49 protein-coding genes (1 of these 49 only partly in view) are annotated in these 57,546 nt (G+C 73.2%); 19 read left to right on the top strand and 30 right to left on the bottom strand.

The window, feature by feature from the left end; translation table 11 throughout:
- The 8 genes from accC to HNP84_RS43980 form a co-directional block, all read right to left on the bottom strand.
- Positions 1 to 105, bottom strand: partial view of an acetyl-CoA carboxylase biotin carboxylase subunit gene (gene accC / locus HNP84_RS44015; protein ID WP_221337525.1) — the beginning only. 1,251 nt of this gene lie to the left of the window's left edge; only the first 105 of its 1,356 coding nucleotides appear in the window; the start codon lies at positions 103 to 105; its stop codon lies beyond the left edge, outside the window.
- Positions 105 to 704 (bottom strand): acetyl-CoA carboxylase biotin carboxyl carrier protein, encoded by a 600-nt coding sequence (locus HNP84_RS44010; protein WP_221337524.1) that lies wholly within the window; start codon positions 702 to 704, stop codon positions 105 to 107. Before HNP84_RS44010 ends, accC begins: the two co-directional genes overlap by 1 nt.
- Entirely contained in the window at positions 701 to 2,401 is a 1,701-nt protein-coding gene (gene accD, locus HNP84_RS44005) for an acetyl-CoA carboxylase, carboxyltransferase subunit beta (protein WP_312927044.1), read from the bottom strand. The genes HNP84_RS44010 and accD overlap by 4 nt, the downstream gene beginning before the upstream one ends.
- Before the next feature lie 581 nt (positions 2,402 to 2,982).
- Positions 2,983 to 4,554, bottom strand: a complete 1,572-nt coding sequence (locus HNP84_RS44000) for a PfaD family polyunsaturated fatty acid/polyketide biosynthesis protein (protein WP_185056056.1) — start codon at positions 4,552 to 4,554, stop codon at positions 2,983 to 2,985.
- The gene (locus HNP84_RS43995) at positions 4,551 to 6,632 is read right to left on the bottom strand and encodes a beta-hydroxydecanoyl-ACP dehydratase (RefSeq protein ID WP_185056055.1); all 2,082 of its coding nucleotides are present in this window, start codon (positions 6,630 to 6,632) and stop codon (positions 4,551 to 4,553) included. Before HNP84_RS43995 ends, HNP84_RS44000 begins: the two co-directional genes overlap by 4 nt.
- On the bottom strand, positions 6,629 to 12,985 hold the full coding sequence (locus tag HNP84_RS43990) for a type I polyketide synthase (protein WP_221337523.1): 6,357 nt from the start codon (positions 12,983 to 12,985) through the stop codon (positions 6,629 to 6,631). The genes HNP84_RS43995 and HNP84_RS43990 overlap by 4 nt, the downstream gene beginning before the upstream one ends.
- A gap of 40 nt (positions 12,986 to 13,025) precedes the next feature.
- Entirely contained in the window at positions 13,026 to 13,607 is a 582-nt protein-coding gene (locus tag HNP84_RS43985; protein WP_185056053.1) for an SGNH/GDSL hydrolase family protein, read from the bottom strand.
- A 12-nt stretch (positions 13,608 to 13,619) separates the two neighbouring features.
- On the bottom strand, positions 13,620 to 14,807 hold the full coding sequence (locus HNP84_RS43980; RefSeq protein WP_185056052.1) for an NAD(P)/FAD-dependent oxidoreductase: 1,188 nt from the start codon (positions 14,805 to 14,807) through the stop codon (positions 13,620 to 13,622).
- A gap of 253 nt (positions 14,808 to 15,060) precedes the next feature.
- Here HNP84_RS43980 and HNP84_RS43975 point away from each other — a divergent pair, with 253 nt between their 5' ends.
- The 3 genes from HNP84_RS43975 to HNP84_RS43965 all read left to right on the top strand — a co-directional run bounded on the left by HNP84_RS43975 (position 15,061) and on the right by HNP84_RS43965 (position 17,489).
- Positions 15,061 to 15,552 (top strand): PaaI family thioesterase, encoded by a 492-nt coding sequence (locus tag HNP84_RS43975; RefSeq protein WP_221337522.1) that lies wholly within the window; start codon positions 15,061 to 15,063, stop codon positions 15,550 to 15,552.
- 126 nt (positions 15,553 to 15,678) lie between these two features.
- A complete protein-coding gene (locus HNP84_RS43970) occupies positions 15,679 to 16,275 on the top strand; it encodes a SigE family RNA polymerase sigma factor (RefSeq protein WP_185056050.1) in 597 nt (198 codons plus the stop codon).
- A complete protein-coding gene (locus HNP84_RS43965) occupies positions 16,272 to 17,489 on the top strand; it encodes a hypothetical protein (protein WP_185056049.1) in 1,218 nt (405 codons plus the stop codon). Before HNP84_RS43970 ends, HNP84_RS43965 begins: the two co-directional genes overlap by 4 nt.
- Before the next feature lie 31 nt (positions 17,490 to 17,520).
- Here the strand turns inward: HNP84_RS43965 and HNP84_RS43960 are convergent, their stop codons facing one another.
- The 3 genes from HNP84_RS43960 to HNP84_RS43950 are packed head-to-tail and all read right to left on the bottom strand — an operon-like array spanning position 17,521 to position 21,045.
- Positions 17,521 to 19,197, bottom strand: coding sequence for an AMP-dependent synthetase/ligase (locus tag HNP84_RS43960; RefSeq protein WP_221337521.1), 1,677 nt, complete (start codon positions 19,195 to 19,197; stop codon positions 17,521 to 17,523).
- Positions 19,190 to 20,095, bottom strand: coding sequence for a LysR family transcriptional regulator (locus HNP84_RS43955; RefSeq protein WP_185056048.1), 906 nt, complete (start codon positions 20,093 to 20,095; stop codon positions 19,190 to 19,192). Before HNP84_RS43955 ends, HNP84_RS43960 begins: the two co-directional genes overlap by 8 nt.
- 47 nt (positions 20,096 to 20,142) lie before the next feature.
- Complete coding sequence (locus tag HNP84_RS43950; protein ID WP_185056047.1) at positions 20,143 to 21,045, bottom strand: LysR family transcriptional regulator; 903 nt, start codon at positions 21,043 to 21,045, stop codon at positions 20,143 to 20,145.
- A gap of 223 nt (positions 21,046 to 21,268) precedes the next feature.
- Between HNP84_RS43950 and HNP84_RS43945 the strand changes: the two genes are divergently transcribed.
- Positions 21,269 to 21,736 (top strand): PaaI family thioesterase, encoded by a 468-nt coding sequence (locus tag HNP84_RS43945; protein ID WP_185056046.1) that lies wholly within the window; start codon positions 21,269 to 21,271, stop codon positions 21,734 to 21,736.
- Between the two features lie 98 nt (positions 21,737 to 21,834).
- Here the strand turns inward: HNP84_RS43945 and HNP84_RS43940 are convergent, their stop codons facing one another.
- Genes HNP84_RS43940 through HNP84_RS43915 form a run of 6 tightly spaced genes read right to left on the bottom strand, consistent with a single transcriptional unit; the run spans position 21,835 to position 26,788 of the window.
- Positions 21,835 to 22,677: an acyl-ACP desaturase gene (locus HNP84_RS43940; protein WP_185056045.1), complete on the bottom strand. Its 843-nt coding sequence runs from the start codon at positions 22,675 to 22,677 to the stop codon at positions 21,835 to 21,837.
- Positions 22,678 to 22,697: 20 nt separating this feature from the next.
- Positions 22,698 to 23,612, bottom strand: coding sequence for an SAM-dependent methyltransferase (locus HNP84_RS43935; protein WP_185056044.1), 915 nt, complete (start codon positions 23,610 to 23,612; stop codon positions 22,698 to 22,700).
- Positions 23,609 to 23,869, bottom strand: coding sequence for an acyl carrier protein (locus HNP84_RS43930; RefSeq protein ID WP_185056043.1), 261 nt, complete (start codon positions 23,867 to 23,869; stop codon positions 23,609 to 23,611). Before HNP84_RS43930 ends, HNP84_RS43935 begins: the two co-directional genes overlap by 4 nt.
- 1 nt (position 23,870) lies before the next feature.
- On the bottom strand, positions 23,871 to 24,359 hold the full coding sequence (locus tag HNP84_RS43925; RefSeq protein ID WP_185056042.1) for a hotdog fold domain-containing protein: 489 nt from the start codon (positions 24,357 to 24,359) through the stop codon (positions 23,871 to 23,873).
- Entirely contained in the window at positions 24,359 to 25,147 is a 789-nt protein-coding gene (locus HNP84_RS43920; RefSeq protein ID WP_185056041.1) for a ferritin-like domain-containing protein, read from the bottom strand. The genes HNP84_RS43925 and HNP84_RS43920 overlap by 1 nt, the downstream gene beginning before the upstream one ends.
- A 15-nt stretch (positions 25,148 to 25,162) precedes the next feature.
- A complete protein-coding gene (locus tag HNP84_RS43915; RefSeq protein ID WP_221337520.1) occupies positions 25,163 to 26,788 on the bottom strand; it encodes an AMP-binding protein in 1,626 nt (541 codons plus the stop codon).
- A 295-nt stretch (positions 26,789 to 27,083) separates the two neighbouring features.
- Here HNP84_RS43915 and HNP84_RS43910 point away from each other — a divergent pair, with 295 nt between their 5' ends.
- The 3 genes from HNP84_RS43910 (at position 27,084) to HNP84_RS43900 (ending at position 30,585) form a co-directional block, all read left to right on the top strand.
- A complete protein-coding gene (locus HNP84_RS43910) occupies positions 27,084 to 28,331 on the top strand; it encodes a cytochrome P450 (RefSeq protein ID WP_185056039.1) in 1,248 nt (415 codons plus the stop codon).
- A 9-nt stretch (positions 28,332 to 28,340) separates the two neighbouring features.
- Entirely contained in the window at positions 28,341 to 29,564 is a 1,224-nt protein-coding gene (locus HNP84_RS43905) for a cytochrome P450 (RefSeq protein ID WP_185056038.1), read from the top strand.
- Between the two features lie 88 nt (positions 29,565 to 29,652).
- Entirely contained in the window at positions 29,653 to 30,585 is a 933-nt protein-coding gene (locus HNP84_RS43900; RefSeq protein ID WP_221337519.1) for a LysR family transcriptional regulator, read from the top strand.
- A gap of 4 nt (positions 30,586 to 30,589) precedes the next feature.
- On the opposite strand, the gene HNP84_RS43895 is transcribed toward HNP84_RS43900, so the two are convergent.
- The 5 genes from HNP84_RS43895 to HNP84_RS43875 are packed head-to-tail and all read right to left on the bottom strand — an operon-like array spanning position 30,590 to position 35,821.
- Positions 30,590 to 31,426, bottom strand: a complete 837-nt coding sequence (locus HNP84_RS43895; protein WP_185056037.1) for a carbohydrate ABC transporter permease — start codon at positions 31,424 to 31,426, stop codon at positions 30,590 to 30,592.
- 10 nt (positions 31,427 to 31,436) lie between these two features.
- Positions 31,437 to 32,420 (bottom strand): carbohydrate ABC transporter permease, encoded by a 984-nt coding sequence (locus tag HNP84_RS54315; RefSeq protein WP_221337518.1) that lies wholly within the window; start codon positions 32,418 to 32,420, stop codon positions 31,437 to 31,439.
- Positions 32,414 to 33,295, bottom strand: a complete 882-nt coding sequence (locus HNP84_RS43885) for a metallophosphoesterase (RefSeq protein ID WP_185056036.1) — start codon at positions 33,293 to 33,295, stop codon at positions 32,414 to 32,416. The genes HNP84_RS54315 and HNP84_RS43885 overlap by 7 nt, the downstream gene beginning before the upstream one ends.
- Positions 33,292 to 34,686, bottom strand: coding sequence for an ABC transporter substrate-binding protein (locus tag HNP84_RS43880; protein WP_185056035.1), 1,395 nt, complete (start codon positions 34,684 to 34,686; stop codon positions 33,292 to 33,294). Before HNP84_RS43880 ends, HNP84_RS43885 begins: the two co-directional genes overlap by 4 nt.
- A gap of 31 nt (positions 34,687 to 34,717) precedes the next feature.
- Positions 34,718 to 35,821, bottom strand: a complete 1,104-nt coding sequence (locus HNP84_RS43875; protein WP_185056034.1) for an ABC transporter ATP-binding protein — start codon at positions 35,819 to 35,821, stop codon at positions 34,718 to 34,720.
- A 360-nt stretch (positions 35,822 to 36,181) separates the two neighbouring features.
- Between HNP84_RS43875 and thrS the strand changes: the two genes are divergently transcribed.
- Entirely contained in the window at positions 36,182 to 37,432 is a 1,251-nt protein-coding gene (gene thrS / locus HNP84_RS43870; protein ID WP_185056033.1) for a threonine--tRNA ligase, read from the top strand.
- Here thrS and HNP84_RS43865 read toward each other — a convergent pair.
- Entirely contained in the window at positions 37,400 to 39,028 is a 1,629-nt protein-coding gene (locus HNP84_RS43865; RefSeq protein ID WP_185056032.1) for an SLC13 family permease, read from the bottom strand. The two genes, thrS and HNP84_RS43865, sit on opposite strands and share 33 nt — an antisense overlap.
- Positions 39,029 to 39,165: 137 nt before the next feature.
- Here HNP84_RS43865 and HNP84_RS43860 point away from each other — a divergent pair, with 137 nt between their 5' ends.
- Positions 39,166 to 40,044 carry a LysR family transcriptional regulator gene (locus HNP84_RS43860; protein ID WP_185056031.1) on the top strand — a complete coding sequence of 293 codons (879 nt, stop codon included), beginning with the start codon at positions 39,166 to 39,168 and terminating at the stop codon, positions 40,042 to 40,044.
- A 70-nt stretch (positions 40,045 to 40,114) separates the two neighbouring features.
- Complete coding sequence (locus HNP84_RS43855) at positions 40,115 to 41,176, top strand: tartrate dehydrogenase (protein ID WP_185056030.1); 1,062 nt, start codon at positions 40,115 to 40,117, stop codon at positions 41,174 to 41,176.
- Here the strand turns inward: HNP84_RS43855 and HNP84_RS43850 are convergent.
- Positions 41,173 to 41,640 carry a hypothetical protein gene (locus tag HNP84_RS43850; protein ID WP_185056029.1) on the bottom strand — a complete coding sequence of 156 codons (468 nt, stop codon included), beginning with the start codon at positions 41,638 to 41,640 and terminating at the stop codon, positions 41,173 to 41,175. The two genes, HNP84_RS43855 and HNP84_RS43850, sit on opposite strands and share 4 nt — an antisense overlap.
- A gap of 215 nt (positions 41,641 to 41,855) precedes the next feature.
- On the opposite strand from HNP84_RS43850, the gene HNP84_RS43845 reads away from it, so the two are divergent.
- The 4 genes from HNP84_RS43845 to HNP84_RS43830 all read left to right on the top strand — a co-directional run bounded on the left by HNP84_RS43845 (position 41,856) and on the right by HNP84_RS43830 (position 45,786).
- On the top strand, positions 41,856 to 43,532 hold the full coding sequence (locus HNP84_RS43845; RefSeq protein WP_185056028.1) for a purple acid phosphatase family protein: 1,677 nt from the start codon (positions 41,856 to 41,858) through the stop codon (positions 43,530 to 43,532).
- A 64-nt stretch (positions 43,533 to 43,596) separates the two neighbouring features.
- A complete protein-coding gene (locus HNP84_RS43840) occupies positions 43,597 to 44,238 on the top strand; it encodes a hypothetical protein (protein WP_185056027.1) in 642 nt (213 codons plus the stop codon).
- On the top strand, positions 44,235 to 45,080 hold the full coding sequence (locus HNP84_RS43835; protein WP_185056026.1) for a HoxN/HupN/NixA family nickel/cobalt transporter: 846 nt from the start codon (positions 44,235 to 44,237) through the stop codon (positions 45,078 to 45,080). The genes HNP84_RS43840 and HNP84_RS43835 overlap by 4 nt, the downstream gene beginning before the upstream one ends.
- A 187-nt stretch (positions 45,081 to 45,267) precedes the next feature.
- Positions 45,268 to 45,786 carry a GNAT family N-acetyltransferase gene (locus HNP84_RS43830; protein ID WP_221337517.1) on the top strand — a complete coding sequence of 173 codons (519 nt, stop codon included), beginning with the start codon at positions 45,268 to 45,270 and terminating at the stop codon, positions 45,784 to 45,786.
- A 70-nt stretch (positions 45,787 to 45,856) separates the two neighbouring features.
- Here HNP84_RS43830 and ilvD read toward each other — a convergent pair whose 3' ends face one another.
- Complete coding sequence (ilvD, locus tag HNP84_RS43825) at positions 45,857 to 47,719, bottom strand: dihydroxy-acid dehydratase (RefSeq protein ID WP_185056024.1); 1,863 nt, start codon at positions 47,717 to 47,719, stop codon at positions 45,857 to 45,859.
- A 77-nt stretch (positions 47,720 to 47,796) separates the two neighbouring features.
- On the opposite strand from ilvD, the gene HNP84_RS43820 reads away from it, so the two are divergent.
- Entirely contained in the window at positions 47,797 to 48,639 is an 843-nt protein-coding gene (locus HNP84_RS43820; protein ID WP_185056023.1) for a helix-turn-helix transcriptional regulator, read from the top strand.
- 53 nt (positions 48,640 to 48,692) lie between these two features.
- Positions 48,693 to 49,040, top strand: coding sequence for a YciI family protein (locus HNP84_RS43815; RefSeq protein ID WP_185056022.1), 348 nt, complete (start codon positions 48,693 to 48,695; stop codon positions 49,038 to 49,040).
- Here the strand turns inward: HNP84_RS43815 and HNP84_RS43810 are convergent, their stop codons facing one another.
- The 3 genes from HNP84_RS43810 to HNP84_RS43800 are packed head-to-tail and all read right to left on the bottom strand — an operon-like array spanning position 49,041 to position 51,953.
- Positions 49,041 to 49,898 (bottom strand): ATP-binding cassette domain-containing protein, encoded by an 858-nt coding sequence (locus HNP84_RS43810; RefSeq protein WP_185056021.1) that lies wholly within the window; start codon positions 49,896 to 49,898, stop codon positions 49,041 to 49,043.
- Positions 49,895 to 50,941 (bottom strand): ABC transporter permease, encoded by a 1,047-nt coding sequence (locus tag HNP84_RS43805; protein WP_185056020.1) that lies wholly within the window; start codon positions 50,939 to 50,941, stop codon positions 49,895 to 49,897. Before HNP84_RS43805 ends, HNP84_RS43810 begins: the two co-directional genes overlap by 4 nt.
- Positions 50,942 to 50,951: 10 nt before the next feature.
- Positions 50,952 to 51,953 carry a sugar ABC transporter substrate-binding protein gene (locus HNP84_RS43800; protein ID WP_185056019.1) on the bottom strand — a complete coding sequence of 334 codons (1,002 nt, stop codon included), beginning with the start codon at positions 51,951 to 51,953 and terminating at the stop codon, positions 50,952 to 50,954.
- A gap of 301 nt (positions 51,954 to 52,254) precedes the next feature.
- On the opposite strand from HNP84_RS43800, the gene HNP84_RS43795 reads away from it, so the two are divergent.
- Positions 52,255 to 52,794, top strand: coding sequence for a GNAT family N-acetyltransferase (locus HNP84_RS43795; protein WP_246519423.1), 540 nt, complete (start codon positions 52,255 to 52,257; stop codon positions 52,792 to 52,794).
- Positions 52,795 to 52,813: 19 nt separating this feature from the next.
- On the opposite strand, the gene HNP84_RS43790 is transcribed toward HNP84_RS43795, so the two are convergent.
- Positions 52,814 to 53,281 carry a DUF2000 domain-containing protein gene (locus HNP84_RS43790; RefSeq protein ID WP_221337533.1) on the bottom strand — a complete coding sequence of 156 codons (468 nt, stop codon included), beginning with the start codon at positions 53,279 to 53,281 and terminating at the stop codon, positions 52,814 to 52,816.
- A 127-nt stretch (positions 53,282 to 53,408) separates the two neighbouring features.
- Here HNP84_RS43790 and HNP84_RS43785 point away from each other — a divergent pair, with 127 nt between their 5' ends.
- On the top strand, positions 53,409 to 53,882 hold the full coding sequence (locus HNP84_RS43785; protein WP_185056018.1) for an Lrp/AsnC family transcriptional regulator: 474 nt from the start codon (positions 53,409 to 53,411) through the stop codon (positions 53,880 to 53,882).
- 100 nt (positions 53,883 to 53,982) lie between these two features.
- On the top strand, positions 53,983 to 56,274 hold the full coding sequence (locus HNP84_RS43780) for a M28 family peptidase (RefSeq protein WP_246519415.1): 2,292 nt from the start codon (positions 53,983 to 53,985) through the stop codon (positions 56,272 to 56,274).
- Between the two features lie 135 nt (positions 56,275 to 56,409).
- On the opposite strand, the gene HNP84_RS43775 is transcribed toward HNP84_RS43780, so the two are convergent.
- On the bottom strand, positions 56,410 to 57,546 hold a 1,137-nt coding region (locus HNP84_RS43775; protein ID WP_281396476.1), incomplete at its 5' end, for a penicillin-binding transpeptidase domain-containing protein.

Here is a 57,546-nt window from a genome sequence, read left to right as displayed (position 1 = left end):
GTCGGCGGTGGAGTAGACGGCCACCGTACGGATGCCCAGCCGGCGGCACGTACGCGCCACACGCAGCGCGATCTCACCCCGGTTGGCGATCAGGACCGTCCGCATCACGGCCCGCCCACCGGCACGTACGCGATCAGCGGCTCCCCGTACTCGACCTGGGTCGCGTCCTCGACCAGCACCTCCACCACGCGGCCCGCCCGCTCGGCCTGCACCGGGATCATCAGCTTCATCGCCTCGACGATCCCCACCTGCTGCCCCGCCGCCACGGTGTCACCCACGGCCACGAACGGCTCGGCCCCCGGCTCCGGCGCCCGGTAGAACACACCCACCGTGGGCGCCCCGATGTGCGCCACCGCCGCATCGCCACCATCGGGGCCACCGACGTCACCATCACCAACGTCACTCACGACACCGGCGCCGCCGGCGGCATCGGAGGCGCCATCACCCCCGCGCACACCCCCAGAGGCGTCCCCGGCATGCCCGGCCCCAGAGGAGTCCCCAGCATGCCCGGCCCCAGAGGAGTCCCCGTCATACCCAGCCCCAGCCCCATTCCCGGCTTCCGGGGACCAGGACAGCTCCACGGCCGCGTCGCCCGAGGCGACCCTGATCCACGTCGGCGGGCGCGGGGTCTGGGTGGCCAGGGCCACGGCGTTGTCGCGCAGCGCGAGCAGCACCCGCTCCGCGTTCTCCGATGCGATGGTCACGCCGGCTTCCTCTCCTTCACCACCGGCTTCACCGTGTCCGGCGAAGCCGAGCCGAACCTGCGGAACCTGGCGTGCCGGTCCAGCACCAGGTTCATCGCGTCCATGGGCATCAGCTCGCGCAGCGTGGCGGTCAGCGCCCGGCGCATGGCCGCCGCCGCGCCCGCGTGGTCGGTGTCGGCGCCGCCGGGCGGCTCCGGCACGACGCCGTCGATCACGCCGAGTTCCAGCAGGTGCCGGGCGTCCACGCGCAGGGCCTCCGCGGCCCGCGGCGCGGCCTGGGGGTCCTGCCACAGGATCGCCGCGCAGCCCTCCGGGCTGATCACCGAGTACACCGCGTTGGCGCACATCAGCACCCGGTTGGCGACCGCGAGCGCCAGCGCTCCCCCGCTGCCGCCCTCGCCGGTCACCACGGCCACGGTCGGCACCGGCAGGCTGGCCATCAGCCGCAGGTTCTCCGCGATGGCGACCGCCTGGCCGTCGCGCTCGGCCTCCAGGCCGGGGTACGCGCCCGCGGTGTCGATGAACGTCACCACCGGCAGCCCCAGCTTGGCCGCGAGCCGCATCAGCCGGGCGGCCTTGCGGTAGCCGGCCGGGGTCGGCATGCCGAAGTTCCGCTTGGCCAGCTCGGCGGCCGTACGCCCCTTCTGGGTGCCGATGGCGACCACGGGGATGTCGTCCAGGTAGCCGAGCCCGCCGACCAGGGCCGCGCAGTCGGCGCCGCGCCGGTCGCCGTGCAGCTCGACGAACCCGTGGACCAGCATGCCGATGTAGTCGAGCGTCGTCGGCCGCCCGAGCCGCCGCGCCGCGCGTACCGCGGTCCAGGGGTCCAGGTCGGGCAGCTCGGCCGGATCGCCGACCGGCGCGGGCCCCTCCTCGGCCTCCGGCCGCTCGGCGCGGGCGCTGCGGGTGGCCACCGCGAGCAGCCGCGCCAGCGTCGTACGCAGCTCGCCCCGCGGCCTGATCGCATCGACGATGCCGTGGTCGAGCAGGAACTCCGCGGTCTGGAACCCCTCGGGCAGCTTCTCCCTGATCGTCTGCTCGATCACCCGCGGCCCGGCGAAGCCCAGCCGCGCCCCCGGCTCGGCGATGATCACGTCGCCCAGGGTGGCGAAGGAGGCGGCCACACCGCCGAACGTCGGGTCGGTCACCACGGTGACGGTGAGGATGCCCGCCTCGTCGAGCTGCGCCAGCGCCTGGCTGGTCTTGGCCATCTGCATCAGCGAGATCACCCCCTCCTGCATCCGGGCGCCGCCCGAGGCGGTCACCATGACCAGCGGGGTGCGCTCGCGCAGCGCGGTCTCGGCCGCGAGCGTGATGGCCTCCCCCACGGCCGCGCCCAGGCTCCCGCCGAAGAACCGGAAGTCCATCACCGCGACGATGACGGGATGCCCCTCGATCCGGCCCCGGGCGCACACCACGGCCTCATCGAGCCCGGTACGCGCCCGAGCCCGCCGTAGCCGTTCGGGGTAGGGCTCGGTGTCCACGAACTCCAGCGGGTCGGCGTCGGGCACACGGAAGTCCAACTCCCGCACCGACCCGTCGTCCAGCAGATGCGCGATCCGCTCCCGGGCCCCCATGGGCGCATGAAACCCACAACCAGGGCAAACCTTCGCCTCACGCGCGAACCGCCGCCCGTAGACCATCTCCCCACACCCACGGCACAGCACCCACTCTGACCGCTTCTCCCCATTCGCCACAGAGGCCCCCGAAAAGGCACCACCCCCGTTCGCCCCCCTCCCGGAGGAGAGGGGGGAAGCCACGTCCCCCGAAGGGGGCGCAGAGGGCGAGAGGGAGATGGAACCGCCGGGAGTGCCGCGCGAGATTCCGGCGGCAGCGCCCTCCGGGACAGCACCGGTGGCGTTCTGCCGGACGGCACCAGCCGGTCCACCCGGCACGCCGGTGACCGCACCGGTCGGCCCACCCGGGACCGGGCCGGTCGGCGCACCCGGGCCGCCGGTGACCGCGCCGTGCGGGACACCAGTGGCGGCCTCCTGCCGGACGGCACCGGCCGGTCCGCTCGGGACCTCGCCGCCGGGCCCATCCGCGACCGGGCCGATCGGGCCGATCGGGCCGACCTGGCCGATCGGGCCGATCGGGACGGCCGGCGTGGCGGTGTCGCGTGGGGCGGGGGCGGTGGGGCGCTGTGCGGGGGCGGTCGGGGCCGCACCAGGCGGTGTGCCCGGGGTGGGGGGCGTGGTTCTGGGGTGGGGAGGCGAGGGGGTGGGTGGGGTGGGGTCGGGGATGGTGTTTTCGGGCACGGGTGGTTCTCCTTTGAGGCTCAGGCGGCCGGGGCGGGGCGGTAGGCGGTGGCTCGGGAGGGCAGGCGTACGCCGGCGAAGCGGAGGGTGGCGACGCGGCCGGTGAAGGCCGCGCCGCGCATGATGTGCGCGGCGATGCCGGCCACCTCGCGGTTCTCCACCGGGGCCAGATACGTGCCTGCCGCCCAGGCGTTGAACGCGCCCATCGCGGGGCCGCACCAGATCTGGTAGTCGGGGGCCCGGCCCGGGTCGCCGGACATGCTCCACCGCGACGACAGGCCCAGGTACCAGCGGAACACCAGGGCCATGCGCCGTTTCTCGTCGCCCTCGGCGCGCTCGATCTGGGCCGGGTCGCGCTCGCGGAAGTAGGCCACCGTGTCGGCCCACACGTCGGCGAGCGGGCGGCGGAAGATCTTCTCCTCCAGCTCGGCGCGCTGGGCCGGCGGGATCGCGTCGATGCCGTCGTAGCGGCGGTACAGCTCGTACAGCTTCTTGGCCCGGCCGGGGAACATGGTGCCGCGCTTGAGCACCTGCACGTCCACGCCCATCTCGAACATGTCCGAGGACGGGGCCATCTCGCAGTCGGCCACCCCCGCCCCCGCGAGCAGGCGCTTGACCGGCTCCGACTGCCCGGACTCCACCGCCGCCTGGTTGATCGAGCCGGTGACGACGTACGCCGCGCCGAGCGCGAACGCGGCGAAGGCGGCGTCCGGGGTGCCGATGCCGCCCGCCGCGCCGACCCGGACCAGGCGCGGGTAGCGCAGCTCGGCCTGGAGCCCGTCGCGTACGCGCAGCAGTTCGCCCAGCAGCACCGTGAGCGGGCGGCGGTCGGTGTGCCCGCCGGAGTCGGCCTCGGCGGTGATGTCGTCGGCCATCGGCGCCGAGCGCGCGAGTTCCGCCTGCTCGGCGGTGATGTCGCCCGCCGCGACCAGCTCGCGCAGGATCGGCTCCGGGGCGGGCCGGATGAACCGCTCGGCGACCTCGGCCCGCGACACCTTGGCGATCACGCGGTGCCCGGCCCGCACCGACCCGTCGGCGGCGCGGGTCAGCCCGCTCGCCCGGTAGCGCACGATCTGCGGGGTCAGGTCCAGGAACGCCGACGCCTCGACGCACGGCACCCGGTGCCGCAGGCACAGGTCCACGGTGGAGCGCTCCAGCGCGGGCTCGCTGGGGCTGTGGATCAGGTTGCACGCGTACGGCGCGCCGCCCACCTGCCTGCTGATCGCGGCCAGCGCCGCGTCCACCGCGTCCGGCACCGACGACGCCGCGCCGTACGAGGCCAGGTACCCGGCCCGCGCCATGGCCACGACCAGCCGCTCGGAGGCGATGCCGTTGGCCATCGCCCCCGACATGTACGCCTGCCGCACCCCGTGGTCGCGCCGGAACTCCGCCGACCCCAGCCGGTCGGGCCCGGTCGGCGGCGCGGCGGCGAGGACCCGCCCGCCCGGCGCGCGGGCGATCCGCTCGTCGCCGGTGAGCCCGGTGGCCCCGTCGCGCTCGACGACGTACACCGGCCGGTCGAGGTCGGCGAGGACCGCGTACACCTCCTCCGCGGTGCGGGCGAGCCGGCCGGCGGCTTCGAGGACCGTCATGACCTCACGTCTCCTTCGCGCAGCTCCACGCCCACGTCCTGGATGTGGTAGATCCGCAGGCCGGGCTTCCACACGTTCGCGTCGGCGACCACGCGCACCCGGTCCTCCTCGCGCACCACGTCCTTGATGTGCACGTCGAGCGTCATCTCGCGGTCGGCGGCCAGGATCTGGCCCCGGTACCGCCACGTCATCGGCAGCCCGGCCGGCAGCACGAACTCCGGCGCGGCCAGGTGGTCGCCCAGGCCCGAGTCCACCAGCCACTCCTGCATGGCCTGGATCACCGCCTCGACGCCGAGCGAGCCGGGCATGACCGGGTCGAGGTGGAAGTGGCGGCGGAAGTACCAGTCGGACTCGGCGATCGGGCGCACGGCGCGCAGGTAGCCGCGGCCGTACTCGCCGCCGCCGTCCACGACCTGCACCTCGTCCAGCAGCCGCATGTGCCCGGTCGCGGCGCGGGGGCCGCCGGGGGCGCGCCGCCCGGCCTCGATCACCCGCACCTGCGGCCGGGGGTCCTGGCGCTCCAGCCACGTCGGCACGTACGCGCCGCCGTCCAGGCCGGTCTGGTTGGCCAGGGCCTGCTCGTTGAAGAACCCGAACAGCGACTCGCCGCGGTAGAACGGCTCGCCGTCCACGCTGAGCTCGTAGGCGAAGCTCTGCAGCACCGCCCCGCTGAGCACGCTGGTGCTCAGCAGCTCGGACGTCTGCTTGATCGTCTTGTCGCGCAGGTCCACCTCGCGCAGCACGGTCGCGGTGCCGTCGAGGTTGCGCAGGCTGTAGTCCTCGCCCGGGTCGGTGAGCGTGGCTCCCAGGTAGTAGCCGAGCAGCAGCGCCGACTGCAGCGAGGTCTCCATGTAGATCACGTTGGGCATGGAGGCGTTGGCCGACTCCAGGAAGTACCAGGAGTCGGCGTGCGCGTCGTACTCCGACCAGCCCTTCGCCCCGCCGCCCAGTTCGTGCCGCGCGCCCTCGACCCGCATCAGCCGGTCGCACAGCCTCAGGCCCTCGCAGGGCATCCGGGTGGCGCGGCGGCCGTTGGTCCGGGCGAACTCGGGGCCCAGCGTCACCGCGAGGTCCCCGCGCGAGCTGTGGATCATGTGGAACTCGCCCAGCATGGCGGGCTCGCCCTCGGCGTTGCGGCGGCCGAGGAAGCGCGGCACGATGCCGCCCTCCTCCGGCCCGATCGGCACGCCCGGCCGCTCCCGCACCTCGACCCGCAGCCCGTGCACGCGGGCCACGACCCGCTCCCCGGCCCGCAGCTCGGCCTCCACGGTGAGCCACGGGCGCGGGATCATGTCCACGGCGGAGATGTCCGCCGACAGCTCGCAGTCCTCCGGCATCGCGCCGTCGAGTTCGGTGTCCCCGGGGTCGGTGGTGAACGCGGCGTCGGCGAAGCACAGGTGCAGGCCGAGGTAGAGCGCGAGCACCTGGGCGGCCTGCTCGACCGCCCGCGTCACCCCGCCGGGGCCGGTGAGCGCGCAGCGTCCGGTCAGCACGCCGTGGTTCCACCGCCCGGTACGCCGGGCGATGCGCGTCACCTCGGTGAGCGCGCCGTCCCCGGCCGCGGCGAGGCGGATCTCGGGGTTGTCGCCGCGCTGGTCGTAGGCCGGGCCGAACACTCCGGCGATGTCCCCGGCCCGCAGCCGGTTCAGGTCGGCGGCGGTGAGGCGGGCGACGGGCGTACGGGCGAGGGGCTTGAACGCGCCCTCGGTGGTGGCCGGCTCGGGCAGCTCCCGCACCACACGGTGCTGTGGCGGGGCCGGGGCTGGGGTCGGGGTTTGGTGCGGGGTCTGGGGCGCGGGCAGCGGGGGCCCGCCCAGGCGGGCCAGGCCGAGGCGCTGCAGCGCCTCCTGGGCGGCGAGCGCCGAGGCGTGCGCGGCCACCACGCTCTCCCTGATCCGGCGGGCCAGCCGCGCGGCCGGGTCCGCGCCCCCGGGGAGGGGCGCGGGGGCGACGGCCGTCGTGGCGGTGCCGGGGAGGAGCGCGAGGGCGGCGGGGGGCGTCGGCACGGCGGCCGGGAGCAGCGGGTCGAACGCCTCGCCGTCGAAGCCGAGCAGCTCGTCGTCGTACGTCGCGGTCATCGGGCCGCCTCCATGCTCACGGCGCCCGCCTCGCGGTCGCGTACCGCCTGGGCGAACTTGGCCCGCATGTCGGGGGTGGCGACCACCGTGACGCCGGTGAGGCGCTGGAGCACGCTGCCGTCCTCGGCGCAGACGGTGACGTCCACGGTGACGGTCATGGGCGTCTCGCGCAGGTTCTCGACCACGGTGACGTACGGCGCGTCGGCGGGCAGCGGGGCGAAGTACTCCCAGCGGGCGACCGCCAGCGGCAGGCAGCCCGCGTCCAGGAACCACACGCCCAGCACGGCCGCCGCCTGGAGCACCACGTCCGCGAGGACCGGGCTGTGCAGCGCCGCCGCGTACGCGCCGCGTGCCAGCGGCTCATCGGCGATGCGGCACTCGGCGACCAGTCTGCGCGGCTCGCGTTCGAGCAGCCTGCGCACGCCCTGGAGCACCGGGCCGTGGAACAGGTCGGCGTCGGCGTACGCGCGCAGCCCGTTCTCCGGCCCCTGCCCGGTGGGGGGCAGGCGCAGCGGCGAGGGCGCGGGCGCCGTGCCGGCGGCCAGCGCGAAGGTGCCCCGGTAGTGCGAGCGCCGCGCGCCGTCGAGCCCGGAGACGATCGCCGCATCGATCACCAGCCGGCCGTCCGCGTCGAGCGCGCCGGGCTCGGCGGTGACCCAGTACGGCCGCCGCTCCTGCTCGCCGTCCACCACGACGCCGGACTGCACGTCGAACCGGCGCACCTCGACCACGCGCAGGCCCGGGTTCGCCCGCTCCAGCGTGCCGGCCAGCCAGCCGAGCGCGGCCGAGGCGGGCAGCACCGGGTGCTCGCCGATGCGGTGGGCGTCGATGACCGGCTCCTCGCCCAGGCCGGACAGGTCGCGGCGGGCGGCCAGCGCCGGGCTCGGCCGTACGGCGGGGGCGCCCGCCAGGGCCTCGGCCGGGCCGGCCAGCACCTCCACGTCGTCGCGGCGCGACGGGCCGAACTGCGCGGCGAACATCGCGGCCCCGGTCTCCTGCGGCAGCAGCGCGACGCCGCGCGCCCGGAACACCTCGCGCAGCTCGGGGGTGACCATGCCGCCGTCCCAGGCGCCCCAGTCGATGGCCGTGACCCGGCTCGCGGGGACGTTCCGCTTCCAGGACGCGGCCAGCCTGCCGAGCGCCTGGTTGGCCATCGCGTAGTCGGCCTGCCCGGCGTTGCCGTACACACCGGCCACCGAGGCGAACAGCACCAGGTGGCGCAGCCGCTCCCCGGCGTCGAGCGCGTCCAGCACCGCGCGCAGCCCGTCCAGCTTGGGCCCGAGCACGGTACGCACGGCGGCGGGCGTCTTGTCCGCCAGTCGGGCGTCCGCGAGCGCGCCCGCGCCGTGCACCACGCCGGTCACGCGCGGGGCGTGCTCGGCCAGGGCGGCGCGGACGGCGGCGGGGTCGGTGACGTCCACCGGGATGTAGCGGGCCCGCGCGCCGGTGGCGGCGACCGCCTCCAGCGTCTCGGCGATCTCCCGCCGGGCCAGCAGCTCCCGGAACCGCCGATCGACCTCGCGCGGGGTGATCTCGGCGGTCTCGGCGCGCATGTGCTCGATCAGGCGGGCCTTCAGCTCGTCCTGCGGGAGCCCGGCGGCCCAGGCGGGCGGCTCGCCGGCCTCGGTGCGGCCGAGCAGCAGGAACTCCCCGCGCCCGGAGGCGGCGGCCAGCGCGCGCACGCAGGCGGCCGTCACGCCCCTCGCCCCGCCGGTGACCACGATCACGTCGTCGTCCGCGATGTCGGGCGAGCCCGCCTCGGTCTCGGCCTCGTCCTCCTGCGCTGCGAACGCGGTGGTCCGGCGGCGGCCGTCGGCGTCCACGCCGACCTCGGCGGTGCCGGCGTCCGCGTCCGCCAGCTCGGCCAGGAGCCGGGCGGCGGCGTCGGGCAGCGCGGGCGCGAGGTCGAGCGCGCGGGCGAAGATCGCGGGCTCCTCGTGGCGGAGCGTCTTGACCAGCCCGGCGACGCCGCCCAGCAGCGCGTCCGCCGGGTCCGCGTCGCCACGGTGGCCCAGCGCGCCGTCGAGCCGGGTCACCGTGACGAACGCGGCCCGCGCGCCGTGCCGGCCCGCCGTGGCGGCGAGCACGGGCGCGGTGCGCTGGGCGAGGAACAGGACGCCGGCGAGGGTGCGTACGTTGGCGTCCCAGTCGCCGCCCGAGGGCAGGACCGCCAGGCACAGGTCGATCCGCTCGGGCAGCGGGGCGGGGGCGCCCTCTTCCGCGCCCCACGCGGCCAGGTCGGCGCCGGCCCGCACGACCCGCCACCCCGCGCCTTCGAGGGCGTCGGCGTAGCCGTCGGGGTCGGGCCCGGCGACGAACGCGACCGGCTCGGCCGCGTACGCGTCGCGCAGCTCGTCCACATCGGGCAGCGGCACCAGCTCCAGCCGCGCCCGGCCGATCCGGGAGCCGGAAACCTCCCGGGTCTCCACGGGAGCGCCCGTGCCGCCGGTCACGAAGGCGATGACGTCGGCGAGGGTGTGCAGCTCACCGAGCTGCTCCGGAGCCACCACCGGCAGACCCGGGAACGCATCACGCAACGCCCCCAGAATCTGCACCCGCTTGATCGAATCCACCCCCAGATCCGCCTCAAGATCCATCGACACATCCACCAGATCAGCCGGATAACCCGTCTTCTCCGCGACGATCGACAGCAGGGCGGCCGACACCTCGTCCGGATTCGGGCCGGAGGAGGCAGAGGCGGGGGCGGTTCCCTCGGCGGCCTCCTCGGCCGTCACGAACGCGACGACGTCGGTCAGGGTGTGCAGCTCACCGAGCTGCTCCGGAGCCACCACCGGCAGACCCGGGAACGCATCACGCAACGCCCCCAGAATCTGCACCCGCTTGATCGAATCCACCCCCAGATCCGCCTCAAGATCCATCGACACATCCACCAGATCGGCGGGGTAACCCGTCTTCTCGGCGACGATCGACAGCAGGGCGGCGGACACCTCCTGCGGGTTCGGGCCGGAGGAAGTGACGGACGGGGTGTCGGCGGGAGTGGTGGGCGGGGCGGCGATCGGCGGCAACGTGCCGAGCGCGCCCTGGGCACCCGCCCCGTTCGCATCGGCGGCGCCGATCGCGCCGGCCGGGGCCCCGTTTCCGGTCCCGATCGCGCCGGGCGGCGTGTCGAGGCCGACCGGGGTGCCGGGGAGGGTGAGCGTGGCGGTGGGGTCCGTGCCCGTGGCGCGGCCGGTGAGTTCGAGTTCGGCCAGGGAGGCGAGGATCTGGTTGACGCGGACGTGGGCGTCGCCGATGGCCAGGCTCTGGCCGGTGATGGCCTCGATGGCGGCCTGCGGGGTGGTGCCGTCGCCGCGGCGCAGGGCGTCCACCAGGCCGTCGGCCACGCGGAGCTGGCCCTCGACGTAGCGGGTGTGCAGGTCGAGGTGCCGGGCCGCGATGTCGCCGAAGGGGGTGGAAGGCTCCGGGGCCGGAGCCGGGGGCGCGTACGGGACGGGGGCCGCCGCGGGCGGCGCGTACGGGACGGGGGCCGCCGCGGGCGCGGTCGTGTGGACCTGGTAGGAGCCGTCCAGGGCGGCCTCGGCGGCGGCCTGGCGGGCGGGCGGCACGTAGTCGCGGCCGTTCAGCGTGACGGTCATGCCGGTGGCGGGCGTCTCGGGCAGCGGGGGCGCGTCGAAGCGGTTGATGTCGCTCACCGGCGCGCCCGCCACCGCGAGCCGCACCGCGGCGCGCCGGAGCGCCAGGTCGCCGTCCACCTTGGGGCCGAGGTCACACGGGATCGCGAGTACGCCCCCCGCCTCGGGGTCCTCGCCCAGGGTGCGGGCGGCGAGGCGGGAGAGGGTCTGCCGAGGGCCGAACTCGACCAGGACGTTGCACCCGGCGTCGCGCATCGCGCGCAGCCCGGCCACGAACTCGACCGGCCGGCGCAGTTGCTCGGCCAGGGTGTCGCGGTTGGCCTCGATGTCGTCGCCGTACGCGGCGCCGGCGGTGTTGGCGAAGACGGGGGCGCGCGGCGCGCGTACGTCCACTTCGGCCAGGGCCTCGCGGAAGGCGGCGACCGCGTGCCCGACGCGCTCGGTGTGGAAGGCGGCGGCCACCGGCAGCGGACGGGCCTCGATGCCCCGCCGCTTGCACGTCGCGGCCACCTCGACCACGGCGAGGGTCGCGCCGCCCACCACGACCTGGTCGGGGGCGTTGTGGTTGCAGATGGACACCTCGGGGTGGTCGCGCAGCAGCTCGGCGACGGCCTCGGGCCCGGCCTCGACGGCGAGCATCGTGCCCGCGTCCACCTCGCCGGGCGGCGACTCCATGGCCTGGCCGCGCGCCCGCGCCAGGGCGAAGAAGGCGTCGTCGCCGAGCGATCCGGCCGCCCACAGCGCGGTCAGCTCGCCGAAGCTGTGGCCGAGGAAGGCCGCGCACTCCAGGCCGAGGGCGGTCAGGAACCGGTACTGCCCGGCGGACAGCGCGCCGATGCCGGGCTGGGCGTACTCGGTGCGGCGCAGCACCGACTCGCGGTCGGCGCGGGTCTCGCCGTCGAAGGACGCGGGCGGGTAGACGACCTCGGCCAGGGTGCGCTCCGCGCCCGCGAAGGCGGCGTTGGCCTCGTCGAAGGCCGTGCCGACCAGGGGGTTGTTCAGCACGGTGGTCAGGCCCATGTCGACGTACTGGCTGCCCTGACCGGCGAACAGGGCGCCGACCTTCAGACCGGCGACCGCGCGGCGGCGGTAGTGGACCCCGGCCGGGTGCGACCACGCCGGCGACTCCCGGTCGGCGGCGAGCCGTTCGATGGCCACGGCCAGCAGCGCGTCCTCGTCCCCGGCGGCGGCGAAGCCGATGCGGGCGTGGTCCTGCGGGATCGGGCCGGACGCGGGCTCGGCGCCGGAGCGGAGCAGGCCGAGCAGTGCCTCCGGGTCGGGGGCGTGCCACACGTACGCCTTGGCGGTGCGGTGGTGGGTGCGGATCGCGGCCCGGTCGGCGCTCGCCTCCTCCACCACCACGTGGAAGTTCGTGCCGCCGAAGCCCATCGCCGAGGCGGCGGCCCGGCGCACCGGGCGGCGCGGGTCGGCGATCCACGGGCGGGTGGTGGCGTTGATGTAGAAGCCGGCGTTGGCGAAGTCCACGGTGGTGTTCGGGCGCTCGACGTTGATCGTCGGGGGCAGGGTCTTGTGGTAGAGCGAGAGCGCCAGCTTGATCAGCCCGGCGGCGCCGGCGGCGCCCTTGGTGTGCCCGATCTGCGACTTCACGCTGCCGATCGCGGCGAACCGCTTCTCGCTCGTGGCCTCGCGCAGCAGCTCGTCCAGCGCGGTCAGCTCGGTCCGGTCGCCGACGCGCGTACCGGTCGCGTGGGCCTCGAACAGGCCGATCGAGGCGGGCGAGACACCGGCGTCCTGGTACGCGCGGCGCAGCGCGAGCGCCTGTCCCTCCGCCCGGGGCGCGTAGATGCTCTTGTAGCGGCCGTCGCTGGAGGCGCCGATGCCGCGGATCACGGCGTACACGCGGTCGCCGTCGCGTTCGGCGTCGGCGAGGCGCTTGAGCGCGAGCATGCCGATGCCCTCGCCGACCAGCGTGCCGTCGGCGTCGTCGTCGAACGGGCGGATGCGGCCGGAGCGCGAGAGCGCCTGCGTCTTACTGAAGCACATGTAGCCGAAGATGGAGTTCTCCGTGTCGCAGCCGCCGGTGATCATCATGTCGGCGCGGCCGGAGATCAGCTCGTTCACCGCGATGTGCACCGCCGAGAGGCTGCTGGCGCAGGCGGCGTCCACGGTCATGTTCATGCCGCCGAGGTCGAGCCGGTTGGCCACCCGGCCGGCGATCACGTTGCCGAGCAGCCCCGGGAAGGAGTTCTCCTCCCACGGCGGGAACGCCTCGACGTAGCGGGCGGCGATCTCCTCGGCGTCCTGCTCGCTCAGGCCGCACGAGCGCACCACGGCCTTCAGCACCGGGGTGCTGAGCCGGGCGGCCAGCGGGTGGGCGAGCGTGGTCGGGCCGGCCACGCCCAGCACCACGCCGGTGCGGGCGGGGTCGTACCAGCTCGAACCGGTGGCGCCCGCGTCGGCGAGCAGGTCCCTGGCCACCATCAGGCTGAGCATCTGCACGACCGTGGTGACTTCGAGCTGGTTCGGCGGCAGGCCCCACTCCAGCGGGCTGAACTCGACATCGGGCACGAAGCCGCCGCGGGTGCAGTAGGTCTTGTCGGGGGCGCCGGGGTCGGGGTCGTAGTAGTCCTCGATCCGCCACCGGGAGGCGGGCACGTCCTCGATGCAGTCGGCCGCGTCGACGACGTTCTGCCAGAAGTCGCGGTAGGTCCGCGCCATCGGGAACAGACCGGCCACGCCCACGATGGCGATCGGGTTGCGCGCCGCCACGTCGTGACCCCCCTGATAGTCCTGGTCCACTTGGGTCCTTCCTTTGCCGGCCTTCCGGATTGCCATCGGGTCAGCCGAGCAGCGCGGCGATGCCCGCCGCGATCGTGCGGTGGCCTTCCGGGCTGGGGTGCATGCCGTCGGGGGCCCACATCGCGGGGTCCCTGGTCACGGGGGTGTCCACCATGTCGTAGGCGAGCACGCCCAGCTCGGCGGTGAGCTTGGTCATGTAGTCGTTGGCCTCGGCGAAGCGGGCGCGCAGGGCCCGGCGCTTGTCGTCGGACAGGCCGGGCAGCTTGCCGGGGATGTCCGGCCAGGTGATGGTGAACACCCGGGCGCCGCGCAGGGTGAGGCCGGTCAGGATGTGCCGCAGGTTGTAGCGGAAGCGCTGGGCGTCGAAGTCGCGGGAGACCAGGTCGTTGCCGCCGACGGTCACGCCGTACAGGGGCGCGTCGGCGCTCAGCGCCCTGGCGAGCTGGTGGTCCACCACGTCCTGGGTGGTGGCGCCGTACGAGCCGAGGTTGACGACCGCGTCCGCCGGGATGCCGAGCGCGTCGGCGAGCTGCGGCACCCAGCCGCGGAACGTGCCGTCGGGCAGCGGGTCGCCCCGCCCTTCGGCGAAGCTGTCCCCGATGGTCATGAGCTGAACCGCCATCGCAGCCACCGCCTAGCCCAGCGAGCCGATCATGCGGGCCATGTTGTCCGGCGCGAAGAACTGCTCGCCGGTGATGGCGCCCGCGATCAGGTTGTAGAAGTCGCGGGCGAACTCCTCGTTGCGGCTGAGCGCGGTGAACACCTTCTCCAGCTCCGGCGGGAGCACGAGCGCGCCGATCGTGGCCGCGAACCGGTACGCCGAGGCCGTACGCTCGTCGCGCTCGGCCTGGTAGGCGGCCAGGGCCTCGTCCATGGGGCGGGCGCCCGACAGTCCCTCGGCGATCCGCTCGGCCAGGATCTCGGCGTGCACGAAGGCGTCGCTGATGCCCTGCCCGGTGATGGGGTCCTTGTGGTATCCGGCGTCGCCGACCAGCGCCCAGCCGGGGCCGTACGAGCGGCGGTAGTAGTTGTCGGGGTAGCGCATGCCGATGAACCGCTCCACCCGCTCGCCGGAGCTCGCGACCTCCTCGGCGATGTCGGGCACGATGTCCTTGACGACCTGGAGGAAGTTGCCCTCCACGTCGCCGCGGAACTCCTCCCAGCGGTCGATCGGCTTCATGATCGCGATCAGGGTCTGGCCGTGGCTGGTGGGCCACACGCCGACCTGCCGGCCGACGCCGATGCGGCTGTGGAAGTGGGTGTCGAGCCCGGTCCAGTAGGAGTAGTAGACGAACGAGGCCGCCGGGATGCTCTGGTAGATCTCGGCCCCGGCCTCCCGCGCGACGAGCGACCCCGAGCCGTCGGCCCCGATCACGATCTTCGCCCGCTCCTCGCCGCCGTCGGCGGTGCGGACACCGGCCACCCGGCCGTCCTCCATGATCAGCTCGCATACGGTGCAGCCCTCGCGCACCTCCACGCCCGCCGCCCGCGCCCCGTCCAGCAGAATCGGGTCGAGCACGGTACGACGCGGCGCGTACGTCGCGTCGATGCCGTCCATCGGGTCGGCGAACCCGTCGATGCGGTTGTCACGGTAGGAGATGGTCATCCGGCGGATGGCAGGCGTGTCGGTGGCGGTGAGCGCGTCGAGCAGCCCCCACTCCTTCATCCGCACCAGGCCGTACTGCTGGATGTAGTGCGTGGAAACGGTGTCGCTGGGCTGGACCGCCTTGTCCACCAGCAGGACGCGGTAACCGCGCCTGGCCAGCAACATGGCGACAGGTGAACCGGCGCACCGCGCACCGACGACAATGGCGTCATACATGTGGACTCCCGCGCTGACGGAAAAGGCGCACTGCTATTGCGATTACCTTTTCTACGTAGCGGCCCGGCGGGGGTCAACGGGCATCGGCCCTTCCTATCGCACCATTCGACTCCCCCTGAGTGCGAGCCCGCCGACCAGCGGATTTCCACTCACGGCCCCGGCGATTAACCTGCCGTCAACAATCGAGTGCCTTCATTATGGCATGCCTCCGAAAAGCAAATTCAATGCGGAAATCAGCCAGGCCCAGGCCCGCTTGGCCGGCGCGGTGGTGGACGGCAGGCCCGACTACGAGCAGATCCGCCGCATGGTGGACTCCGTGGTCCCGTTCAACAACCACGTGGGCGTCCGCGTGACCGAGGTCGGCCACGCCCGCGCCGTCGCCGAGGTCGCCGACCGGCCCGAGATGCGCAACCACCTGGGCACCGTCCACGCCGGCGCCCTGTTCCTGGCCGCCGAGGTGGCCTGCGCCGGCGCCTTCTCCGGCGCGGTGGCCACCCGCATCGCCGACGTCCAGAGCTTCGTGCTGCGCGAGAGCCGGGTCGCGTTCCTACGCCCCGCCACCGGCCGCATCCGCGCCACCGGCACCCTGGACGAGCAGGTCATCGCCGCGATCCTGGCCAAGATCCCCTCCGACTCGGGCCAGGAACGCCACGAGCTGTCCGGCAAGGCCCTCCTCCACGACGACGCCGACACCCTCGTCGGCAAGATCGACTTCGACTACGTCTGCTGGTTCAAGTCGGCCTGAGCAGGCTCACCCCGCCGATCCACCCCGCCGGCCGCGCCGCCCCGTGCGCGGCCGGCGGTTCTCGTGTGTGCGGGGTTCCAACCAGGATGGGCGGCGATGGCGTTCTCCATGGCGAGAGGAGAGCCGATGGACCGCTATCAGGGCTTCCGCGAGTTCGTGGGGGCGCGTCAGCAGTCGCTGATGCGCAGCGCCTACCTGCTCACCGGGGACGCCCATCTCGCCGAGGATCTGCTGCAGAACGTGCTGGTGAAGGTCGCCCGGCACTGGCCGAAGCTGGCCGGCGGCGGTGACCCGGAGGCGTACACGCGCCGGGCGCTGATCAACGAGCACATCTCCTGGCGCAGGCGGCGAAGATCCGCCGAGTATCCGCAGGAGCATCCGCCGGAACCGGGCCATGACTCCGGTGACGACACCTTGCACCGTGTCGCCCTGCAACGCGCGCTCGCCCGGCTGACCCCGCGCCAGCGGGCCGTCATCGTGCTGCGCTTCTACGAGGACCGCAGCGTGGAGGAGACCGCGCAGTTGCTCGGCTGCTCGCCCGGCACGGTCAAGAGCCAGACCAGTCACGCATTGGGTCGCCTGCGCGTGCTCGCCCCGGATCTCGCCCACCTGCTCCACGACACCGCCGCCCCCGGCGACGCCCCTGCCGCCGCCACGCCCGGGGCGCCGGCCGCCCGTGCGGCCTCGCGGGCCGCCTCCGACGCCGAGGAGAACGATCGATGAGCACCTTCCGCGACCAACTGCAGTCCATCGCCGACGGGGCGCCCGCGGTGGACCTCGCCGAACGGGTGATCCGCCGGGCCGAGCGCCGTCGCAGGGGCGCGCGCGCCGCCGCCGGCGCCGTCGTCCTGGCCGTCGCCGTCGCCGTGGTGGCCGCCGGCGGGGCGATCGTCACCGGCGGTCAGCGGGGCGGCGTCATCACCAGCGGCGTCATCACCAGCAAGGTGACCGACACCCTCCCGGCCTCCGGTGTCGGCCCGCTCAGCCACGCCTACTACGACTGGTGCGGGGAGGAGTGGACGCCCGGCCGGAACACGCACACCTTCGCCAGAGAGTGCGCCCAGTGGAACGTGGTGACGCGGGCGGGCCGCACGTACCGGATGCCGGAGGCGTTGAGCGTCTACACCGAGCAGAGCGCGGACGAGTACATGAACACCAACGCGCCCCTGGTGATCTCCGCGGACGGGGAGCGGGTCGCGTACTACAGCGAGAAGGACCAGGCGTTCGCCGTGCGGGACCTGCACGGGGGCCAGGTGTGGACGGTGCCGGTGCCGGTGTCGCGGGCCGAGCTGGTGGCCCGGCCGGTGCTGCTCCTGCTGTCCCCCGGCGGCACCCGCCTGGGCCTGTGGGGCGGATCGGGGCTGGACGTGGTGGTCGAGGTCGAGACCGGCCACGTCACCCACCTCCCGGACGGCTGGCACGTGCGGGCCGTCGGCGACGCCGGCGGCCCGGTGATCGTCACCAGGGAGGGCCGGGACGACGAGCTGGGCGCCCTCCGGGAGGACGGCACCGTGCGGGCCTTCCCCCCGCTTGAGGACACCCCTCCCCCCGACCTGGGCCAGCCCTCCCCGGACGGGCGCACGCTGGCCTATCTCACCGGCATGACCGGGGCCGCGACCTCGACGCCCGGCCCGTCGGAGCGGAGCACGGCCAACGCCACGATCGTCACCCTCGATGCCGCCACCGGCGAGACCCTGCGCCGGACGCGGCTGCGCGGGGCGCCGCGCGACTTCGGCGCGATGCGGGTGGGCGGCTGGCTGAGCCGTACCGAGGTGGTCGTCACCGAGCCGGTCATGGACCGCGTGCCGAAGCGGGGCGAGACCCCGACCCTGGGCGAACGCACCTACCGCGTGGACGTCCGCACCGGCCGGGTCAGGCCCCTCGCGGTCCACACCTTCCGGGGCTGGGCCGGCAGCCTGGAGCTGCCCGGCTTCTGACCCCCCCCACCCGCGCACGCCGGGTACGCCCTCACGCCGGGTACATCGCCTCGATCTCCGCCGCGAAGTCCTTCTCGATGGCGGCGCGGCGGAGGCGGAGGCTGGGGGTGAGGTGGCCCCGGGCGATGGTGAACTCGGTGGGCAGGATGCGGAAGGCGCGGATGGACTCGGCGCGGGAGACCAGGGTGTTGGCCGACTGGACGGCGGCGGCTATCTCCTTCTCCAGGTCGTCCCGGGAGGCGGCGGAGGGGTCCACCGTGATCAGGGCGGTGACGTACGGGCGGGCCTCGCCGACCAGCATGCAGTTGGAGATCAGCGGGTGCTGGCGGAGGCGGTCCTCCAGCACGGCCGGGGCGACGTTCTTGCCGCCGCTGGTGACCAGGATCTCCTTGCGGCGGCCGGTGATCTTGAGGTAGCCGTCGTCGTCCAGGTCGCCCAGGTCGCCGGTGTGCACCCACTCCTGGGGCTCGGCGGGGGCGCGCCAGTAGCCGGGCGAGACGTGCGGGCCGCGGATCAGGATCTCGCCGTCGTCGGCCACGGCGACCGTGGTGCCGGGGACGGGCCGGCCGGACCTGCCCAGGCGGTTGGCGGTGGGGGCGCTCATGGTGGCGGTGGAGGTGGTCTCGGTGAGGCCGTAGGCGCCCAGGACGGTCAGGTCCATGCCGGTGAAGAAGTCCAGGGTGTCGGGGTCGAGCGAGGCGCCGCCGCAGATCATGTGGGTCAGCCGGCCGCCCAGCACGGTGTGCAGGGCCTGCCGCACCGGGTCGCCGGTGGCCGGCTCCACCGTCTCGCCCCTTCTCCGCGCCGCTCCCCTGGCCATCGCGGCCTGCTCGGCGGGGGCGAAGGCGGCCTCGCCGAGCCGCTGCCGGAGGGCCTTGCGGATCTTCTCCAGGACGTACGGGACGCCGGCCAGGAAGTGCGGCCGGAACACCGGCAGCTCCGCCACCAGGTCGTTGGCGCTGGCGACCAGGCCCGTCTTCACCCCCGCCCACAAGCCGCCGAAGGCGACCACGCGGCCGTACACGTGGGCGAGCGGCAGGAACAGCAGGGTGGACGCCTGCGTGCCCGGCGGGTTGAACAGCTCGGGGAGGAGGGCGACCACGTTGCAGGCGGCGGCCAGGATGTTGCGGTGGGTCAGGACGACGCCCTTGGGGGTGCCGGTGGTGCCGCTGGTGTAGACGATGGTGGCCGGGTCGTCCGCCCGTACGGCGGCGCGGTGCTCGGCCAGGTCGGCGGCGCCGGCGCGGCGCGCCGGCGAGGGCAGCGGGCCGCCCAGGGACCAGACGGCGATGTCGCGGCTGGGCAGGGCCGACAGCAGGCGGGGACGCGCCTCGGGGGCGGTGAAGCAGGCCACCGGACCGGCGTCGTCCAGCACCGCGCGGATCTGCTCGGCCGAGGCCGTGGGGTAGACGGGCACGGTGATCGCGCCGAGGCTGAGCGCGGCGAAGTCGGCCACGAGCCAGTCCACGCTGTTGCCGCCCAGGATCGCCACCCGGTCACCGGGGCGGACCCCGGCGCCGAGCAGCGAGCGGGCGAGGTCGGCGGCCTGGGCGGCGAACTCGCCGTACCGGACCTCGCGCCAGCCGTCCGGCGTGCGGGCGGCCAGGGCCACCAGGTCGGGTTCCCGGCGGGCCCGGTCGTAGGCCATGTCGGTCAGCGTCGCGCCGTCGGCGATCTCCACCAGGGGCTCGACGGAGAACTCACGCACTTCGCACTCCCTTGCGTACGCGGGTGGCGTTCAGGCAGCGCAGGAACGCCTCCACCGGGCCGGGGGCGCGGTCGGCGCGCCACACGGCATGGACGGGCAGGGTCGGCACCGGGCCGACCAGGGGCACGGTGACCAGGCCCGCGGCGGCGCTCTGGTCCCAGCGGGGGGCGGAGGTGAAGCCGACGACCTGGCGGGTGCGCACCGCGACCGCGGTGGCGAGCGGGTCGTTGATCTCCTCCACGATGTCGAGGCGGGTGCCGGTGCGCGCCGCCGCCGACTGGATCTCGTCGTACATGGCCGGGCACATCTCGCGGCCGAACAGCACGCAGCGCTGGCCGGCCAGCTCGCGGAAGCCGACGGCGTCGCGGCGCGCCCAGCGGTGCCGCTTGTCCACCATGGCCACCAGTTCCACGCGCAGCACCGGCATCGAGCGCCAGCCTCGGCGCTGCTGCGCGCCGAACACCAGCGCCACGTCCAGCTCGCCGTCCGCCAGGGCGCGAAGCTGCGGGCCGCTGTGCATGCAGGTCAGCTCGACGTTCAGGGAGGGGTGCTCGGCGTGCATCCGCCTGAGCGTGGCGGGCAGCACCAGGCGGCCGGCCACGAAGTTGAAGCCGACGCGGATCGTGCCGGCGCGCCCGGCCGCGACGCCGCGGGCCTCCTCGACCGCCTGCCCGGCCAGGTCGAGAACCTGCCGGACCTCGCCCAGGAACGCCTCCCCCGCGGGGGTGAGGCGTACGGGCTGGGAGGCGCGCGAGACGAGCTGGACGCCCAGCTCGCGCTCCAGGCGCTTGAGTTGCAGGCTGACGGACGACTGGGCGATGCGCAGGCGGCGGGCCGCGCGGCTGAAGTTGTTCTCCTCGGCGACGGCGACGAACGAGGTCATCTGCTGGAATTCCATGGGTCCTCCGGGTCCCCCTAGTCCGGCGTCTCCTCTGGCGGGCTCGTTCAGGTGTGCGGACGGACGAAGGCGCTGTCGAGGCAGGTCAGGAACGCCCGTACGGTGCTCGGGTCGTCGTCCTCGCGCCAGACGGCGTGCAGTTCCACGGCGGGCGCAGGCTCGGCGAAGGGCACCGCCACCGAACCCAGCCCGCCCGCGGCCATGTGCGCGCCGCGGTGCGCGGAGACGAAGGCGACGACGGGCTGGGTGGCGGCGACGATGGCGGTGGCGCTGAGGTCGTCCACCTGGTGGGCGATGGTGAGGCGGATGCCGCGCCGGTCGGCGGCGGCCATGATGGCGTCGTACATGGCGGGGCTCTGCTCGCGGGCGAACATGATGCAGGGACGGCCGGCCAGGTCGGCGAAGTCGACCCGGGGCAGCTTGGCCCAGGGGTGCCCGGTGCCGACGAGGGCCACGATCGGCACCCTCATCAGCGGCCGGTGCCGCAGGCCGGCCGTGGCGGGCCTGCCGTCGCAGAAGGCGATGTCCAGCTCGCCGGCGGCCAGGGCGGCGAGCTGGGGGCCCGAGCGCAGCTCGGACAGCTCGACGACGATGTGCGGGTAGCGCTCGTGCATGGCCACGAGCACGTTCGGCAGGACCTCCTGCCAGGCGGAGAAGTTGTAGCCGATGCGGACGGTGCCGAAGCGGCCGTCGGCGGCCTCGCGGGCCGCCTGGGCGGCGCGCTCCATGTGCCGCACGATCGAGCGGGCGTGGTCGCGGAAGACCTCCCCCGCGGGGGTGAGCCGCACCTCGTGCGAGGTGCGTACGACGAGTGTCACGCCGAGTCTGCGCTCCAGCCGCTGCAACTGCTGGCTCAGTGACGGCTGGGTGAGATGCAACTTCGCGGCGGCGCGGCCGAAGTGCAGCTCCTCGGCCAGGGCCAGGTAGGAAACCAGGTGGCGAAACTCCAACGCGACCTCCCCAACGGGTCCCACAACAGGCTGACCCAGCGGGCGGGAACGGCAGTACGGGGGGAGGCGAACAGTGGATGAAATGCCCGTATGGGGCTGATCGCACGATTCGAATCCCCGATGGGCGGGCCGTTCCGGGGCACCTGTCGCGCGGTGTTCACTCGCCGTCAACCGGGCCTTGCTCGAATCCGGGCACGACCACCGGATCTCGGGAGGAAGTCGCATGACCGTCGGCGAGAACACCGTGAGCGGGCCCGTCGCCAGCCGCATCACGGAGCTGCGCACGCTGCTGGACCAGGGGGCGCGCGAGGGGCTCGGCGTGGGCGCCTCGCTCGGCATCACCGTGGAGGCGCTGGAGAAGGGGCGGGCGGTGTACGTGCTCGACCCCAACCCGGCCACGATCAACGCGATGTTCACCGTGCACGGCGGCGTGCTCGCGACGCTGATGGACACGGCGATGGGCAGCGCGGTGTTCACCGAGCTGGGCGACGGCGTCGCGTACACGACGCTGGAGCTGAAGGTGAACTTCATCCGCTCGGTCGGCATGGACCACTCACGGCTGACCTGCCGGGCGAACACGGTGCACGTGGGACGCCGCACCGCCACGGCCGAGGCCAGGATCACGGACGCGGCCGGCAAGCTGATCGCGCACGGGTCGTGTACCTGCATGGTGTTCCAGCCGGAGGCGTGAGCGGGGGGCGGGGAGGCGTCCCCTCCCCGCCCCCCGCTCACGCGGGCAGAGCTGTCACGCGGGCAGAGCTGTCACGCGGGAAGGGCGCGGCAGCGCTGTCACGCGGGAAGGGCGCGGCAGCGCGAGATGAACGCGGTCAGCTCGTCGATGCGCCGCGTCGGGGCGTCCACGGCTCGGTCGATCACCTTGATCAGGTGCTCGTACGCGTCCGTGTGGTCGTAGCGGGCCACATCGGCGATCTTCAGGGCCCACCGCCAGTAGCCCCGCATGGTGTCGGCGAGCGGCATCCGGAACGCGGCGATGACGTCGCGCATCGGCTCGGCCACCGTGTCGCCGTACGCCCGCAGGTAGCGGCCCACCACGTCGGCCATGAAGCTGAAGTGGCGGGCCTCGTCGCGGGAGAGCCGGGTGAGCACGGCGCGCAGCACGGGATCGCCGCACACCTCGCGGAGCTGCTGGTAGTAGATCTGGGTCGCCTTCTCCTGCACCAGGGCGTAGGTGAAGAACTGGACCGGGTGGTCGTAGGGCAGGTCGAACCGCTTGCGGCCTTCCACGGCCAGCTCCTCGCGCAGCTCGTCGCGCACGGCCATGCCGGACGCCTCCTGGTAGCGGGCGAGCGCGCGGGCGTGGGTGTCCTCCTCGGCCGCCCACCGTACGGTGAAGTGGTACAGCTCCCGGTTGTGGGTGAACACCGCGGGGTCCACGGTGTCGTCCACCGGGAAGTTGCGGTGGTAGACGTCGAAGTAGCCGGGCAGGTGGTCCTCGATCAGGGTGACGAACCGCACCGCCGAGCGCTGCCCGTCGGTCAGCAGCCCGGCGTCGGCCGCCGCCCAGTCGAAGGCCGTCTCCACGTCCCAGGCGCGCGCCGCGGGCGAGGCGGCCAGGAAGCCGTCCACGGCCTCGGCCACGTCCCCGGGGCGGAGCAGGGCACTGGTCTCCACGTGCGTCCTTCCTCGTGGTGTCAGCGGGACTTCTTGCACACCAGCGCGTAGTGCTTGGTGGTGTAGCCCCAGCCCGCGTTGGCGATCTCCAGGTAGTGCCGCAGCTTGGCGGCCAGGCCGGGGGCGTGCGCGTCCAGCTCGGCGGCCGAGGCGTCCACGTTGGCCAGCCAGTCCTCGATGGTGCGCCGGTAGTGGCCGGTCAGGTCGTCCACCGAGGCGATGGAGAAGCCGGCCCGCTCGGCCGAGGCGACCAGCGCCGACAGCGGGCGCATGTCGCCCCAGCCGAAGATGTCCTCGCGCACGAAGTCGGTCCCGGCGCGGCGGGCGAACTCCGCGTGCGTCGCGTCGCTGCGGAAGCAGCTCTCCGAGACGTACAGCGCGCCGCCGCGGCGCAGCACGGCCCGCGCCCGGCGGAACACCTCGTCGGCGTCGGGCATGTGCACGATCGAGCCGAGCATGGTGACCGCGTCGAAGGAGCGCTCGGGCAGGTCCAGCCGCTCGAAGTGCCCCACCAGCGTACGCACCCGCTCGCTGACGCCCATCTCGGCGGCGCGGCGGGCGATGTAGTCGTGCTGGCGCGGGGCGGGGCTGACGCCGAGCGTGTCGCAGCCCAGCTCGCGGGCCATGAACAGGATCAGCGAGCCCCACCCGCAGCCGACGTCGAGCAGCCGCTCCCCGCCGCGCAGCCCGAGCCGGTCGGCGACGAAGCGCAGCTTGTGCTCCTGCGCCTCGGCCAAGGTGTCGGTCTCGGAGGTGTAGAGCGCCGAGCTGTACTTGCGCAGCGGGTCCAGGAACCGGCCGAAGATCTCCGGGTCCAGGTCGTAGTGCTGGTTGGTGTCGGCGTACTCGACGTGCTCGGCGTGCTCGGCGTGCTCGGCGTGCTCGGCGTGCTCGGCGTGCTGGACGGGCTCCGCCTGCTCTACGGGGGCCGTCACACCATCTCCCGCAGCGCCTTGTCCACCACGGCCGCCACCTGGGCGATCGTGGTCGCGCCGAAGACGTCCTCGTCCTCCAGCTCCACGTCGTACCGGCGCTCCACCTTGGCGATCATGCGCAGCACGCGGACGGAGTCCACGCCTTCCACGCCGCGCAGCTCCACGTCCGGGCCGAGCCGCTCGGCGGGCAGGCCGGTCTCGGCGGCGGCGATCTCGGTGAGGGTGCGGATGATGTCGTCGATGCCGTGCTCGGACATGTCATGCTCCATTCGGGGTGGCGAGCCGGGTGGACAGCAGCGCGATCTCGTCCTCGGGGAGGGCGAGCTCGGCCAGGTCGAAGGACTGGTACGTCGCGGTCGCGGTGGCCCGTACGGCCCCGTCGGCGTCCACGACGTCGGCGTAGGCGTGGATCAGGGGGCCGGGCTCCTCGTCCCGGAGCCGGGCCAGGCACCGGTACGGGCGGCCGACCAGCAGCGGGGCCACGTACCTCGTGCGCAGCGACACGGTGAACGCGGGCACCTGCCGGGCCAGCACGATCAGGTTGCCCATGGTCTCGTCGCAGATCACCCCGACCAGCCCGCCGTGCACCACGCCCGGGTACGACTCGAACGCGCGGCCCAGCTCGAAGCGGGCCTCGACGCCGTCCTCGTGCGGGGTGAAGGTGAGCCCGAGCCCGGAGGGGTTGTGCGGGGAGCAGCCGAAGCAGTGGTACTCCGGCAGCACCGACCAGGGCACGTCGATGGCCATCAGTCCAGGGCCTCGGCCAGGGCCCGGCGCACCTTGGCGTTGCTGCTCAGGTCCAGGCCGGTGATGTTGCCGAAGGTGCGCCGGACCTTGCCGTGCAGCACGTCCAGCTCGCCGTCGGCGGCGACCTTCTCCAGGAACAGCTCGAAGCCGGTGTCGATGGTCTCGTGCTCGCCCAGCTCGCTGATCCCCGACTTGAACGTGCTGACCGGGTGCTTGATCTTCGCCTCGGAGCTGTAGACGTACAGGGTCTCCAGCACCGAGGGCAGCTCCTCCGGCAGCCGCTCCAGCCGGCGGGTGGCGTAGTGGATGAACTCGCGGGCGTGCCCGGCCTCGTCGCGGCTGGCGTTGAGCAGCAGCGTCTTGAGCACCGGCTCCTCGACCCAGGCCGAGACCGCGCGGTAGACGTGGTTGACGGTCAGCTCGGAGATGATGTTGGTGGCGAGCGTCGCCGACGGCGTGGTGCCCGGCGCGTACGGCTCGCGCATCGAGGTCACCGCGGTGTCGTCCACGCTCTCGCCCACGGCGGCCAGCCAGGCGCGGAAGGCGTAGTGGTGCTGCACCTCCTGGTAGCCCCACACCACAGCGAAGGTGGAGAAGTCGTAGTCGTCCACGAACTCGTTCAGGAACCCGTGCACGGCGGCGATGACGTTCGACTCGCCCATCGTCGCGCTCTTGGCCAGGGTCACGTACTCGGGGCGGACCAGGTCCCGGTTCACCTCGTCCAGGGGCAGGTCTGCCAGGCGCCAGTGCTGGCGCTCGTAGTGCCGGAAGACGTCGAAGCTGTGCATTCATGGCCTCCGTCGTTAGATGGCGGGCGACAACAGGTCACGGGCGGCCAGGCGCTGCACCTTGCCGCTGCTGGTGCGGGGGATCGAGCGGGGGCGTACGAGGTGGACGGTGACGGCGGTCAGGCCCAGCTCGGCGCCGACCCGCGAGCGCAGGTCGGCGGCGAGGGCGTCGGCGTCGGGGCCGGTCAGCGCGGACTCGGCGATGAGCAGCATCTCCTCCTCGCCGCTCGGCGCGGCCACGGCCACGCACCGGCCCTTGAACACGCCGGGCGTCTCGCGGGCCACCGCCTCCACGTCCTGCGGGTAGAAGTTGGCGCCCCGCACGGTGATCATCTCCTTGCTCCGGCCGGTGACGAACACCTCGCCGGAGCGGCGGTAGCCCAGGTCGCCGGTACGCAGCCAGCCGTCCGCGAACGGCTCGGCCGCCGCGGCGGCGTCGGCCGCGCCGGCGACCAGGTAGCCGGAGGTGACCGGGGCGCCCTGGATGAGGATCTCCCCGACCGCGCCGTCGGGGAGGTCGTGGCCGGTGGCCGGGTCCACGATGCGCAGCCGCACGCCGGCGACCGGCCGGCCCACGCCCGCGACGGCCCGTGCCCCGGCGGCTCCGGGGGCGGCCGGCACGGCGCGGCCGGTCCCGGCCAGCGCGTCCCGGTCCACCCAGTCGAACCGCGGCGGGCGGCCCAGCGGCGGGAACGTGACGGCGAGGGTGGCCTCGGCCATCCCGTACACGCCGAACATCGCCTCGGGGGCGAGCCCGGCGGGCGCGAAGCGCTCGGTGAACGCGCGCACCGACTCGTACCGGATGGGCTCGGCGCCGTTGAACATGATCCGCACGTGCCGCAGGTCGTACGCCGCCGCCTCCTCCGGCTCCACCAGCGCGAGCAGGTGGTCGTAGCCGAAGTTGGGCATCGCGGTGATCGTGGCCCGGCTCTCGGCGAACTCGCGCAGCCAGCGGCCGGGGTTCTTCACGAACGACAGCGGCGACCACACGTGCGCCGGGATGCCGATCAGCACCGCGGAGAGCGTGCCGAACAGCCCCATGTCGTGGAAGAGCGGCAGCCAGAAGCCGCCGCCGTCCCGCTGACCGAGCGCGATGCCCTCGCGGATCGCGAGCAGGCCGCTGACGACGTTGCGGTGGGTCAGGCGCACGCCCTTGGGCAGGGCGGTGCTGCCCGAGGTGAACTGCACGATGGCCAGGTCGTCCGGGCCGACGGGCGGCAGCGGGCCGCCGCCCGCGAACGGCCCCGCCGTGCTGATGGTCTCCAGGCCGCCGAGGTCGCCGAGCGTGCCGAAACGGTGCGAGACGAGCACCCGCCGCATGCGGGAGGCCCCGGCGATGGCGGCCAGCTTGCGGGCGTAGCCGCCGCTGCCGGACCCCGACATCGGCAGCGGCAGCGGCACCGCGGCGCCGCCGGCGGCCAGCACCGCGAACAGCCCGGTCAGGAACTCCGGCGCGTTCGGGCACAGCAGCCCGACGGGCTCGCCCCGGGCGACCCCGCGCGCCACGAGGCCGGCGGCCATGGCCCGCGAGGCGGCGGCCAGTTCGGCGTACGTGATGGTCTCGGACTCGGTCCAGAACCGCGCGGCCACGTCCGGATGGGTGGCGGCCACCTCGTCCAGCATCGCGGTCAGCGTGGTCAATGCGATCTCCTCGGACCGTGCGGAATTCATGCCGCCGAGCACAGCAGCGATTCGTGGCCGCGCCATGAATTGCCCGTAAATAATGGTCCTCGATAATGGCCGTCAATGGCACCATCGATGCCACCGATAATGACGTCCGCTCATTTATCGGAAATCCCGATCAGGCGATAGGAGACCGCATATCGCCCTTGTTCCCGGTCGCCGCGCCGACCGACCATTGCGGGGCGACCAGCACGGAGGGGCCGATGAATTCCAGCCACCGGCACGGCCCCGGCCTGCAGATCGGAGCAGTGAATTGAACGCGCACCACCCCGCCCCCGCGGGCGAGATCACCCCGGTGCAGCAGGCGGTCATCGACAGCGTCGATCCGGCCTGGCGCCACGACCCCTACCGCAGCTACGAGGTGCTGCGCGAAGCCGGCCCGTTCGTGCCGGGCCCCATCGGCCACCTGGTCACCCGGCACACCGAGGCCGAGGCGATCATGCAGGACCCGCGGTGGAGCCACGCCGAGGAGTCGGAGCTGCTGCACCCCGACAGCGACGTGGAGCTGCCCGGCTCCTTCCTGTGGATGGAGCCCCCGGACCACACCCGCCTGCGCGGCCTGGTCAGCAAGGCGTTCACCGCCCGCACGATCGAGGGCACGCGCGGCCGGGCCGAGCGCCTCGTCTCCGACCTGTTCGACAAGATCCTCGCCCAGGGCGAGGTGGACCTGCTGTCCGAGCTGGCGTACCCGCTGCCGCTGACCATGGTGTGCGAGCTGCTGGGCGTGCCGGCCGAGGCCCACGACGCCGTACGCCGTATGTCGGGCGGCATCGCCCGCGGCCTGGACCCCGACCTGCTGCTGTCGCGCGAGGAACTGGACGCCCGCACCCGCTCGGTGCACGAGTTCATCCAGTTCTTCGGCGACCTGGTGGAGCTGCGCCGCCGCGACCCCCGCCCCGACCTGATCACCGCCCTGGTACGCGCCGAGGCGTCGGGCGTCCGCCTGACGACGACCGAGCTCCTGGGCACGCTGCTGATCCTGGTGGTGGCCGGGCACGAGACCACGGTCAACCTGATCGGCAACGGCGTGCTGGCCCTGGTGCGCAACCCCGACCAGTTCGCCCTGCTCAAGCAGAACCCGGACCTGGCGGCCCCGGCCGTGGACGAGATCCTCCGCTACGACGCCCCCGTCCACCTCACCACCCGCACCGCCCGCGCCCCCATGACGATCGCGGGCCACGACTTCGCCCCCGGCGACCCGGTCGTGGTCCTGCTCGCCTCCGCCAACCGCGACCCCGGCGCCTTCCCCGACGCCCACCGCCTGGACCTGACCCGCTACGCCCGCGGCCACCGCGCCAGGCGCCACCTGTCCTTCGGGCTGGGCCTGCACTACTGCCTGGGCGCCCCCCTGGCCCGCCTGGAGATGGAGGTCACCCTCCGGGCCATAGCCGAGCGCGTCTCCGCCATCACCCTCCTGGAAGACCCGCCGCCGTACCGCCCCAACCTCGTGGTACGCGGCATGAGCCGCCTCCACGTCCACGTCCGCCCCAGCACTCGATAGGAGCCGACCATGACCGCGACCACGGCCGATGTGGTCTTCGACGCGTTCGAGCCGGAGAACCATGCCGACCCCTACCCCGTGTACCGACGGATGCGGGAGGCGGGGGCGGTGGTGCCGTATCTGCTGGGAGATGTGCCGGTGATGGTGATCCCGCGGTACGAGGAGTGCGCGCAGGTGCTGACCGGGGCGGAGTGGGGGCATGGGTACTCGGCGGGGATCAGCCCGTTCCGGGACACCATCGCGGCCATTCCGGGGTCGTTCGTGCGGATGGACCCGCCGGAGCACGGCAGGTTGCGGGGGTTGGTGAACAAGGCGTTCACGCCTCGGGCCGTGGCCTCGATGGTGCCGGTGGCCAACCGGGTGGTGGACGAACTGGTGGACGCCGCGGTGAAGCGCGGGTCGCTGGACGTGATGGACGAGCTGGCGGTGCCGCTCGCGGTGGCGATGATCCCGGGCCGGCTGCTCGGGGCGGATGTGGCGGACGCGGAGAGGTTCCGGCGCTGGCAGCTCGCCATCGCGCGGGGCAGCGACCCGGACGCGCTGCTGGACGAGGCCGCCATCGCCGAGCGCGGGGCGGCGGCGCGGGAGTGCATGGGGTACTTCGCGGAGCTGATCGCGCGCAAGCGGGTGGAGCCGGGTGACGACCTGCTCAGCGAGCTGGTCCGGGTGGAGCAGGAGGGCGACATGCTCTCCGAGCCCGAGGTGCTGGGGCTGTGCGTGCTGCTGCTGGTCGCCGGCATGGAGACCTCGATCAATCTGATCGGCAACGGGATGCTGGCGCTGCTGCGCAACCCGGGGCAGCTCGCGCTGCTGCGGGAGCGGCCGGAGCTGATCGCCCCGTCGCTGGACGAGATGCTGCGCTACGACGCGCCGACGCAGTTCACGATCCGGGTGGCGTTGGTCGACACGACCGTGGGCGGGCACGAGTTCCGCCGCGGCGACGGGGTGATGGTGCTGACGGCCTCGGCGAGCCGCGACGAGCGGGTCTACCCGGACGCCGACGTCTTCGACGTGACCCGGTACGCCGGCACCCGGCCCGCGCGCCGGCACCTGGGCTTCAGCCTGGGGGTGCACTACTGCGTGGGCGCGCCGCTGGCCCGGATCGAGGCCGAGGCCGCCTTCCGCACGCTGCTGGAGCGGGCGCCCGAGCTGCGCATGGCGGCCGACGGCGTGGAGTACCGGCCCAGCCTGATCCACCGCGGGATCGTCTCCCTGCCCGTCTCGCTGGCCTAGACGGGCGCGTTTCTGGACCCGATGCCGGGCGTTAATCGGCCGCTCCCCTCGCCGGGGTACCGTCTAGCCCGGCGAGGGGAGGCCGAGCGTGGCGCCGAGCAGCGACATTGGGCCGGGCATCGAACTCCGGCATCTGATCTCGTTCCTCGCGATAGCCGAGGAACTGCACTTCGGGCGGGCCGCGGCGCGGCTGCACCTGGCGCAGCCGTCGCTGAGCCAGCACCTCCAGCGGCTGGAGCGTTCTGTCGGGGTCGAGCTGGTCGCGCGGAACTCGCACGAGGTGCGGCTCACCCCCGCCGGCGAGGCGTTCCGGGAGCGGGCGCAGGACATCGTGGCCCGGGTGCGCCGGGCCGCGCAGGCGGCCAGGGCCGCGGCGGCGGGCCGGGCGGGCACCGTACGCGTGGGCTACAACTTCCCGGCCGGGCAGCGGGTGCTGCCCGCGGCGCTGGCCACGCTGAACGCCCGCCACCCGGAGATCGACCTGGAGATGTCGGAGATGCGCACCGGGCCGCAGCTCGCCGCGCTGGGCGAGGGCAGGCTGGACGTCGCGATGGTGTACGGCAGGCCGCTGGCCGCCGACCTGCGCAGCCGACATCTCCTGCGGGTGCCCCTGGTGGCGGTGGTCGGGCTGCGGCACCCGTGGGCGGCGCGCGAGCGGGTGCCGTTCGTGGAGCTGGCCGGCGAGTCGTGCATCCTGTTCAACCGGGCGCAGTCCTCGGCCATGTACGACGCGATCTTCTCGGCCGCGCAGACCAGCGGCATCCGGCTCACGGTGGCCGAGGAGGTGGACGACCCGCACGCGACCGCGATCATCGCCGCGATCAAGCCGGTGGTCGGGTTCGCGTCCGCGCTGCGGGGCCGGATGGCCGACGGCGCCACCGGCGGCCCGCGCACCAAGACCGTCCGCCTGTACGACCCGGTCCCGATCCTCGACCTGTACGCCGTGTGGCGGGCGCAGCCGGGCCCTCTGGTGGAGGCGTTCCTGTCCTGCCTGCCCGCCAGCAGCGAGGTCACGATTTAAGGCGCTATTTCAGGCCGGATCGCACGAAGGCGTTCACGATGTGCCGCTGCAGGAACAGGTAGAGCGCGAACACCGGCAGGCAGGCGAGCCCGGCGGTGGCCATCAGCGGCCCCCAGTCGTTGCCCTCGGTGCCCATGAAGCTGCGCAGGCCGAGCTGGATCACGGCGTTGGAGCGCTGGAGCACCATGGCCGGCCAGAAGTACTCGTTCCACGCGGTGATGGCCAGCAGGATGCCGAGCGCGGCCAGCACCGGCCGCAGCGTGGGCACCACGACCGTCCACAGGATGCCCCAGGCCGAGCGGCCGTCCATGCGGGCGGCGTCCAGCAGCTCCTTGGGGAAGCTCATCAGGTGCTCGCGCAGCAGCAGCACGCCCAGCGTGGAGCAGAGCGTCGGGATGATCACCCCGGCCAGGGTCTCCAGCAGGCCGAGCTGACCGAGCAGGGCGTAGTTGGGCAGCATGGTGGCCTGGAACGGCACCAGCCAGGTGCCCACGAACAGCAGGTAGAGGGGCCGCTGGAGCGGGAAGCGCCAGGCGGCGAAGGCGTAGGCCGCGAGCAGGCCGATCAGAAGCTGGCCCAGCGCCGACAGCACGGCGACGATCGCGGTGTTGAGCAGCATGCCGGCGACGTCGTTCTTGGCCATGGCGTCGGCGTAGCTGTCCAGCGACAGCGGCCAGGGCAGCACCGACAGCTCGTAGACGTCCTGCGGGGCCCGCAGCGACGTGGCGTACAGCCAGTAGATGGGGAACACGCACAGCAGGCCGAGCAGTCCGAGCATGATGTGCCCGCCGGCGCGGCGGGCGATGCCGCCGCGCTCCCCGACCGGAGCGGTTTCGTCCATGCGGCGCCTCCTAGTCGTCGTAGCGGCTGAGCCGGTCGGAGATCCGCGCCAGCAGCGAGGCGACCAGCATGAAGCCGGCGAAGAACAGCACGCCCGCGGCGGCGGCCAGCCCGGCGTCGTGGCTGCGGAAGCCGTACTCCCACAGCAGGTAGTACACGGTGGTGGTGGAGCCGACCGGGCCGCCCTGGGTGAGGGTGTCGATCAGCGGGAAGGTCCACTGGGCCGACAGCAGCACCGTCATCAGCAGCAGGAACGCCAGCGTGGGCGACAGCAGCGGCAGCGTGACCCACCGGGTGATCTGCCCCCGGGACGCGCCGTCCACCTGGGCGGCGGCGGCGTAGTCGGGGTTGATGCCGGTGAGCCCGGCCGAGACCACGAGCACCGCGAAGCCGGCGACGTGCCAGCCGGTGATCGCGATGATCGCCCACAGCGAGGTGTCCACGCTGTTGAGCCAGTTCGTGCCGGTGCCGAGCAGGGTGTTGACGATCCCGGCGGAGGGGTCGAGCAGCCACTGCCACACGGCCGCGCCCGCGACCGGGGCCACCAGCATGGGCGCGAAGATCAGCGCCCGGTACGCCGCCGCGGCCCGGCCGCGTACGCGCCGGGTCAGCAGCGCCACCACGACCGGCAGCACCAGCGTGAACGGCAGCATGGCCACGATCACCACGAACGTGAGCCCCACCGAGTCGGCCAGGTCGGGCGTGGTGAGCAGCCGCTCGTAGTTGGCCGTGCCGACCGGGACCATCGGCACGTCCGGCACCAGGTTCCAGGAGAAGAACGACAGGTAGAACGTCTGGGCCAGCGGCCGGTAGGTCCACACCACCAGCAGGACCAGGGCGGGCGCCAGGAACAGGTACGGCGGGGCGAGCCGGACGGCCCGCCGCCACAGCGCCCGCCACGGCGCCCGCGACCGTGCCCCGGCGGGCGGGGCGTCCGCGGCCCCGCCCGCCGCCTGCGCCGCGGGCGGGACCTCGACGAAGGCGCCGGTCACCACGTGCCGACCACCTGGCGGAACATGCGCAGCCGGTCGGCGGCGTCCACGTCGTACACCTGCCCGGCCCGCGACAGCGGCACCGCGGTGGCGACGATCTGCTCGCCGAACACGTCGATGCGGCTGAACGCGGCGTCGGCTCCGGCGCGGAGCCGGCCGAGCGGCGGCACCGCCGCCACCCCGTACGCGAGCGCGGGCCCGACCCACACCGGCACCCCGGCGAGCGCGCCGCAGCCGGCGTGGTGCGCGTGCCCGGTCACCACCATCCGCACGTCGCGCCCGGCCAGCACCGCGCCGAGCCGGTCGGCGTCGCGCATGCGCAGCAGGTGCACGGTCGGCACCGGCGACGGCACCGGCGGGTGGTGGCAGACCAGGATGCTGCCGCGCGGCGCGGGCGTGGCCAGTACCCCGTCCAGCCAGTCGAGCTGGCCGTCGGTCAGGTTGCCGTCGTGCCGGCCGGGCTCGGTGCTGTCCAGCACGATCACCCGCAGCCCGCCGATGGTGGTGACCATGTCGCACTCGTACGCCGACGGCTCCTCGCCGAGCAGTTCGGCCCGGAACCCGGCGCGCTCGTCGTGGTTGCCCATGGCGTACACGACGTCCGCGCCGAGGCGGGCGGCGGCCGGCTCGACGATGTCGCGCAGCCGCCGGTACGCCTCGGGCGCGCCGTCGTCGGCGAGGTCGCCGGTGAGCAGGAACGCGGACACCGGCGTGCCGGACGCCTCGACCATGTCCACCGCCGCGGCCAGGTTGGCCGCGGTGTCCACGACGCCGTGCATCAGCGTGCCGTCGGCCCGGACATGGGCGTCGGTGAGCTGCACGAACGTGAGGTCGGGGCGGATGCCGCGCTCCCAGTCGCCGAAGTCGCCGTCGGTCATCCGCGGCCCCCGGGCAGCAGCTTGGCCAGTTCGCCCTGCTTGGCGGTGAGGGTGGAGGCGGGGTCGGCGCCCTGGAACACGGCGCTCTCCACGGCCTCCATCATCCCGTCGCGGATCTGCAGGTAGTTCGGGCCGGGCATGGACACCCACGGCTCCATCCGGGCGAGCTGCTCCAGGTTCGGCTTCAGGTACGGGTTGGCGTCGGCCCACGGCTTGAGGGCGGCGGGGTCGTCCACCAGGCCGGTGCGCAGCGGCAGGTAGCCGATCTTGGTGGCGATCGTGGTGTACGCCTGCTCGCTGGTCAGGAAGGTGATCAGCTCCCAGGCGGCGCGCTGCTTGGCCGGCTCCTTGGCGAAGACGAACAGCGCCGCGCCGGAGTTGGTGGGCACCGCGGGCTTGCCCTCGAAGCCGGGCATGGCCGCCGCGCCCAGCTTCCACTTCTCGCCGGCGCCCTTGGCGAAGGTGCCCTGGAGCGCGCTGGACTCCAGGATCATGCCGAGGTCGCCGCGGGCGAACGCCTCCACGGCCTGCATCTGGGTGCGGTTCGGCATGGCGCCGTCCTTGACCATGGCCTGCATGGCGGTGACGACCTCGGTCACCTGCGGCTCGGCGAAGGTGAGCTTGGTGCGGTCCTCGGAGATGACCCGGCCGCCGTTGGAACGTACCAGGGCCTGGAAGCACCAGTCCTTGGCCGCCTTGGTCAGGCAGTCGACGTACGCGCCGTCCTTGCCGGTCTTCTCCTTGATCGCCTTGGCCGCCTCGGCGACCTCGGCCCAGGTCGCCGGGGGCTTGGCCGGGTCGAGGCCGGCCTGCTCGAACAGGGCGGAGTTGAAGTAGAGCATGGGGGTGGAGAACACGAACGGCACGCCGTAGGTCTTGCCGTTCCAGTCGCCGAGGGTGCGGGCCCGCTCGGCGAAGGGGTACTTCGCGCCGTCGAAGTTCTTCTGCACCACGTCCTTGCCGACCAGGTCGTCCAGCGGCAGCGCCTTGAGCTGGTTGACGGTGAAGTCCAGGTCGCTGAAGCCGAGCTGGACGACGTCCGGCGGCTTGCCCACCGACATCTGGCTCTGCAGGCTGGAGATCGTGTCGGTGGCCGGGTTGGCGCTGTTGCCCTGCGGCTTCTGCGCGGTGACCGTGATGTCGGGGTGGGCCTTGTGGAAGGCGCCGATCAGCTCGTTGAACGTGTCGGTCCAGGCCCCCGCCTGGCCGAAGTTGTAGCTCTCGAAGACGATCGACACCTTCTCGCCCGCGCCCAGCTCGGGCGCCTTGCTGACGGGCGCGGCCTGGCCGTCGCCGGGGGCGGTGCTGCCCACCCCGGCGCCGCAGGCCGCGGTCAGCATGGTCAGGGCGAGCGCCGACGCGGCGCACGCCGTGGACAGGAACGGTCTCATCGGGCGCTCCCTAGGTTGAGCTTGTGATCTTTCAGGCGGGGGTGGTGACGGGGGCGGGGCGCCAGGCGAGCCTGCGTCCGCTGTCCGCGTCGAACAGGTGAAGGTGCTCCGGGCGGGCGGTCAGGCGCACCCGGTCGCCGTCGCGCAGCCCGAGCGGGCGCGGGCCGCGTACGCTGACGCGGGCCTCCCCGGCCCTGCAGTGCGCGACCTCCTCGCTGCCCAGGTTCTCCACGGCCTCCACGACGGCCCTGATGCCGCCCTCGGCCCCCTGGCCGGCGATGGCCAGATGCTCGGGGCGCACGCCGAGCACGACCGGGCGCTCGGGGGTCTCGGCGTCGATGCCGAGCGGCAGCTCGACCTCGCGGGCGCGGGCGGCGAGGCCGGCGGCGGTGGCGGCCACGGTGGCGTCGATCAGGTTCATCGCGGGCGAGCCGAGGAAGCGGGCGACGAACACCGAGGCGGGCTCGTCGTAGACCTCGGCGGGGGTGCCGACCTGCTCCAGGCGGCCCTTGTCCAGCAGCGCGATCCGGGTGGCCATGGTCATGGCCTCCACCTGGTCGTGGGTGACGTACACGACGGTGGCGCCGAGCCGCTTGTGCAGCGCGCTGATCTCGGCGCGGGTACCGGCGCGCAGCGCGGCGTCCAGGTTGGACAGCGGCTCGTCCATCAGGAACGCGCCGGGGTCGCGCACCAGCGCGCGGCCGAGCGCCACCCGCTGCCGCTGGCCGCCGGACAGCTCGCGGGGGCGGCGGTCGAGCAGTTCGGTGAGGTCGAGCGCCGCGGCGACCTCGGCGACCTTCTCCCGGATCGCGGCCCGGCTCCAGCCGCGGGCGCGCAGCGGGAAGCCGATGTTGCGCGCCACGGACAGGTGCGGGTAGAGCGCGTAGCTCTGGAACACCATGGCCAGGTCGCGGCGGCGCGGCGGCACGTCGGTGATGTCGGCGTCGCCGAGCAGCACCCGGCCCTCGGTGGGAGCCAGCAGCCCGGCGATCATGCGCAGCAGGGTGGACTTCCCGCACCCGCTCGGGCCGAGCAGGACCAGGAACTCCCCGTCGGCCACGTCCAGCGACACCGCGTCCACGGCGGTGACGGACCCGAACCTGCGGGTCAGTCGCTGCAATCGAATACGGCTCACCGCTTTGCGCACCTTCCGTTCCCGTCTCGGCGGTACGCCCGCCGGACGGCGCTCAGTGCACCAGCGCTTCGTATACGCCGGGTGAACGCCCGGATCGCCTTTCCGCCGCTCCCGCCGCCATGACCTGCGGAAACACGGGTTACGCGCGCGCACGGCGATCGGAATCGCCAATCAGCCGAGAGTGATCCGCACTCACCCGGGCCCGTGCTGCTACCCTGGCAATCATGATGCGCGCCATGTGGACGACGACGCCGGACTCCGTCCCGGCGCGCTGACCGCTGACATCAAGCCCCGGGGCGAGCGCCCCGGGGCTTTCTCGTGCGCCGGGCGCCCGCCTCACCGTTGTGAGGAGACCCGCACATGCACGACCATCGCAAGCTCGGCCGCGAGCTGGGCATCTTCGACACCGACCCGCTGATCGGGGCCGGGCTGCCGTACTGGCCGCCGGCCGGGGCGGCGGTGCGGCACACCCTGGAGGAGTACATCCGCGACGTCGAGCGGCGGGCCGGCTACCGGCACGTCTACTCGCCGGTGCTCGGCAAGCGGGAGCTGTATGAGATCTCCGGGCACTGGTCGCACTACAGCGACGACATGTTCCCGCCGATGCGGGTGGGGGATGAGGACCTGCTGCTGCGGCCCAGCCTGTGCCCGCACCACGCGCTGATCTTCCGCTCGCGCGGGCGCAGCTACCGGGAGCTGCCGCTGCGCATGGCGGAGCTGGGCGGCATGTTCCGCTCGGAGCTGTCGGGCGTGCTGGGCGGGCTGACCCGGGTGCGCGCGATCCAGCTCAACGACGCGCACGTGTTCTGCACCCTGGACCAGGCCACCGCCGAGGCGGGGGCGGCGCTCGCCCTGATCCGCGAGGCGCACGCGGCGCTGGGCATCCGGCCGGTGCGCTACCGGCTCTCGCTCCAGGGCCCCGGCGGCAAGTACGTGGACAAGCCGGAGATGTGGGCGCGGGCCACCGCCCTGCTGCGCGAGGTCCTGGACGCGGCGGACGTGCCGTACGAGGCGGCCGAGGGCGAGGCCGCGTTCTACGGCCCGAAGATCGACGTGCAGATCGCCGACGCCGCGGGCCGGGAGTCCACCCTGTCCACCGTGCAGATCGACTTCCACCAGCCCGAGCAGTTCGACCTGAGCTACATCGGCGCCGACGGCGAGCGGCACCGGCCGGTCATGGTGCACCGCAGCATCATCGGCAGCGTCGAGCGGGCGGTCGCGCACCTGATCGAGATGTACGGCGGCGCGTTCCCGGCCTGGTTCGCGCCGGTGCAGCTCGCCGCGTTGCCGGTGCGCGACGACGAGGAGGAGGCGGCCGAGGCGTTCGTACGGCTGTGCGTGGCGCGCGGGCTGCGCGCCGAGCTGCTTCCGGCGGGGCAGGGCAGCCTGGGCGCCCGCATCCGGGCCGCCAAGCTGGTGCCCTACCAGGCGGTGATCGGCCCCAAGGAGGCGATCGACGGCCGGGTGGCGCTGCGGCTGCGCGACGGGCGGAGCCTGGACCCGATGCCGGCCGCCGAGGCGGTGGACCGCATCCTGGCGCTCACCCGCGCGCACGCCCTGGAGCTGTGGCCGGCGGCCTCAGCCGCCGATGCCGGTCACCGCGACCATTAGCGGGAGCAACAGCATGATCAGGATCGCGCCCAGCACGTCGAAGCCGACCCCGGAGCGGATCATGGTGGTGATGGGCACGACGCCCGAGCCGTACGCGATGGCGTTCTGCGGCGTGGAGACCGGGAGCATGAAGCCGAAGGAGGCCGCGAACGTCGCGGCCAGCGCGGGCACGAACGGGTTCACCCCGGCCGCGACCGCGATCGGGATGATGATCGGCACCACCACGGCGGCGGACGCGGTGTTGCTGGTGGTCTCCGAGACCACGATGGCCAGCACCACGGCGAACGCGGTGATGGCGAACACGCTGGTCAGCCCGAGCGCCTGCGAGGCCGAGGAGCCGATCGTCCTGGCCAGCCCGGTGTCTTCGAGCAGCGAGCCGAAGATGATGCCGGTGCCGAACAGCACGATCGTGCCCCAGTCGATGCGGGCGGCGTCGCTCCAGTTCAGGGTGAACTCGCGCTTGCCCCAGTCGGTCGGCAGCAGGAACAGCAGCGAGGCGCCGAGCACGGCGACGACGCCCTCGTTCAACCGGCCGCTGACGGTGGTGTAGACGGCGGAGTCGGTGCCGGCGATGAGGGCGACCAGGCCGGGGAAGATCCACAGCGCCACGGTGACGCTGAAGGCGACCAGGGTGTTCTTCTCCGCCCGCGACAGCTTGCCGAGCCGGGCGCGCTCGGTGCGCACGTACTCCTCCACGCCCTCGATGCGCCGGATCTCCGGCTTGTTCAGCAGGATCAGCACGGCGGCCAGCACCACGAACATCAGCAGGCAGATGGGCAGCGCGGTGGCCATCCACTGGGCGAAGGAGATGCGCTGCCCGGTCGCCTCCTCGATCAGGCCACGGCCGATGAGGTTCGGCGGGCTGCCCACGGGCGTGATCAGCCCGCCGACGCTGGCGCCGTACGCGAGCATGAGCACCAGCGCGGCGCCGACGCGCAGCCGCAGCGGGTTGAAGTCGGGGGCCACGAGCCCGCGGTCCTGGAGCATCTTGGCGATGATCGCGAGCATGCCGAGCGCGGTGGGCAGCAGCATGGCGACCGTGGCCGTGTTGGACACGAACGCCGACAGCGCGCAGGTGATCAGCCCGAAGGCGACGATCAGCGTGAGGGTGGAGCGGCCCACGCCGGGCAGTGACAGGATGCGGAAGGCGAACCTGCGCGCCAGGCCGTACTTGAGCATGGCCTGGGCGAGGATGAACGCGCCGATGAAGGTGAAGATGGTGGAGGAGCCGAACGGGGCCAGCGCGTCGGTGGCCGAGACCGCGCCGAGCACCACGATCGCGCCCACGCCGATGAGCCCGCCGACCGGGATCGGCACCGGCTCGGTGATCCACAGCACGATCACGCCGAGCAGCACACCGGCCAGGGTCTGCTGGGTGGGCGGCAGGTCCAGCGGGAGCAGCAGGAACACCACCGTGACCAGCGGCGCCAGCCAGAGCCCGGTGGTGCGGCGGGCGCGCTCGAACCGCTCCTCGGCCGGCGTGAGCCGCTGCTCGCCCAGGCTGCGGTACGTCGCGTGGCCCAGCAGCGCCTGGTCCACATCCGTCCGCGCCGGGGCGGCACCGGCTCCCGTCCGGCCGGTCTCGTCGGAGGTCATGGCAACTCCCTGAACTCACTCGCGCGGACACATGTGCGTAACTTTTGGCTCATTGAAAGACCATTACGACGCGCGGGTCCAAGACGATTTGACTACTTGATTAAGAGGTTTTCCCTATAGATGTGCCCGGAGTCAGGATGGATGTGCGGCAGTTGGAGTATTTCCTCGCCGTCGTGGACCACGGCGGGTTCAACCGGGCCGCCAAGGCGCTCTACATCGCCCAGCCGTCGCTGTCCCAGGCGATACGGAACCTGGAGAAGGAGCTGGCCGGGCCGCTGTTCCACCGGATCGGCCGGCGGGTCGTGCTCACCGACGCGGGGCACGCGCTGATCGAGCCCGCCCGCCAGGTGATCCGCAGCGTGGAGGTGGCGCAGGCGAGCGTCGCCTCGGTACGGGGGGTGCTGCGCGGCAGCGTGGCCATCGCCTCGATGCCGTCGCCGGCGGTGGAGCCGCTGAGCGGGATGATCGAGGAGTTCACCCGGCGGCACCCGGGCGTACAGGTGGTGATCAAGGACGCGCCGGTGCCGCAGGCCGTGATCGACGCGGTGCGCACCGGCGTGACCGAGCTGGGCCTGCTGTCGGCGTGGGATCTGCCGGTGGCCGCCGACGTGAACCTGTTCCCGGTCGAGCGGCAGCGATTCGTGCTGATCGCCCACCCCGAAGGACCGTTCCGGCCGGGCCCGCCCGTCCGGTGGGAGCGGCTGGCCGGGCAGCGCCTGATCGTCGGCGAGCCGGGCACCGGGCTGCGCAGGCTGGTGGAGGAGATCCGCGCCTCCGGGGTGGACCTGACCATCGCGGTGGAGTCGGAGCACCGCGAGGCGTTCCTGCCGCTGGTGCTCAGGGGCGTCGGCATCGGCGTGCTGGCCGAGGCGTGGCGGCCCCTCGCGGAACGGGCGGGGGCGCTGGTGCTCGACCTCGACCCGCCCGCGTCGCTGCAGCTCGCCCTGGTCACCCGCAAGGGCTGGCTGAGCCCCGCCGCCACGGAGTTCCACCGCGCCGCCACGAGGAACCTATAGGCGTCGCCTACCGGTCCTATCGGGTCCCCGTCTTGGACGCCCGGCGCGCCCGGTCGGTTGAATCGAGTGCATGACGACGACCACGTACGGCATCGCGGTGATCCCCGGCGACGGCATCGGCCAGGAGGTGACCCCGGCGGCGCTGGAGGTGCTGGACGCGGCGGCGCGGCGGCACGGCGTGGCCTTCACCCGCACCACGTACGACTGGAGCTGCGCCACCTACCTGCGCGAGGGCGCGATGATGCCGCCCGACGGCCTGGACCGGCTGCGGGGCCACGACGCGATCTTCCTGGGCGCGGTCGGCGCGCCCGGGGTGCCCGACCACGTGTCGCTGTGGGGGCTGCTGATCCCGATCCGGCGCGCCTTCCGGCAGTACGTCAACCTGCGCCCGGTGCGCGTCTTCGAGGGCGTGCCCAGCCCGCTGCGCGGGGTTCGGGCGGGCGAGGTGGACCTGGTGGTGGTCCGGGAGAACACCGAGGGCGAGTACAGCGAGATCGGCGGCCGGCTCAACCGCGGCTTCCCCGACGAGATGGCGGTGCAGGAGGCCGTGTTCACCCGGCCCGGCGTGACCCGGATCGTGGACTACGCCTTCACGCTCGCCGGCACCCGGCGGGGGCGGCTGACGTCGGCGACCAAGTCGAACGGCATCGTGCACACCCTGCCGTTCTGGGACGAGATCGTGGCCGAGCGCGCGGCGGCGTACCCGGGGGTGACCTGGGACCAGGAGCACATCGACGCCCTGTGCGCCAAGCTGGTGCTCGACCCGGCCCGCTTCGACGTGATCGTGGGCAGCAACCTGTTCGGCGACATCCTCAGCGACCTGGCCGCCGCCGTGGCCGGCAGCATCGGCATCGCCCCCTCGGCGAACCTGAACCCCGAGCGCGACTTCCCGTCCATGTTCGAGCCGGTGCACGGCTCGGCCCCGGACATCGCGGGACGGGGCGTGGCCGACCCGATCGGGGCCATCTGGTCCGCCGCGATGATGCTGGAGCACCTCGGCCATCCGCGCCCGGCCGCCGAGATCGTCGAGGCCGTCGCCGCCGTCCTGGCCACGACCGACACCCGCACCCCCGACCTGGGCGGCTCCGCCACCACGTCCGAGTTCACCGAGGCGGTGCTGAGCCGCCTCTAACCGGGCGCGGGCAGCACCGAGCCGGTCAGCCGGCCGGACGGGCGGTAGGCGGCGCACATGACGTCGCGGTCGCCGTCTGCCCAGGTCTCGGCGGTGGGCATGATCGGATAGTAGTCGAGGGACGAGTCCTTCGAATCGCCCCACAGCTCGGCGAAGCGGGCGCCGCATCCCCGCCACGCGAACGCGGCCAGCGCCGCGCGGTCGTACGGGCCGTCGGGGACGTGCACGAAGCCGAACGACTGGTTGTCCGCGCCCTCGGCGCAGGGGGTGTACAGGACGATCGGCTCCCCCGCCCCGGGGTCGTAGGCCGGGTCGCTGAAGCACTCGCCGCCCTCGATGAGCAGGATGCCGCTGGTCTCGGCGGTGATGAACGCGTCGGTCTTCACCGCCGGCTCCTGCGCCGGGACGATGAACAGCGTGCCGAGCGCCGCGATGGCGGGGATCAGCCCCCAGCGCCGGGTCATCCGTTCACCTCCACGCTCGGGCCCCGATCGGCGTGATCGTAACGGGGGCGGGGAGAACACCGGGCCAACTGCCGGTGGCCGCCAGATAGACGATCATGAATTCACGCGCCGGACAGCCGCCGGAAAGGCGATCGTCAGGGCTTCCTGGGTGAATTTCGCCGGTCCACTCCGCGCTCGCGGAGGGACGAGACGCTTCTCATGGAGTGAGCACGAAAGTGAATGAGCCCAGAAAGCCGTGGTCCATCAGGCCGCGGCACGCGAAGCTCGCCGCGATCGGCGCCGGCGCGCTGCTGATCGGCGGCTTCGCGTTCGGCCCGGCCGCGATGGGCGCGGCCGCGCCACCGGTGTACCCCGCCGCCGAGGTGCACAAGCCCTCCCCCATCCCCGACCGCATCATCCTCATCCCCACCACCACCCCGGCCACCAGCCAGCGGGTGACCTGGCGCGCCGAGGCCACCGCCGACACCGCCCAGGCCGAGATCCTGGAGGCGCCGCGCGCGCTGGGCCAGGTCGCGCCGCCCGCCGGCGCCGTCGCCAACGTCAAGGCCATCGCCAGCACGCCGGTGAACACCACCCTCGGGTACGCCTCGACGTACCACACCGTGGAGTTCACCGGGCTGAAGCCGAACACCCGCTACACCTACCGGGTCGGCGACGGCACCAACTGGAGCGCCTGGACCGACTTCACCACCGCCGCCGCCGGCTTCGAGCCGTTCTCCTTCATCTACTACGGCGACGCGCAGAACTACATCGACTCCGCCGTGCCGCGCGTGTTCCGCCAGGCGTTCGCCGACCGCCCCCAGGCCAAGGCCATCGTCAACGCGGGCGATCTCATCGACTCCGCCAACAGCGAGGAGCAGTGGGGTCAGTGGTTCCGGGCCGGCGGCTTCATCGACGGCCAGATCAACAACATCTCGATCCCGGGCAACCACGAGTACAGCGGCGGCCTGTCCACCTTCTGGCGGCCGCAGTTCCCGTACCCGGACAACGGCCCCGGCAACGCCGAGCTCAAGCAGACCGCCTACACCCTTGACTACCAGGGCGTGCGGTTCATCGGCCTGGACTCCAACCACCAGAGCAACGCCACCCTGATGGCCGCCCAGACCGCGTGGCTGGAGGGCCTGCTCAAGAACAACCCGAACAAGTGGACCGTGGTGACCTTCCACCACCCCGTCTACTCCACCACCGGCTCGCGCAACAACCCCAACGTGCGCGCGCAGTGGGCCCCGCTGTTCGAGAAGTACGGCGTGGACCTGGTGCTTCAGGGCCACGACCACTCCTACGGCCGCGGCAACCAGGTGGCGGCGCGCAAGACGGCCACCGTGCACAACGGCGTGGCGTACGTCGTGTCGGTCTCGGGCGGCAAGATGTACGCGCTCAACAACGGCGAGAACTGGACCGGCAACGGCGCCGAGGTGCGCAGCACCAGCCAGAACACCCAGCTCTACCAGCTCATCGACGTCACCAAGGACACGATCACCTTCGAGGCCCGCTACGCCAACGGCGAGCACCACGACGGCTTCGTGATCCGCAAGAACGACAAGGGTGAGCGCACCGTCAACGAGCTGCGCACCCCGGAGAACACGGTCGGCGAGCAGGTGATCGTGGACAAGACCGAGGTGCCGCGGTTCGGCGAGCTGAAGGTCTCGGCCTACGGCTACGACCCGGGCGAGAAGGTCGCGATCCACCTGCGCGAGGCGTCCGGCGACGACGCGCGCCGCGGCGGTGGCCGCGACGGCCTGCTCATCGGCCACGAGAAGGCCGACGAGCTGGGCCGGCTGGAGAAGACCGTCCGCATCCCCGCCCCGGCCAGGAAGGGCGGCCAGTACGTGATCTACCTGGAGAGCGTCAACCAGAAGATCACCAGCCCTGTCATCACCGTCACCAAGTGATCCACCCCGGGTGGCCGCGCCTTGCCGGGCGGGGCCACCCGGTCCCCGTACCAGGAGCCGGCCCGTGATCCTCCCCTTGTTCATCCGCACCTGCCTCGGCCTGGCGCTCGCCCTCGCCCCCGCCGCCGCGGCGCACCCCTTCGGGCCCCCGTCCACGGCCAGGATCGGCGCCGAGGGCTCCCGTGTGACCATCTCGTGGCTGGCCGCCGAGGACGACTGGGTGGCGCTCGGCCAGTCGCTGGGCGCCTTCGAGGACCCCTCGTCGGGGGCGGTGTCCACGCAACTGACCGGCGAGCAGAAGCTCGCCCGCTCCCCGGCGGTGCGCGAGTACCTGCTCTCGCGCGTCGCGGTCACCCAGGCCGGGCGGCCGTGCGCGGCCGAGCTGGCCCCGCTGGAGCGCCTGCTCGCCGAGGGCGCCCGGTTCGGCTTCGAGTGCCCGGAGCCGGTCACCGAGGTCGAGGTCCGCATCGACGCGCTGACCGATCTCAACGAGGCGTACCGGACCGTGCTCACCGCCGAGACGCCCGCCACCCCGGACAAGGCGATGCTCACCGCCGCCGCGGACACCCAGCGGGTGCGGTTCCACCCGTCCCCGGGCGGCGGCGTGCCGCTCGCCGCGCCCATCGCGGCCCTGGCCGGCGCGCTGGCCGCGCTGGCGGGCGTCGTGCTGTACCGCAGGCGGCGTCCGGCGGGTGCCCGCGGATGAACGGCACCACCGAGCAGGAGAACTACCTGATCGCGCTCTTCGACGGGTCGGCCGCGTTCTGGCTGGTGCTGGCCGTCGCATTGGGCGTGGGCGCGCTGCACGCGGTGGCCCCGGGCCACGGCAAGAGCATCACGGCGGCGTACCTGATCGGCACGCACGGCCGTTATCGGGACGCGCTGCGCCTCGGCGTGGTCGTGGCGCTGATGCACACCGTGTCGGTGCTGGCGCTCGCCCTGGCCTGGGTCGGCCTGTCGGGCGCGGCCGTCGGCACCAAGACGGTCACGGCCTGGCTCCAGGTGGCCGCGGGGGTCGTCGTGATCGCCGTCGGCGCGCACCTGACGTACCGCCACCTGCGGGACCGCAGGTCCCACGGGCACGGGCATGAGCACGGGCATGAGCACGGGCACGGCCATGGGCATGGATACGGCCACGGGCATGGGCATGGACACGGCCACGGGCACGGGCACGGGCATGGACACGGCCACGGCCATGGGCACGGGGACGCGGTCGATCCGTGGTCGCGGCGGGGGCTGGTCGCGCTGGCGCTGTCCGGAGGGCTCGTGCCCTCGCCGTCCGCGTTCATCGTGCTGGTGAGCGGGCTGCTCACCGGGCGGGCGGTGGACGCGGTGATCCTGGTGCTCGCGTTCGGGACCGGCATGGCGGTCACGCTGACCGCCGTGGGCGTGGTCACCGTACGCGGGGCGGCGGCGCTCGGCCGCCGCACGCACGACCTGCGGTTCCTGCGCGCGGCGGCCTCCTGGACGCCCGCCGCCGCCGGGGTGGCCGTGGCCGCCGGGGGCTGCCTCTACCTGGCCTCCGCCGTCGCCGCCCTGACTCCGTGACGCGTACCGCCCCGTCCGCCGGCCCGTGAGACGCGGATCACCGGGTTCTCGGCGCCGAAACCCCGGTCGAGCGCGCATACTTAGAGTCGCAAGGATCTACCCGGCCAGTTTGGGGGCTCCCCGACCCAATGCGTGTGCGTTGCGGCATGATGGGCGGATTCACGCGATTGGAGTTTCGGCTGTGCTGATGGGAGATCTGGTACGGCTGCGAGCCATCGAACCCTGGGATTCACCGCTGATCTACGACTGGCTGAACGACGCCGAGGTCACGCGGTGGATGACCGGCACCCACCCGCTGTCGTTGATGCACATCGAGCAGCGCGCAGCCTCCCGGCCGCGCAACTCCTACGAGCGCATGCAACTGGGCATCGTGGCGCTGGAGACCGACGAGCTGATCGGCGTCGGCGCGCTCCTCGACGCCGAGCCGGAGACCGGGGACGCTGAGCTCAGCCTGTACATCGGCGACCGGTCCTGCTGGGGCCGGGGCTACGCGACCGACGCGTTGCGGGTCCTGTGCTCCTACGGGTTCGACGAGATGCGGCTGCATCGCATCTCGCTGTGGGTGGTCGCGGAGAACACCGCCGCGATCAGGGTGTACGAGAAGGTGGGCTTCGTCCGCGAGGGCGTGCGCCGCGAGGCGTTCCGCCGGGGCGGCAAGTGGCACGACTTCGTGCTGATGGGCCTGCTCGAAGGCGAGCTGCGCTGAACGCGCACCCCCACGCGAACGGCGTGCCGCCATAGCACGCGTCATCACCCGCGTCATTCACCCGCGTCATTCACCCGCGCAGGACCTCCTCCAGCCGGTCCACGTCGCGAACCGCGCCCTTGTCGGCCGACAGGGCGAGGGCGGCATAGGCGCGCAGGGCGGCGGAGACCGGGCGGGCGCGGTCGCGGGGCCGGTAGCCCCCGGCGGCCTCCAGCCGGGCCCGGCGCGCGGCCAGCACGTCGTCCGGCACGTCCAGCCGGACCGAACGCCCGGGGATGTCGATGCTGACGGGATCGCCGTCCTCGACCAGCGCGATCACGCCGCCCGCGGCGGCCTCCGGCGAGACGTGGCCGATCGACAGGCCGGAGCTGCCTCCGGAGAAGCGGCCGTCGGTGACCAGGGCGCACCTGTCCGCCAGGCCGCGCCCCTTGAGGAACGCGGTCGGGTGCAGCATCTCCTGCATGCCGGGGCCTCCGCGCGGGCCCTCGTACCGGATCACCAGGACGTCGCCGGGCGTGACCCGGCCGGCGAGGATCGCCTCGGCGGCCTCCTCCTGCGACTCCACCACGACGGCCGGGCCGGTGAAGGTGTGCATGGCCGGGTCCACGCCCGCGCTCTTGACCACGCAGCCGTCCTCGGCCAGGTTGCCGCGCAGCACGGCCAGGCCGCCGTCGGCGGAGTAGGCGTGCGCGACGTCCCTGACGCAGCCGCGCGCGGCGTCCAGGTCCAGTTCCTGCCAGCGCGCGGACTGGGAGAACGCGGTGGCGGAGCGGACTCCGCCGGGGGCGGCGTGGAACAGCTCGACGGCCTCCGGGGCGGGCGAGCCGCCGCGCACGTCCCAGGTCTTCAGCCACTCCGCCAGCGAGGCGGCGTGCACCGCGTACACGTCCTCGCGCAGCAGGCCCGCGCGGTGCAGCTCGCCCAGGATCGCCGGGACACCGCCCGCCCGGTGCACGTCCTCCATCAGGTACGTCCCGTTGGGCGCGACCTTGCACAGGCACGGCACCTCCCGCGACCGCAGCTCGATGTCGCGCAGCGTGTAGTCCAGCTCGGCCTCCCGGGCGGCGGCCAGCAGGTGCAGGACCGTGTTGGTCGAGCCGCCCATGGCCAGGTCGAGGGCCATCGCGTTGTCGAAGGCCGCCCGGGAGGCGATGGCCCGGGGCAGCACGCTCTCGTCGTCGTGGTCGTAGTGGCGCCGCGCCAGCTCCACGACGGTGCGGCCGGCCCGCTCGTACAGGTCGCGGCGGGCGGTGTGCGTGGCCAGCGTGGAGCCGTTGCCGGGCAGCGCCAGGCCCAGCGCCTCGGTGAGGCAGTTCATCGAGTTCGCGGTGAACATCCCGGCGCACGAACCGCAGGTGGGACAGGCGGCCTCCTCGATGCGGGCCAGGTCGGCGTCCGAGACCGCCCCGGAGGCGGCGTCGGCGATGGCCGAGACCAGGTGCAGCCCCGGCCGTACGGTGCCGTCGGACAGGACGGCGGTCCCGCCCTCCATCGGCCCGCCGGAGACGAAGACCGTGGGGATGTTCAGCCGCAGCGCCGCCATGAGCATGCCCGGCGTGATCTTGTCGCAGTTCGACACGCACACCAGCGCGTCGGCGCGGTGCGCGTTGACCATGTACTCCACCGAGTCGGCGATCAGGTCGCGCGAGGGCAGCGAGTACAGCATCCCCTCGTGGCCCATCGCGATCCCGTCGTCCACCGCGATCGTGTTGAACTCGCGCGGGATCCCGCCCGCCTCCCTGATCGCCGCCGAGACGATCCGGCCCACCGGCTGCAGGTGCGTGTGGCCCGGGACGAACTCGGTGAAGCTGTTGGCCACCGCCACGATCGGCTTGCCGAAGTCGGCCGCGTCCACTCCCGCCGCCCGCAGCAGCGCCCGCGCGCCCGCCATGTTCCGCCCGTGCGTGACGACCCGTGATCTCAGTTCACCCATGTGCCCACCCTGGCGGCTGACCGCCCCGGGGCGAAGACGGCGCTGCTTCTAGTACTCGCACTACTAGCATCGGGGCCATGACCGAAGGGGCATGGCGCGCTGAGCTGGGCGACTTCCTGCGGGCCAGGCGGGGGCAGATCACGCGGGCGGAGGTGGGGCTGCCGCCGCTGGGCCGGGGCCGTCGGGGCGTCGGGCTGCGGCGGGAGGAGGTCGCGGTGCTCTCGGGGGTCAGCGTCACCTGGTACACCTGGCTGGAGCAGGGCCGGGAGATCCACCCGTCGCGGCAGGTGCTCGACGCCATCGCGCGGGCGCTGCGCCTGTCGGGGACCGAGCACGACTACGTTTTGGCGCTGGCCGGGTACGCCGCGCCCCGGCGCGAGGCGGGCGCGGGACCGCAGGAGGCGCCGGGGCACGTACGGCGGCTGCTCGACGCGCTGGCCGGGTACCCGTCGTACGCCATCGCGCCCGACTGGGGGATATCGGCGTGGAACGCCGCCTATGCCCGCCTGTATCCGAACGTGGCGAGCGTCCCGGCCGTGGACCGGAACCTGCTCTGGCTGGTCTTCACCGACCCGTACGTGCGGGCGCTGCTGCCCGACTGGCAGGTGGCGAGCCGGCGGTTCCTGGCGGAGTTCCGGGCCGAGGCCGGGCCCCGGCTGGGCGAGCCCGGGTTCACCGCGCTGATCGAGCGGCTGCGGGCGGCCAGCCCGGCGTTCCGCGAGGGGTGGGAGAACCACGACATCGAGGGGTTCACCTCGCGGGAGCGGGTGTTCCTGCACCCGGTGGCCGGGGAGCTGCGGCTGGAGCACCACCGGCTGGCCCCCTCGGACCATCCGGGGCTGCATCTCGTGGTCTACACGCCGATGCCGGGCACCGACGCGGCGGAGCGGTTGCGGCTGCTCGGCGGCGAGGTGTCGTGAACGGGCGGGCGGCTCCGACCTTCTGGTGAGGGCAGGGGCGAAGGGAGTCCGTCATGCGGTTCATGTTGCTGATCTACAGTTCGCCGGACGCGCGGCAGGAGGTGACGCGGGAACACGTGCGGCTTCGGGCGGAGCTGGCCGAGTCCGGGGAGTGGATGGGCGGGGACGAGCTGGCCGGGGACGAGCTGGCGCACGTCGTACGGGTGCGCGACGGCGCGGCGGTGGTGGGCGCGGGGGCGTACCGCGTGGCCGGGGACCGCGGGGAGCACCTGGCGGGATACGAGCTCATCGACTGCGACAGCCTGGAGCGGGCGCTGGAGATCGCCGCGCGTCTCCCGCAGGCCCGGGTGTGCGGGGTCGAGGTCCGGCCGCTGATGCACCCGGGCGGGCTGGAGATGTGACTAGCGGCCGTCGGGGTGGATGCCGAGGGCGCTCGCCTCCTCGGTGAGGTCGGCGGCCACCCGGCCGGCGGGGGACGCGGGGTCGCGCTCCAGCTCGTGCGCGAGCTCCTCCAGCTCGGCGCCGCCCGCCATCAGGGCGGTCATCTCCTCCCGGGTGATGTCGGCCTTGGCGTGGTCGCCCAGGCTCCGGCCGCGCTTGAGCAGCAGGAACCGGTCGCCGACCGGGTAGGCGTGGTGCGGGTTGTGCGTGATGAACACCACGCCGAGGCCGCGGTCGCGGGCCTGGACGATGTGCTTGAGCACCATGCCGGCCTGCTTGACGCCGAGGGCGGAGGTGGGCTCGTCCAGGATGAGCAGGCGGGCGCCGAAGTAGACGGCGCGGGCGATGGCCACCGACTGGCGCTCGCCGCCCGACAGGGTGCCCACGGGCTGGTCGGGGTCGCGGATGTCGATGCCCATGCGCAGCAGTTGCTCGCGGGCGACGGCGCGCGCCGTCCTGCTGTCGAAGCGGCGGAAGGGGCCGCGGCCCTTGGTGGGCTCGCGGCCCAGGAAGAAGTTCCGCCAGATCGCCATCAGCGGGATCATCGCGAGGTCCTGGTAGACCGTGGCGATGCCGGCGTCCAGGGCGTCGCGCGGGCCGGCGAAGGTCACGGGGGCGCCGTCGAGCAGCAGCTCGCCGGCGTCGGGCCGGTGCACCCCGGACAGGATCTTGATCAGGGTGCTCTTGCCCGCGCCGTTGTCGCCGAGCACGCAGGTGACCTCGCCGGCGCGCACGCTGGTGGAGACGCCGTCGAGGGAGATCACGTTGCCGAAGGTCTTGCGTACGCCGCGCAGCTCCAGCATCGGGGTGGCCGTCATTTCCCGCTCTCCTCGGCGTAGCGGCGGACGAACCGGTTGGCCAGCACGGCGAGCAGCAGCATCGCGCCGAGGAAGAACTTGAACCAGTCGGAGTCCCATCCGGCGTACACGATGCCCTGGGAGGTCATGCCGAAGATCAGCGCGCCGACGGACGCGCCGATGACCGAGCCGAACCCGCCCGTGAGCAGGCAGCCCCCGATCACCGCGGCCACGATGAAGATCAGCTCCTGGCCGAAGCCGGCCACGGCCTGGATCGAGCCGAGCCGGATCGCCTGGGTGTTGCCGACGAACCACGCCGCCGCCGACACCGCCATGAACAGCGTGATCGTGGTTCGGGCGGCGGGCACGCCGACGTTGCGGCTGGCGCCGAGGTCGCCGCCGATGGCGAAGACCCAGTTGCCGAAGCGGGTGCGCAGCAGCACCCAGCTCCCCAGGGCGGTGATCAGGATCCACCACAGGATGGCGATCTGGAAGTCCTGCCCGCCGATGGAGATCGTGCCGGCGAAGACCGCGTGCGCGCCGTCGTAGAACGGCTCGTCGGCCAGGCCCTGGACCTGCACCTGGTCGGTGATCAGCTTGGTCACGCCGACGTTGAGCCCCTGGAGGCCGAGGAAGGTGCTCAGCGTGATGATGAAGCTGGGCAGGCCGGTGCGTACGACCAGGTAGCCGTTGAGAAAGCCGATGCCCAGGCACACCAGCAGCGACACCGCCATGGCGACCCACAGCACCATGTTGTACTGCGTGGTCAGGATGGTGGTGGTGATCCCGGCGGTGCCGATCGCGACGCCCGCCGACAGGTCGAAGTGGCCGCCGATCATCAGCAGCGCCACCGGCACCGCCATGATGCCGATCGTGGCGGCCGGGTCGAGCCAGTTGGCCACCCCGCTGGGCGAGCGGAACACCTCGCTGAGCAGCGAGAAGAACACGAAGATGACCACGGCGCCGATGACCGCGCCGAGCTCCGGCTTCAGCAGCAGCCGGCGCACCAGGCCGATCGAGCGCACCCGCTCGTCGGCCGCCTTGACCGTGGACGCCGTCGTCATGAGCCTCCTCCTACCGGGTGCCCTTGTCGGCGAGCTGCAGGATCTGCGCGGCGTTCTCCTTGGTGACGAAGCTGGGCCCGGTGAGCACGGGCTGCCCGCCACCGATCGTGTTCAGGTTCGACCTGTACAGCGTGAGCATGACGACGGGCAGGTAGCCCTGCGTGTACGGCTGCTGGTCCACGGCGAAGGCGACCGAGCCGTCCTGGACCAGCTTGGCGACGTCGGAGTTGAGGTCGAAGGTGGCCAGCCGCGCCGTGGAGCCCGACTCCTTGATCGCGTTCGCGGCGACACCGGCCATCTGGCCGCCGAGCGTGAGCACCCCGTCGATCGAGGAGTCCTGCTGCAGCTTGGCCTTGATGGTGGACTGGGCGCCGGTGAGGTTGTTGTTGTCCACCTGGAGGTTCTCGGCGGTGGCGCCGAGCCCGGCCTTGGCCGCCGAGCAGCGCTGCTCCAGGCCCACGTTGCCGGCCTCGTGGATCACGCACAGCAGTTTGGACACGCCCGCCTGGCGCAGCCGCTGCCCGGCCGCCTCGCCGGCGACCTGCTCGTCCTGGCCGACATGGGCCATGGCGCCGAACTCCGCCGACCTGTCCTGCCCGGAGTTGATGGTGATGACCGGGATGCCCGCCGCGACGGCCTTCTGCACCGACGCCTTCAGCGCGTCGGGGTTGGCCATGGACACGATCAGCCCGTCCACCTTCTGGTTCACGGCGGCGTCGATGAGCTGGGCCTGCTTCTGCGGGTCGCCGTCGCTCTGGTACTCGACCTGTACGCCCTGGTCGGCCGCGGCCTTCTCCACGCCGGACTTCACCACGCTCCAGAACGCGTCACCGGCCGCGCCGTGGGTGACCGCGGCGAAGGTGTAGCCGTAGCCGTCCCCGCCCCCGCCGGAGGCGGCCGCGGGCGCGCTCGCCGCGGGCTCGTCGTCGGCCGTGCACGAGGTAAGGACCAGCGGAAACGCGAGCGCGAGAGCGATCAGCGCCCGCTTGCGGAACTTCTTGTCTGCCGTCACGGGGCCGTCCTTTCGCCGGTGCGGCGGTTAACACGGTTGTAGCCCCGTGGAAATCTTGCGTCAAGCATTTGTTCTGACATATCTACATAAGGTCGTGTGGTCACCCTCCCTCACACGCGCCGACAGCGGACCCGGGTGTTCGGATCAATCCGACGTAGTGGAATATTTCGTGGCACGGTGCCGCGTTCTCCATCCTGCGGCCACCGCGCGTCCGCCCGGCGCCGGGATGATGCTCGCCCACCCGAGCCACCACCGGAACCGGCCCACCAAGGGGAACGTCGAGGGGAACAACGTGACTGTTCTGAGCACCGAGCGCCTCACCGTACGCGACTGGACCGTCGAGGACGCGCCGGAGGCCCTGCGCGTCTACGGCACCCAGGAGGTGACGCGATGGCTGTCCCCGGCCATGACCCAGATCCAGGACGAGCAGGAGATGCGCGAGGTCCTGGAGTCCTGGATCCGCAGCGCGCCGGAGCTGGCGCCCCCGCTGGGCCGGTGGGCGATCGTGCGCAACGAGGACCAACGGGTGATCGGCGGGCTCACCCTGCGCTACCTGCCACCCGACAACGAGGACATCGAGATCGGCTGGCAGCTCGCCCCGGAGTACTGGGGCCACGGGTACGCCTCCGAGGCCGGCCGGGCGCTGGCCAAGTGGGCGTTCTCCCGCGGGGCCGGCGAGCTGGTCGCCGTCGTCAGGGTGCGCAACGAGCGCGGCTCCGGCACCGCCAAACGGCTCGGCATGCAGTGGGTCGGCGAGACCGAGAAGTACTACGGCATGCGGCTCGACGTCTACCGGCTGTGGCCCAGCGACCTGACCCCGGAGGCCGACAAGTGGGCCTAGCCCCCCCGCATGCCCCGGCCTACCTCAGCAGGGGAAGGCGGGCGGTGAGCCGGTCCACGGCGGAACGGGGGCCGAGGATGCCGATCGCGTAGTAGTCGAGGTCGTCGCCGCGGCTGCGGCCCAGCTCGGCCAGGTAGTCCAGGTACACCCCGGCCCGCTGTGCGATGGCGGCCATGTCGGTCACCAGCAGGTCGGGCGCCGCGACCGCCTCGGCCCGGATCGCCCGCACGATCGCGGCGGGCGCGGCCAGCACCGTGCAGCCGGTCCAGGGCAGCCCCGAGTGCGCGCCGCCGTCGGCGTCCAGGCCGGGCTCGCCCAGGATCGCCGGGGCAGCCCGCCCCACGGCGGCGGCCAGGCAGGCGGCGGCGTTCACCTGGAGGCCGCGCGGCAGGTCGCGGTCGAGCACGATCACCCACTTCACCCCCTGCTCCCGGGTGGGCACGTCGGGGCGCGGGTCCAGGCCGTCCAGCCACTCCGGCAGGGTCATCACAGTCACGTCGGTCCTCCGTCCATCTCCGAACTTCCTCCATGGAGGTTGCGCAACGCCCGGCCGTACCGCAACCGGAGCGGACGGATTCCGAAGATAATTCGGCGGATCGTGGGAGCATGTCCGTATGGACGAACTTGATACGGCGATCCTGGCCGAGCTGGCGCGCGACGGCCGGCAGACCAACAAGGAGCTGGCCGAGCGGCTCGGCATCGCGGCGTCCACCTGCCTGGAGCGGGTGCGGTCGCTGCGCGCCCGGGGCGTGATCGTCGGCTTCCACGCCGAGGTGGACCTCACCGCGATCGGCCGCCCGGTGCAGGCCCTGATCCACGTACGCCTGCACCCCAAGGTCCGCGAGGCCGTCGAGGGCTTCCGCGACTACGTCTCCGCCCTGCCCGAGACCGTGGCCGTGTTCGTCGTCTCGGGCGGCGACGACTTCATCGTCCAGGTGGCCGTGCCCGACACGGCGTACCTGCGCGACTTCGTGCTGGACCACGTGGCCCGGCACCGCAACATCGCCGACGTGCGGACCTCCCTGGTCTACGACCACATCCGCACCCCCACCCCCGCGCCCCTCCCCACCCCGCCCCGCCGCCGCTGATCAGCCGCTGCTCAATACGGGAACCTGTGGAGAACCGCAGGTCGATCGGGGTATGCGCATCATTACGGCGGGCGGGGGCGCGGGCCTAGCGTTGCCCGCCATGACGGGAAGACTGATCGAGGCGCCGCGCCGGGTTCCGGCCGCGATGGCGGCGATGGCGGCCCTGTTCGTGCTGGCCGCGATGGTTCTGGTGACCGCGATGGCGGACAGCACCATGCAGCCGGTCCCCGCCTCCGCCCCGGCCGGGGAGTTCAGCGCCGAGCGCGCCCTGCGGCACCTGGAGCGGTTCGCCACCGAGCCCCGGCCGATCGGGAGCCCGGCCGGTACGCGGGCCAGGAACTACCTGATCGGGCAGTTGCGGGCGGCGGGGCTGGAGGTGGAGACGCAGCGGGCCATCGGGGCCGATCCCTCGACCGGTCTGGCGGCGTTCGGGCAGGTCCGCAATGTGGTGGCCACGCGCCCCGGCACCGATCCGACCGGGACGGTGCTGATCGCGGCGCACTACGACTCGGCGGCGATGGGGCCCGGCGCGTCCGACGACGCCGCGGCCGTGGCCGCGATGCTGGAGACCGTACGGGCGCTCGGGAACGCCGCCCTCCGCAACGACCTCGTGCTGCTGATGAGCGACGGCGAGGAGGACGGCGTGCTCGGCGCGGAGGCGTTCGTCAGGGAGCACCCGCTGGGCCGGGCCGGCGGGGTGCTGCTGAACTTCGAGGCCCGGGGGGTGGCCGGGCCGTCGCTGTTGTTCGAGACGTCCGAGGGCAACGCCGGGCTGATACGGACGTTCGCCCGCGCGGTGCCGCACCCGCGCGGCGACTCCTCCATGGGGGCGTTCTACCGGCTGCTGCCGAACAACACCGACTTCACGCCGCTGACCAAGGCCGGGTTCCGCGGCATGAACTTCGCCTACATCGAGAACTCCTCGCGCTACCACACCGCTCAGGACTCCATCGAGCTGCTCGACCGGGGCAGCCTCCAGCATCACGGCTCCACGATGCTGGCGCTGGCCCGCGCCCTGGGGAACGCGGACCTGGCGACGGTGAAGGCCGACCACGACGCCACCTATTTCCGGATTTTTGGCCTCATGGTGACCTATCCGCAGTGGCTGGTGTGGCCGCTCGCCCTGCTGGCCGTGGCCGCGGTCGCCGGTCTGGCGCTGGCCGCCCGCCGCAGGCGGCTGCTCAGCCTCCCGCGACTGGCCGTGGGCGCGGTGTCCGCGGTCGTCCCGGTGGCGCTGGCGGCGGTGCTGGCCCAGGGGCAGTGGCAACTCATGGCCGGGGTGCGGCCCGCGTACGACGTGATGGGCGGGCTGCTGCACCGGCCCGAGCCGTTCCGGGCGGCCGTCGTGGCGGCGGCCGTGGTGTCGGTGCTGGTGTGGTACCTGGCGCTGCGGCGCGCGGTGGGGCCCGCCGCGCCGGCGGTCGGCGCACTCGTCTGGCCCGCCGGGCTGGGCGTGTTGTGCGCCGCGTACGCGCCGGGCGCGGCGTTCGTCGTCACCCTGCCCGCGCTGATGTGCGCGCTCGGCGGGCTGGGCGCCGTGCTGCTGCCGCGGGGGCGGATGATCGCGCTGACCGCGGGTGCGTCCATGTCGGCGATACTGCTGCCCGCGCTGGCCAGGACGGTCTTCGAGGGCATGGGGCTGGCCCTGGGCGGGGCCGCCGCCCTGCTGGTGGCGCTGTTCGCGCTGACGCTGCTGCCCTTCGCGGAGCCGGTGCTGCCGGAGCGGCGGATCTTCGCCGTCCCGGCCGCCGCGGCGGTGCTCTCGATCGCGCTCGTCGCCGGCGGGCTGGCCACCGACCGCTTCGACGCGGCCGACCCGGGGCGTACGCACCTGGCGTACGTGATGGACGCCGACGCGAAGACGGCGCACTGGGTCAGCGGCGACGCCGACCCGCCCGCCTGGACCAGGCGCTACGTCTCCGGCCGCGACACCACCGGACTCCCGCCCGGCTACGCCCGCGGCCCGCTGTGGACGGGACCGGCGCCCGCCGCCGACGCTCCCGCTCCCGCCCTCACGCTGCTAGGCCGCGACGGCGACACCGTCAGGCTGCGCGTGACCGCCGGACGCGGCGCCCGCTCCATCACGCTCCGCGTCGAACGCCCGATCACCGGGGCCACGGCGGCCGGCCCCGGGCTGACCCCGGTGACCATCCCCGTCACGGGAACGCGCGTCAACACCTGGCCGGGCGAGGTGCGCTTCCGCGGGCTGCCCGCGACCGGCGTCGAGATCACGCTACGCGTGCCCGGGACGGGAAAGGTCCGCATCACCGCCATCGCCGAGACCGACGGCCTGCGGACGGTGCCCGGCTTCACCGCCGCACCGCCGGAGCTGGTGGCCTCGACCAGGGAGGACGGCGGGCTCATGGCGGTGACCCGCACCTACTCCTTCTGAGCGGACACGCCTTCTGAGCAGCGCGCCTTCTGAGCAGCGCGCCTTCTGAGCAGCGCGCCTTCTGAACCGACACGCCTTCTGAGCAACACGCCGCGGAGCCTGGCCCGAGTGGGTCCAGGCTCCGCGTCCTCACCGTCAGTCGTCGCCGAAGCGGCCTCGGCCGTTGCCGTTCCCGTTGTTGCCGTTGCCGTTGCCGTTGCCGCGGTCCTCCGGCGGGCCCTGGTCGTCCTCGGTGGCGTCGCCGTCGTCGTCGGACGATGGGGGCGGGGTGGGCCGGCAGCTCTGGCCGCAGCCGCCGAAACGCTCGGTGTTGATCGGGGTGAAGGACTTGGGCTCGGTGCCCTTCAGCGCGGCCAGGAAGGTGTCCTTCCAGATCGGGCCGGGGATGCTGGCGCCGAAGACCGAGGCGTAGTACCTGCCGCCGATGGTGACGTTGTTCAGCTTGTAGTTCTGCGCACCACGGGGGTCGCCGATGCTGACCGCGCCGGCCAGGTCGGGGGTGAAGCCGGCGAACCAGGCCGTGGCCTGGCTGTCGGTGGTGCCGGTCTTGCCGGCCGCGTCGCGGCCGATGCCGCCCACGCTGCGCATGGTGCCCTGGGTGAAGACGCCGGACAGGATGTCGGCGGCGGCGTCGGCGACCTCGGGGTCGAGGGCCTGGCGGCACTTGGGCTTGTAGGTGGTGGCCTTGCCGTAGCGGTCGGTGATCTCGGTGATCGCCATCGGCGCGCAGTACTTGCCGCGCGCGGCGATGGCCGCGTAGGCGTTGGCGACCGTCACCGGGTCCATCTCGTTGATGCCGAGGGTGAAGGTCTCGTACTCCTGCAGCTTCAGCCCGTCGGAACGGTGGATGCCCAGCGACTTGGCCATCTGCACCGTGTCGCACAGGCCGACGTGCTGCTCCAGCACCATGAAGAAGGTGTTCACCGAACCCCAGGTGCCGGTCTGCAGCGTCTTCCAGCCGCCCGAGCCCTCGTCGTTGGTGACGGTGTGGGTGGGGTCGCCGATGTTCTCGCCCTTGCAGTTCTTGAAGGCCGAGTAGCCCGAGGCGCGGAAGCCGGCGCCCACGTTGAAGCCGTCGTTGACCTTCATGCCCTTGTCCAGGGCGGCGAGCAGGGTGAAGGTCTTGAAGGTGGAGCCGGCCTGGAACCCCACCCCACCCCCATGCGCCGCATCGGCGACCAGGTTGTAGGAGATCTCGTTGCGCGCCTTGTTGCGACCGTACTCACGACTGGCCGCCATCGCCTTGATCGCACCCGTCCCCGGCTCCACCAA

It is taken from the genome of Thermocatellispora tengchongensis (genome assembly GCF_014202315.1).
GTDB lineage: Bacteria > Actinomycetota > Actinomycetes > Streptosporangiales > Streptosporangiaceae > Thermocatellispora > Thermocatellispora tengchongensis.
The sequence above is the reverse complement of the archived record's forward strand: the minus strand, read 5'-3'. Positions and strand labels throughout refer to the sequence as shown.

Coding starts and splice junctions, on each gene's coding strand:
- HNP84_RS44000 (WP_185056056.1), bottom strand. CDS start 4,554: ATGACGGTCCTCGAAGCCGCCGGCCGGCTCGCCCGCACCGCGGAGGAG.
- HNP84_RS43995 (WP_185056055.1), bottom strand. CDS start 6,632: ATGACCGCGACGTACGACGACGAGCTGCTCGGCTTCGACGGCGAGGCG.
- HNP84_RS43985 (WP_185056053.1), bottom strand. CDS start 13,607: ATGGCGGTTCAGCTCATGACCATCGGGGACAGCTTCGCCGAAGGGCGG.
- HNP84_RS43980 (WP_185056052.1), bottom strand. CDS start 14,807: ATGTATGACGCCATTGTCGTCGGTGCGCGGTGCGCCGGTTCACCTGTC.
- HNP84_RS43970 (WP_185056050.1), top strand. CDS start 15,679: ATGGACCGCTATCAGGGCTTCCGCGAGTTCGTGGGGGCGCGTCAGCAG.
- HNP84_RS43965 (WP_185056049.1), top strand. CDS start 16,272: ATGAGCACCTTCCGCGACCAACTGCAGTCCATCGCCGACGGGGCGCCC.
- HNP84_RS43955 (WP_185056048.1), bottom strand. CDS start 20,095: ATGGAATTCCAGCAGATGACCTCGTTCGTCGCCGTCGCCGAGGAGAAC.
- HNP84_RS43945 (WP_185056046.1), top strand. CDS start 21,269: ATGACCGTCGGCGAGAACACCGTGAGCGGGCCCGTCGCCAGCCGCATC.
- HNP84_RS43930 (WP_185056043.1), bottom strand. CDS start 23,869: ATGTCCGAGCACGGCATCGACGACATCATCCGCACCCTCACCGAGATC.
- HNP84_RS43925 (WP_185056042.1), bottom strand. CDS start 24,359: ATGGCCATCGACGTGCCCTGGTCGGTGCTGCCGGAGTACCACTGCTTC.
- HNP84_RS43920 (WP_185056041.1), bottom strand. CDS start 25,147: ATGCACAGCTTCGACGTCTTCCGGCACTACGAGCGCCAGCACTGGCGC.
- HNP84_RS43905 (WP_185056038.1), top strand. CDS start 28,341: ATGACCGCGACCACGGCCGATGTGGTCTTCGACGCGTTCGAGCCGGAG.
- HNP84_RS43895 (WP_185056037.1), bottom strand. CDS start 31,426: ATGGACGAAACCGCTCCGGTCGGGGAGCGCGGCGGCATCGCCCGCCGC.
- HNP84_RS43885 (WP_185056036.1), bottom strand. CDS start 33,295: ATGACCGACGGCGACTTCGGCGACTGGGAGCGCGGCATCCGCCCCGAC.
- HNP84_RS43880 (WP_185056035.1), bottom strand. CDS start 34,686: ATGAGACCGTTCCTGTCCACGGCGTGCGCCGCGTCGGCGCTCGCCCTG.
- thrS (WP_185056033.1), top strand. CDS start 36,182: ATGCACGACCATCGCAAGCTCGGCCGCGAGCTGGGCATCTTCGACACC.
- HNP84_RS43865 (WP_185056032.1), bottom strand. CDS start 39,028: ATGACCTCCGACGAGACCGGCCGGACGGGAGCCGGTGCCGCCCCGGCG.
- HNP84_RS43860 (WP_185056031.1), top strand. CDS start 39,166: ATGGATGTGCGGCAGTTGGAGTATTTCCTCGCCGTCGTGGACCACGGC.
- HNP84_RS43855 (WP_185056030.1), top strand. CDS start 40,115: ATGACGACGACCACGTACGGCATCGCGGTGATCCCCGGCGACGGCATC.
- HNP84_RS43850 (WP_185056029.1), bottom strand. CDS start 41,640: ATGACCCGGCGCTGGGGGCTGATCCCCGCCATCGCGGCGCTCGGCACG.
- HNP84_RS43835 (WP_185056026.1), top strand. CDS start 44,235: ATGAACGGCACCACCGAGCAGGAGAACTACCTGATCGCGCTCTTCGAC.
- HNP84_RS43830 (WP_221337517.1), top strand. CDS start 45,268: ATGGGAGATCTGGTACGGCTGCGAGCCATCGAACCCTGGGATTCACCG.
- ilvD (WP_185056024.1), bottom strand. CDS start 47,719: ATGGGTGAACTGAGATCACGGGTCGTCACGCACGGGCGGAACATGGCG.
- HNP84_RS43820 (WP_185056023.1), top strand. CDS start 47,797: ATGACCGAAGGGGCATGGCGCGCTGAGCTGGGCGACTTCCTGCGGGCC.
- HNP84_RS43815 (WP_185056022.1), top strand. CDS start 48,693: ATGCGGTTCATGTTGCTGATCTACAGTTCGCCGGACGCGCGGCAGGAG.
- HNP84_RS43810 (WP_185056021.1), bottom strand. CDS start 49,898: ATGACGGCCACCCCGATGCTGGAGCTGCGCGGCGTACGCAAGACCTTC.
- HNP84_RS43805 (WP_185056020.1), bottom strand. CDS start 50,941: ATGACGACGGCGTCCACGGTCAAGGCGGCCGACGAGCGGGTGCGCTCG.
- HNP84_RS43790 (WP_221337533.1), bottom strand. CDS start 53,281: ATGACCCTGCCGGAGTGGCTGGACGGCCTGGACCCGCGCCCCGACGTG.
- HNP84_RS43785 (WP_185056018.1), top strand. CDS start 53,409: ATGGACGAACTTGATACGGCGATCCTGGCCGAGCTGGCGCGCGACGGC.
- HNP84_RS43780 (WP_246519415.1), top strand. CDS start 53,983: ATGACGGGAAGACTGATCGAGGCGCCGCGCCGGGTTCCGGCCGCGATG.